Annotated in this window: 44 protein-coding genes and 1 pseudogene (1 of these 45 cut by a window edge); 22 read left to right on the top strand and 23 right to left on the bottom strand. The window is 58.0% G+C overall.

All coding sequences use genetic code 11. The annotated features are described in order from the left end of the window. Nucleotides 1–333 precede the first annotated feature (333 nt). A complete protein-coding gene (locus T9A_RS13750) occupies nt 334–612 on the top strand; it encodes a hypothetical protein (RefSeq protein WP_035249488.1) in 279 nt (92 codons plus the stop codon). Nucleotides 613–719: 107 nt separating this feature from the next. Further along, nucleotides 720–1214 (top strand): GNAT family N-acetyltransferase, encoded by a 495-nt coding sequence (locus T9A_RS13745; RefSeq protein ID WP_232222119.1) that lies wholly within the window; start codon nt 720–722, stop codon nt 1212–1214. Between the two features lie 324 nt (nt 1215–1538). On the opposite strand, the gene T9A_RS13740 is transcribed toward T9A_RS13745, so the two are convergent. Together T9A_RS13740 and T9A_RS13735 are read right to left on the bottom strand one after the other, a co-directional pair. Then, the gene (locus tag T9A_RS13740; RefSeq protein ID WP_035249484.1) at nt 1539–2405 is read right to left on the bottom strand and encodes an SDR family oxidoreductase; all 867 of its coding nucleotides are present in this window, start codon (nt 2403–2405) and stop codon (nt 1539–1541) included. 19 nt (nt 2406–2424) lie between these two features. Further along, nucleotides 2425–3663 (bottom strand): oxygenase MpaB family protein, encoded by a 1239-nt coding sequence (locus tag T9A_RS13735; RefSeq protein ID WP_035249481.1) that lies wholly within the window; start codon nt 3661–3663, stop codon nt 2425–2427. Nucleotides 3664–3745: 82 nt separating this feature from the next. On the opposite strand from T9A_RS13735, the gene T9A_RS13730 reads away from it, so the two are divergent. From T9A_RS13730 to T9A_RS13705, 6 genes are all read left to right on the top strand, one after another. Further along, nucleotides 3746–4363 carry a TetR/AcrR family transcriptional regulator gene (locus T9A_RS13730; RefSeq protein ID WP_035249479.1) on the top strand — a complete coding sequence of 206 codons (618 nt, stop codon included), beginning with the start codon at nt 3746–3748 and terminating at the stop codon, nt 4361–4363. Then, nucleotides 4360–5355, top strand: a complete 996-nt coding sequence (locus tag T9A_RS13725) for an AraC family transcriptional regulator (RefSeq protein WP_035249477.1) — start codon at nt 4360–4362, stop codon at nt 5353–5355. Before T9A_RS13730 ends, T9A_RS13725 begins: the two co-directional genes overlap by 4 nt. 226 nt (nt 5356–5581) lie before the next feature. Further along, the gene (locus T9A_RS13720; protein ID WP_035249475.1) at nt 5582–6454 is read left to right on the top strand and encodes a fatty acid desaturase; all 873 of its coding nucleotides are present in this window, start codon (nt 5582–5584) and stop codon (nt 6452–6454) included. Between the two features lie 146 nt (nt 6455–6600). Next, on the top strand, nt 6601–7482 hold the full coding sequence (locus T9A_RS13715) for a fatty acid desaturase (RefSeq protein WP_035249473.1): 882 nt from the start codon (nt 6601–6603) through the stop codon (nt 7480–7482). 13 nt (nt 7483–7495) lie between these two features. Continuing rightward, nucleotides 7496–8302 carry an SDR family NAD(P)-dependent oxidoreductase gene (locus tag T9A_RS13710; RefSeq protein ID WP_035249471.1) on the top strand — a complete coding sequence of 269 codons (807 nt, stop codon included), beginning with the start codon at nt 7496–7498 and terminating at the stop codon, nt 8300–8302. 254 nt (nt 8303–8556) lie between these two features. Next, on the top strand, nt 8557–9321 hold the full coding sequence (locus tag T9A_RS13705; protein ID WP_035249468.1) for an NYN domain-containing protein: 765 nt from the start codon (nt 8557–8559) through the stop codon (nt 9319–9321). A gap of 127 nt (nt 9322–9448) precedes the next feature. On the opposite strand, the gene T9A_RS13700 is transcribed toward T9A_RS13705, so the two are convergent. The 9 genes from T9A_RS13700 to T9A_RS13660 all read right to left on the bottom strand — a co-directional run bounded on the left by T9A_RS13700 (nt 9449) and on the right by T9A_RS13660 (nt 17592). Continuing rightward, nucleotides 9449–10738: a TRAP transporter large permease gene (locus T9A_RS13700; protein WP_035249467.1), complete on the bottom strand. Its 1290-nt coding sequence runs from the start codon at nt 10736–10738 to the stop codon at nt 9449–9451. Next, nucleotides 10735–11181: a TRAP transporter small permease gene (locus tag T9A_RS13695; protein WP_232222118.1), complete on the bottom strand. Its 447-nt coding sequence runs from the start codon at nt 11179–11181 to the stop codon at nt 10735–10737. Before T9A_RS13695 ends, T9A_RS13700 begins: the two co-directional genes overlap by 4 nt. Before the next feature lie 59 nt (nt 11182–11240). Next, nucleotides 11241–12230: a TRAP transporter substrate-binding protein gene (locus tag T9A_RS13690; protein ID WP_035249463.1), complete on the bottom strand. Its 990-nt coding sequence runs from the start codon at nt 12228–12230 to the stop codon at nt 11241–11243. A gap of 8 nt (nt 12231–12238) precedes the next feature. Next, on the bottom strand, nt 12239–13090 hold the full coding sequence (locus T9A_RS13685; RefSeq protein WP_035249461.1) for a TRAP transporter TatT component family protein: 852 nt from the start codon (nt 13088–13090) through the stop codon (nt 12239–12241). Nucleotides 13091–13161: 71 nt separating this feature from the next. Beyond that, complete coding sequence (locus T9A_RS13680; protein WP_035249459.1) at nt 13162–13983, bottom strand: rhomboid family intramembrane serine protease; 822 nt, start codon at nt 13981–13983, stop codon at nt 13162–13164. Then, nucleotides 13974–15017, bottom strand: a complete 1044-nt coding sequence (locus T9A_RS13675) for an aminopeptidase (RefSeq protein ID WP_035249457.1) — start codon at nt 15015–15017, stop codon at nt 13974–13976. The genes T9A_RS13680 and T9A_RS13675 overlap by 10 nt, the downstream gene beginning before the upstream one ends. 9 nt (nt 15018–15026) lie before the next feature. After that, on the bottom strand, nt 15027–15593 hold the full coding sequence (gene efpL, locus T9A_RS13670; RefSeq protein ID WP_035249454.1) for an elongation factor P-like protein EfpL: 567 nt from the start codon (nt 15591–15593) through the stop codon (nt 15027–15029). Nucleotides 15594–15791: 198 nt separating this feature from the next. After that, nucleotides 15792–16589 (bottom strand): lysophospholipid acyltransferase family protein, encoded by a 798-nt coding sequence (locus tag T9A_RS13665; RefSeq protein ID WP_232222117.1) that lies wholly within the window; start codon nt 16587–16589, stop codon nt 15792–15794. 148 nt (nt 16590–16737) lie between these two features. Further along, on the bottom strand, nt 16738–17592 hold the full coding sequence (locus T9A_RS13660) for a GNAT family N-acetyltransferase (protein ID WP_052043024.1): 855 nt from the start codon (nt 17590–17592) through the stop codon (nt 16738–16740). A 269-nt stretch (nt 17593–17861) separates the two neighbouring features. Between T9A_RS13660 and T9A_RS13655 the strand changes: the two genes are divergently transcribed. Further along, nucleotides 17862–18119: a CDGSH iron-sulfur domain-containing protein gene (locus T9A_RS13655; protein ID WP_035249452.1), complete on the top strand. Its 258-nt coding sequence runs from the start codon at nt 17862–17864 to the stop codon at nt 18117–18119. A 197-nt stretch (nt 18120–18316) separates the two neighbouring features. Here T9A_RS13655 and ppc read toward each other — a convergent pair whose 3' ends face one another. After that, nucleotides 18317–20983: a phosphoenolpyruvate carboxylase gene (ppc, locus tag T9A_RS13650; RefSeq protein ID WP_156964906.1), complete on the bottom strand. Its 2667-nt coding sequence runs from the start codon at nt 20981–20983 to the stop codon at nt 18317–18319. Nucleotides 20984–21435: 452 nt separating this feature from the next. On the opposite strand from ppc, the gene T9A_RS13645 reads away from it, so the two are divergent. Next, nucleotides 21436–22377 carry a PleD family two-component system response regulator gene (locus T9A_RS13645; protein WP_035249451.1) on the top strand — a complete coding sequence of 314 codons (942 nt, stop codon included), beginning with the start codon at nt 21436–21438 and terminating at the stop codon, nt 22375–22377. Between the two features lie 100 nt (nt 22378–22477). Further along, nucleotides 22478–24157 carry a S1 family peptidase gene (locus T9A_RS13640; RefSeq protein ID WP_052043023.1) on the top strand — a complete coding sequence of 560 codons (1680 nt, stop codon included), beginning with the start codon at nt 22478–22480 and terminating at the stop codon, nt 24155–24157. Between the two features lie 88 nt (nt 24158–24245). Here the strand turns inward: T9A_RS13640 and T9A_RS13635 are convergent, their stop codons facing one another. Beyond that, nucleotides 24246–25301, bottom strand: coding sequence for an LLM class flavin-dependent oxidoreductase (locus T9A_RS13635; protein ID WP_084573510.1), 1056 nt, complete (start codon nt 25299–25301; stop codon nt 24246–24248). 159 nt (nt 25302–25460) lie between these two features. Between T9A_RS13635 and T9A_RS13630 the strand changes: the two genes are divergently transcribed. Continuing rightward, nucleotides 25461–27404, top strand: a complete 1944-nt coding sequence (locus T9A_RS13630) for an acyltransferase family protein (protein WP_035249445.1) — start codon at nt 25461–25463, stop codon at nt 27402–27404. A gap of 148 nt (nt 27405–27552) precedes the next feature. Here the strand turns inward: T9A_RS13630 and T9A_RS13625 are convergent, their stop codons facing one another. The 6 genes and pseudogenes from T9A_RS13625 to T9A_RS13600 form a co-directional block, all read right to left on the bottom strand. Beyond that, the gene (locus T9A_RS13625; protein ID WP_035249443.1) at nt 27553–28236 is read right to left on the bottom strand and encodes a hypothetical protein; all 684 of its coding nucleotides are present in this window, start codon (nt 28234–28236) and stop codon (nt 27553–27555) included. Nucleotides 28237–28288: 52 nt separating this feature from the next. Further along, complete coding sequence (locus T9A_RS13620; protein WP_232222116.1) at nt 28289–29116, bottom strand: transposase; 828 nt, start codon at nt 29114–29116, stop codon at nt 28289–28291. A gap of 264 nt (nt 29117–29380) precedes the next feature. Further along, nucleotides 29381–29662, bottom strand: a pseudogene (locus tag T9A_RS17305) (transposase); the annotation flags it as partial. Between the two features lie 139 nt (nt 29663–29801). After that, nucleotides 29802–30221, bottom strand: a complete 420-nt coding sequence (locus T9A_RS13610; protein WP_035249437.1) for a hypothetical protein — start codon at nt 30219–30221, stop codon at nt 29802–29804. Next, complete coding sequence (locus T9A_RS13605) at nt 30218–38107, bottom strand: hemagglutinin repeat-containing protein (RefSeq protein WP_035249435.1); 7890 nt, start codon at nt 38105–38107, stop codon at nt 30218–30220. Before T9A_RS13605 ends, T9A_RS13610 begins: the two co-directional genes overlap by 4 nt. 25 nt (nt 38108–38132) lie before the next feature. Next, nucleotides 38133–39812 carry a ShlB/FhaC/HecB family hemolysin secretion/activation protein gene (locus tag T9A_RS13600; protein WP_035249433.1) on the bottom strand — a complete coding sequence of 560 codons (1680 nt, stop codon included), beginning with the start codon at nt 39810–39812 and terminating at the stop codon, nt 38133–38135. A gap of 245 nt (nt 39813–40057) precedes the next feature. On the opposite strand from T9A_RS13600, the gene T9A_RS13595 reads away from it, so the two are divergent. Both T9A_RS13595 and T9A_RS13590 read left to right on the top strand, forming a co-directional pair. Next, nucleotides 40058–41107, top strand: coding sequence for a hypothetical protein (locus T9A_RS13595; RefSeq protein ID WP_035249430.1), 1050 nt, complete (start codon nt 40058–40060; stop codon nt 41105–41107). Nucleotides 41108–41324: 217 nt separating this feature from the next. Next, nucleotides 41325–42131: a putative RNA methyltransferase gene (locus tag T9A_RS13590; RefSeq protein WP_035249428.1), complete on the top strand. Its 807-nt coding sequence runs from the start codon at nt 41325–41327 to the stop codon at nt 42129–42131. A 187-nt stretch (nt 42132–42318) separates the two neighbouring features. On the opposite strand, the gene T9A_RS13585 is transcribed toward T9A_RS13590, so the two are convergent. Beyond that, complete coding sequence (locus tag T9A_RS13585) at nt 42319–43929, bottom strand: FAD-dependent monooxygenase (RefSeq protein WP_269530087.1); 1611 nt, start codon at nt 43927–43929, stop codon at nt 42319–42321. Between the two features lie 112 nt (nt 43930–44041). Between T9A_RS13585 and dinB the strand changes: the two genes are divergently transcribed. Then, entirely contained in the window at nt 44042–45145 is a 1104-nt protein-coding gene (dinB, locus tag T9A_RS13580; RefSeq protein ID WP_035249424.1) for a DNA polymerase IV, read from the top strand. A 222-nt stretch (nt 45146–45367) separates the two neighbouring features. Here the strand turns inward: dinB and T9A_RS13575 are convergent, their stop codons facing one another. Then, nucleotides 45368–45583: a hypothetical protein gene (locus tag T9A_RS13575; RefSeq protein ID WP_035249423.1), complete on the bottom strand. Its 216-nt coding sequence runs from the start codon at nt 45581–45583 to the stop codon at nt 45368–45370. Nucleotides 45584–45992: 409 nt separating this feature from the next. On the opposite strand from T9A_RS13575, the gene ppnN reads away from it, so the two are divergent. Then, on the top strand, nt 45993–47360 hold the full coding sequence (gene ppnN / locus T9A_RS13570; RefSeq protein ID WP_035249421.1) for a nucleotide 5'-monophosphate nucleosidase PpnN: 1368 nt from the start codon (nt 45993–45995) through the stop codon (nt 47358–47360). A 276-nt stretch (nt 47361–47636) separates the two neighbouring features. Here the strand turns inward: ppnN and T9A_RS13565 are convergent, their stop codons facing one another. Then, on the bottom strand, nt 47637–48407 hold the full coding sequence (locus T9A_RS13565; protein WP_035249419.1) for a 3-hydroxyacyl-CoA dehydrogenase: 771 nt from the start codon (nt 48405–48407) through the stop codon (nt 47637–47639). Between the two features lie 201 nt (nt 48408–48608). On the opposite strand from T9A_RS13565, the gene egtB reads away from it, so the two are divergent. The 3 genes from egtB (at nt 48609) to T9A_RS13550 (ending at nt 51517) form a co-directional block, all read left to right on the top strand. Further along, nucleotides 48609–49814 (top strand): ergothioneine biosynthesis protein EgtB, encoded by a 1206-nt coding sequence (gene egtB, locus T9A_RS13560; RefSeq protein ID WP_052043028.1) that lies wholly within the window; start codon nt 48609–48611, stop codon nt 49812–49814. After that, nucleotides 49811–50779, top strand: a complete 969-nt coding sequence (gene egtD, locus T9A_RS13555; protein ID WP_035249414.1) for an L-histidine N(alpha)-methyltransferase — start codon at nt 49811–49813, stop codon at nt 50777–50779. Before egtB ends, egtD begins: the two co-directional genes overlap by 4 nt. Nucleotides 50780–50992: 213 nt before the next feature. Further along, nucleotides 50993–51517 (top strand): acyl-CoA thioesterase, encoded by a 525-nt coding sequence (locus tag T9A_RS13550; protein ID WP_035249412.1) that lies wholly within the window; start codon nt 50993–50995, stop codon nt 51515–51517. Between the two features lie 311 nt (nt 51518–51828). Here T9A_RS13550 and T9A_RS13545 read toward each other — a convergent pair whose 3' ends face one another. Beyond that, nucleotides 51829–52425: a DUF2846 domain-containing protein gene (locus T9A_RS13545; protein ID WP_084573507.1), complete on the bottom strand. Its 597-nt coding sequence runs from the start codon at nt 52423–52425 to the stop codon at nt 51829–51831. Nucleotides 52426–52621: 196 nt separating this feature from the next. Between T9A_RS13545 and T9A_RS13540 the strand changes: the two genes are divergently transcribed. The 3 genes from T9A_RS13540 to T9A_RS13530 form a co-directional block, all read left to right on the top strand. Further along, nucleotides 52622–53122: a DUF1289 domain-containing protein gene (locus tag T9A_RS13540; protein ID WP_035249410.1), complete on the top strand. Its 501-nt coding sequence runs from the start codon at nt 52622–52624 to the stop codon at nt 53120–53122. Nucleotides 53123–53402: 280 nt separating this feature from the next. Continuing rightward, nucleotides 53403–54023 carry a TetR/AcrR family transcriptional regulator gene (locus T9A_RS13535; RefSeq protein ID WP_035249408.1) on the top strand — a complete coding sequence of 207 codons (621 nt, stop codon included), beginning with the start codon at nt 53403–53405 and terminating at the stop codon, nt 54021–54023. A gap of 2 nt (nt 54024–54025) precedes the next feature. Beyond that, on the top strand, nt 54026–54417 hold the 5' portion of the coding sequence (locus tag T9A_RS13530) for an SDR family NAD(P)-dependent oxidoreductase (protein WP_035249406.1). It continues 382 nt past the right edge of the window; the window shows 392 of its 774 coding nt (coding positions 1–392); its start codon is at nt 54026–54028; its stop codon lies beyond the right edge, outside the window.

Here is a 54417-nt window from a genome sequence, read left to right as displayed (position 1 = left end):
ACTGAGCCTCAGGCGAACTGCACCGCTCTCCCCCCTCCCCCGTAGGAGCACCGCTTGAGGTGCGAACCGAGCGTAGCGAGGCGACAGAGGGTTGGCGTAAGCCGTTCTTTTTGGAACCTGTCAGCGCTGACATTCCTGATCGCCCTGCGGGCGATTTCCGCGCAAGCGCGGTTCGCGGCTCAAGCGCCGCTCCTACAGCGGCTTCGTAGCAATGACGAGAGCCGGGGAACTTATGAGGCTTTCCCTATCCCACAAGCGTAGCTCGTAGCCCTCCCCCTTCCCGCCCCCTTTTTGCTATGCTGATTCCCTTCACGGCCAGTTTGGGGGAAGTCCGTGCGTTACCTGTTTGCTGCTACCGCGCTGATCCTGTCCGGCACTTTGCTTGCCCAACAGGACAGCAACGCCCGTCTGCTCACGGAAGAGGAGCGCGACGCTCGCCTGCTTGAGCAGCAGGAATTGTCAGAGCGGGCGGCAGAATTGCAGGATCGACAGGACACAGCGCAACAACTTCTCCGCCAACAGGACCAGTACCTGGACGCGCTACAGCAAGAAATCCAGGCACTCAAAAAACTCTCAGAAGAGGCAGATAACACTGCCCGGGCAGATCAGTGATGCTGCAATGGTTACGCCAGCTCTTTCACCGCCGGACACCCTCGAAGCCGGCCCCCCATAAACCGGAACCCCGGCAGAAGCCTGAAACCGTCAGCACGCCCGCCCCCGTGTCAGAGGCAGACCCGATTGCCGCGCTGATGCCCTTCCAGATTCGCCCCTTGCACAGCAGCGATATGTCAGAGCTCCTGGGCGTGTTCCGCGAGGCCATCCAGATCAGTGCGGCGGCGGACTACGACCAGCAACAACGAGATGCCTGGAGCCGGGGACAGAGCTACGACAGCCTGATCTCTGTGCTCAGCGAAGGCGACACGGTGGTGGCGGAATGGGACGACAAGCTGGTGGGCTTTGCCCATCGGATTCGCGACTACATCAACATGGTCTTTGTTCACCCTGAGGCCTCCCGGGTCGGTATTGCCACCCTGCTTTACCAGCATCTGGAAGACGGCGCTCGCATCGAAGGCCTCACTGAGCTGACCACCCACGCCAGCCTTACTGCCCACGATTTCTTTGCCTACATGGGCTATACCAGCGAAGGCCAGGAACTGGCGGAACGGGATGGCATCCCGCTGACCCGCCACGCCATGCGAAAATCGCTGATCTGAGATCTGAGCTCAATCGCATCATGGGGAATTGATCGAAAAATCTGATAACACCCCTCAACCCAGTCTTCTGGGTTCCCCTCGGGGCTGTCGTTATTCTTTACTCATCGGATGGCGGCAGAACCACTCTCTTCGCCTCCAGATCTACATCCATGCGTTGATTCTGTGATACCCGGAACCCGTGAGGGTTCATGCTTCCCCCCTTAGGCCGTCACCCCTGACGGCCGTTTTTTTGTCCGCCGGACGACAGTGCCCGGTATCGGGCAACCCCTTTCTCAACCGCTTGCCGAGAAAAAGATTGCCCGATCACGAACCCGGTTTAGCGCATCAGGATTTGTAGAGCAGTTTCCCCACGCTATTGAACGCTTTTTCGCTGAGGCTCATGCGAATCATGGAGCGGAACCAGGTTTCCGGGAGCAAACGACGGGCCAGCAGCAACATCCGCGCATCTGCGCCCACGCTGTAACGCAAGCGGGCACTCTGATCAGTGGCCGCCCGGTAGATCACCTTGGCGGCATCTTCCGGGCGCGACCCACCAGGCCCGGTCTTGTCCATCACGCCAAGCTGAGCCTGTGAATACTCGGCATAACTCTCAATACCTGTCTGGTTTTTGCGGTCAGCTGAGCGGCCGAAGAACTCGGTATTGACGGCCCCCGGTTCGATGATCTTGACACCGATACCGAGCGGCGCCAGCTCATAGACCAACCCTTCGGTGAACCCTTCGACAGCCCATTTACTGGCGTTATAGACGCTGTACAAAGGTAATGGCACGCGCCCTACCATGCTGGCCACATTGACCAGCACCCCGCTTTTACGCTCACGGAAATAAGGCAGCACCGCCCGGCAGGTTTCCATCAGCCCGAACACATTGGTGTCGAACTGGCGCAGGATCTGCGCTTCATCCAGAGTTTCGAACGCGCCCATCAGCCCATAGCCGGCATTATTGACCAGCACATCAATGGCACCGAAATGTTCGATCGCTTTTGTCACCGCGCCATGAATACTGTCACGGTCATTTACATCCAGAGAAAGGCACAGCACACCGGGCAGCGCCGCCAGCTCCCCGGCCTGGTCCGGGTTACGCATGGTGGCAACCACCTGCCAGCCGCGGTCCTGAAAATACAACGCCGAGGCACGGCCAATGCCGGATGAGGCGCCGGTAATGAATACGGTTTTAATTTGAGGCTGGGACACAACAATCTCCTTTGATAGGTCAGACATGGCCGGGGTGATCGGCACCCGGACGGATAAGATCCTGTTCGGTATCACCGAACATCTGCGTCAGCACATGCCGTTGTGCACCACGTCCCAGCTTTTGCTGCCACTGCCGCAATCCAGGGATATAGCGTTGCACCCCATAACTTGCCAGGCGGGGAAAAAAGGTCGCCAGCGGGTACCAGGCAGACACGCCCTCGGGCAAACCGAGCTGTTGCATCTTGGTGCGGTCAAGGAAGTAACGACTGACGCTCAGATGCTTCTGGTAGGCCAGTTTTCGCTGCAATTTTTCGAAGCGGGGAAAATGACGATCAAGGGGCTCCCGGGCCAGCGCTTGCCCCAGTTCCTGACTGGTCCAGTCGGGCTGACTCTGGGTCATCAACGCATGCTGCAGCAGCACGATGCCATCGCGCTCCGTGTCCACCAGCCATTTCTCATCCACCCCCATCACCCAGCAGGCATATTTCCACAGATGCATCACCGCGCGGGACTCCCGGGGCGTCACCGGCACGCCCATTTTGCGCAGCCCTCCCAGCATGACCACACAGAATCCCAGGTAGGTCGCGACCATATCCACCTGGCTGAGAGGCATGCCCCACTTGCTGGCTTCCCACTCTTCGCGGCTGGCCAGATTACGGCGCACCAGTGAATGCACCAGGCGCACATGCAAGGTGCTGCGGAAACCCGGCGCAAAACGGCGTAGCCCGCCGATTTCGGTACAGTCGATCCACCACTTTCCGGTCTCCGCCACGCGCCGGGAAGCTCCTTTATTCAAGGCCCCGGTCATCACCAACGATTGATTGAAACCGGACAGCAGGTAGCCGCCCATCAGCGCAAGATCCCGCAGTACGTATGGCGCCGTCATCCCCGTGGAATGAATAAAACGGGCACCTTCGTCAATCAGCTCGGCATCCACCCAGGCAGGCCGCCGCTCCAGGCTCTTGATAAAGAGATAGAGTGGTTCCGGACAATTCGGGATGGTCGCCAGCCCTTCGCTGACGGCCTTGTCGAACAAGACGCGGGCCTCACGGGGGCCATAATCCACCATCCAGTCCACCAGCGCGTCCATAGCCGGGTCCCCCTCCCAAAGGGCATCCAGAACGGCGGCGTACTCTTCGTAACTCGGGGCCAATTCACGGCCGAGCAGTTTTTTCAGCCAGGCCGGAGTCGGCTTCTGAGTCTTTTCGAACGGGCGGGCCCGGCTGGGAACCTTGTGTCTTTGCGTCTTGGCTATCACAGGAAGCCTCCTCAACGATCTTGCATTGCCTGGCACCATAATGCGAATATGTATTCGCATTCAATTCGCATTTGAGGCTCCCATGCGTAAACGCCCCCAACAGCAGCGCTCCCGGGAAATGGTCCGCGCCCTGATCGACGCCACCGGCAAGGTCATTCAGCAGCAGGGACTGGATAACACCACTACCGCCCGCATCGCCGAGGTCGCCGGGGTCAGTGTGGGGTCGCTGTATCAGTATTTCGGCGACAAGGACGGGCTGATTGAGGCGTTAATGGAAAGCCTGGCCGATGAGATCGGCACAGGACTGAAACGACTGCCGGTCATGGATAATGTGGACATGGCCGCGACGGTGGGCAGCGCCATCCGTTTTGGCTTTGCGGTACTGCATTCCCGCGACGGGCTCTATCTGGAGCTGGTGCGCAATTGGCACCGGTTGCCCACCAACCGGGTGATGGACGCGCTGCAACAACACTTCATGGAGTTGGCCAGGTTGTATTTCCTGCGTCACTACCAGCACCATCAGATCAGCAACCTGGAAGTGCGGGTCTTTATCGTGACCAACAGTGTCCTGTTCACCATGATCCGGCATATCAGCCAGCACAGTGGCCTGATCCGCGAACAGGAGCTGGCCGACGAACTGACACTGATGGTCGCCCGCTATCTGGCAAGCCCCCCGGACACCGTTGAGGAATCCCCATGAATCCGGATCTGGCCATCACCTACTGCCGCATGATTGCCAAGACCCTGGGACTGGATCATGCCGGCCTGGAAATGCTGGTGCGCGGAACCGGCATCGACGTGGAAACGCTGCTGCACAGTGACGGCTTTATTGATTGGCCAGGCATTCGCCAGTTGATCACCAATGCCCACCAACTCACCGATCAACCGGATATCGCCTTGCAAACAGGCCTGCGCGCCCTGCCCGCCATGCATGGCCCCATGGGCATGGCGGCCATGGCCAGCCCCACCCTGCGCAATGCCATGCAGCTGTTTGCGCGTTTCAACAACACCCGCACGCGTATATTCAATACGGTGATGGAGGAAACCCCGGAGGTAATCACCCTGCGCATGGTGTTTGCCTATCCGCAGAGCCCGACCATACAGTTTCTTACCGAGTCTGCCATGGCCTCCGCTTATGCCTGCCATGTGGTGCTGCGCGGCAAGCCCATTGATGGCGGGAGTGCCTATTTCAACTACCCGCCACCACTCTGGGCCGACCGTTACCCGCAGGTCTTTCCGGGCACTCGTATAGTGTTTGACGCTCCGGACACGGCCATGAGCCTTCCCGCCAGCTACGGCGACGAGCCCCTGCCCAGCCATGACCGGGATCTGCTCTGGGTGGCGATCCAACAGTGCGAGATCCGCCAGGAAGCCCTACGCAAACAAGGTACCGTCAGTGACCGGGTACTTTCCCTGATGCACCAGAAACCCGGTAAAGCGAACCTGGACAGTATCGCCGACCAGTTACACATGAGCCCCCGCACCCTGATCCGCAAGCTCAAGCAGGAAGACACCCGCTTCCAGCAACTGCTCGACCAGACCCTCAGCCGCCGGGCTGCCCAGTTACTCAGCCTGCCCCACTACACCGTCGCCGCCGTTGCCGAAGATCTTGGCTACACCGATGTGGCCAGCTTCCGGCGAGCCTTTCAGCGCTGGTTCGGCACCAGCCCCGGCCGCTTCCGCCAGGAGTAGCCTCAAGCTACAAGGGCCATAAAGGTGTTTAATGTCTGGGCTGCCCTGCCCGCATAAACCAGTAAACGCGGGCACGGCGTTGCCAATCCACGTCGCCCTCCCGCGTTGCAGCTTGAAGCTTGCGGCTCACCCTGTCACTTTTTATCCCCTTCTTGTCAGCATCCGCGCTCACCCATCCCCGGTATTCCAGTAACACTGGAGCCAAGCAACACTGGAGACTGGCGCAATGTACAACGAAGACAACAACAATGAACTGGCACGCCTGAAGGTGTCACCACCACTAGCTTGGCCAACCGTGGCCATTCTTGTTGGTTCTCTGGTTGCCATTGCGCTGACCTGGGCTCTGGTTCCCTCCGGCATCTGGCCGCTCTGGCTGGGCATGGTGGTGAACAGCCTTGCCGGCTATGCCCTTTTTACCCCGGCTCACGAAGCCATCCACCGCGCTGCGGCCCGTAAACCCGAAACCAACGATTTCCTGCTGGCTGCCGCCACATTCGTGGCAGTGCCATTCGGCAAGGGGAAACTCTTCCGGCTGCTGCACATGCGCCACCACCGCTTTGCCAATGATCCGCAAAATGACCCGGACCACTGGATGGCCAGCAGCCTGTGGACCATGCCTCTGTGGGGATTGTGGCCTTATCTGTATCTGTACAAGTTCCTGCGCAACCCATCGCTGCTACCCAATGTGACAGTGCAGGAAGTGCTGCGTGAAGTTGCCCTGGCAGGTGTGATTTTTGCCGTTCTGCTCGCCTTGGCGCCGTTTTACATGCTGACACTGTGGCTGATCCCCACCTACTTCGCGTTTTTTCTGATGTGCCTGGTGTTCATGGTGCTGCCGCACTACCCACACACCGGCCGGCAGGACGAAGACCCGAACACCACCGCCCTGATGCGCATGGGCAAAGAGTGGCTGCTGACCCCGGTGTTGATGTACCAGAACTATCATCTGGTGCATCACCTGTATCCCACCGTGCCCTTCTACCGCTACGGCAAAGTCTGGAAAGCCCGCGAACAGTACCACCGTGAATATTCCGGCAGCATGATCATCGGGCCCTTTGGCCTGGGGCCGGAAACCAACCAGAAACAAAACCCTGCCTGATGTCCCCCTTTTCGGGCGGCGTTTGCCGCCCGCTTTTTGTTTATTCACTCATTGGCACTTTTTATCCCCCATTTGGCAATTTTCGCGCTTATGTTTCTGCGCAGAAAGGTAAACACTCTGTATCGGCACCTTGCAGGAGAGCGCCCATGACAAGTACAACCGCCCCGCAACACAACGAACTCAAGACCCTGGCCCGGCTCAAGGTATCACCCAGGTTTGCCGGCCCCACCATGACCATCATGGTGGCATCCCATGGCGCCAATATTCTCAGCTGGGTGATGGTGCTCAGTGGACTCTGGCCCGCCTGGGTAGGCCTGATCATCAACAGCATCGCCGGCTACGCGATGTTTACGCCAGCCCATGAAGCCATCCACCGCTGTGCCGCCCGCAAACCGGAGCACAACGACTTGATCCTCGCCATTGCCACCTTTGTGGCGGTGCCCTTCGGCAAGGGCAAGATGTTCCGGCTGATGCACATGCGCCATCACCGCTTTGCCAACGATCCGCAGAAAGACCCGGATCACTGGATGGCCAGCAGCCTGTGGACCATGCCCCTGTGGGGCTTCTGGCCGTTCCTTTATCTGATCAATTTTCTGCGCAACCCTGATGTGCTGCCCAATGTGAAACCCGCGGAGATCTGGCGAGAACTGGCCGTGGCCGGCGTGGCACTCACCGCCCTGTTTCTCTGGCGCCCCTATGAAGCCCTGATGCTGTGGCTGATCCCCTCCTATTTCTCCTTCTACCTGATGTGCCTGGTGTTCATGGTATTGCCCCACTATCCACACACCGGCCGCCAGGACGTGGACCCGAATACCACCGCGCTGATGCGCATGGGCAAGGAGTGGCTGCTGACCCCGGTACTGATGTATCAGAACTATCACCTGATCCATCACCTCTACCCCACCATTCCTTTCTATCGCTACGGCAAGGCCTGGAAGGCCCGCGAGCAATACCACCGCGAGCACTCCGGCAGCATGATCATCCGCCCGTTCCAGCTTGGGCCTGATGACAAACCCGGTAATGCCTGACAGGAGAACCTCAATGACAAAAACCGTTCTGATCACCGGCGGCGCCGGCGGCATTGGTAGGGAGTTCTGCAAGCTGTTCAACGCAGATGACTATCGCATCATTGTGTTCAGCCTGCTGCAGGAGGAACTGGACGCGCTTGGCAACGATCTGAAGGCGCAACGCCCTGATGTGGAATACCATGCCGTTCAGATGGACCTGTCCCAACCCGGTGCCGCCGAAGCGATCATGCAGTGGCTGGACCAGCAACAGCTGGACGTGGACGTACTGGTCAATAACGTGGGCTTCGGCATGATGGGCGAACATGTAGAACAGGACAGCCAGACGCTGGAGCGCATGCTCACCCTCAACAACATCCTGCTCAGCAAATTATGCATGTTGGTGGGCGCGCGCATGAAAGCCCGCGGTGAAGGCAAGATCATGAACATCGGTTCCCTGGCCGGCTTCTGCCCCATGCCCTTCTTCGCCGCCTACAGCGCCAGCAAGGCCTTCGTGATCAACTTCAGCGCCTCCCTGCACGAAGAGCTGAAACCCTATGGCGTGCAGGTCACCTGCTTCTGCCCCAGCACTACCAAAACCGCCTTTCTGGATACCGCCGAGAGCAACCATAAATCGTCCAGCGGCATCAGAGAATTCGTCTCCGCACAAATCGCCACCCCGGAAGCGGTGGCAAAAGCTGGCTACCAGGCCCTCAACAAGGGCAAGCGCTACGCCCTGCCCGGCCTCTCCGTGACCCTGCAAAGCATCTGGATTCGCATCATGCCCCTGCGCGCCATGGCGAATTTTGTGTACAAGCAATCGATAAAAGAAATGGAAAGATAATCTACGAAGCCGCTGTAAGAGCGGCGCTTGAGCCGCGAACCTCCCCTTCAAGGGGAGGAATCGCCCAGCGGGCGATCAGGCGATTCAGTTCAAGTCCCATCTATCCAGAAAGGTCACGAGACGCAGACATCTCTGCCGCCTCGCGACGCTCGGTTCGCCATGCAAGCATAGCTCCTACAGCCGCCCCATCCGCGCCTGTCCACTCCCCGCCGAATCCGTTATGTTGGCGGTATCCCACGCAAAAGGAATGCATCATGGCAGGCAGCAATATTGGCAACGACGCTTCACCGGTCAGCAGCACATCGCTGGCGGTGCTTATTGATGCGGACAATACCCCGCCGAAAATCGTCGATGGTCTGTTCGAGGAAATTGCCAAATTCGGCACAGCCAGCGTCAAGCGTATCTACGGCGACTGGACCAAGCCCAATCTGGGCGGCTGGAAAAACGTGCTGCTGAAGCACTCCGTACAACCGATCCAGCAATTCGCCTACACCCAGGGCAAGAACGCCACGGACTGCAGCATGATCATCGATGCCATGGATCTGCTGTATACGAAACAACTGTCCGGGTTCTGCCTGGTATCCAGCGACAGCGATTTCACCCGTCTGGCGGCCAGATTGCGCGAGGAAGGGCAGACCGTTTACGGTTTCGGGGAACGCAAGACTCCGGGGCCCTTTGTGGCTGCCTGTGACAAGTTCATCTATACCGAAGTACTGCGCTCGGACCACACCCCGCAAGACACCACCGGCAAAGCCGATGAGCCTGCTCCCAGCGAACCGGTCAGCAAGGAACCGCCACCGCTGCAGCTGATTGCCAATGTGATTGATGATATTTCCGACGAAGACGACTGGGCCAACCTGGGCACCGTGGGCCAGCACCTGAGCAAGCGCAAACCCGATTTTGATACCCGCCTGTTCGGCCACAAGAAACTCAGCGACATGATCCGCGCCTACCCCAAGTGGTTCCAGATCCAGAAAGGGCAAGGCAAAAGCATTCAGGTAAAAACGCTACGGAAGTGATAGCAGCTCCCTTCACAGAGACACCCACGCTGGCTACACCTACCGTAGGGTGCACTGTGCTCTCTTTGGTTAACGGAAAGCCGCTTCGCGCCTCAAGAGGCGCTCCTACAGCGGCTTCGTCGATAGGCTAGCGCACCAGCCAGAGGCTGAGCTGCGGGATATAGGTAATCATCAGCAAGGCGATGATCAGCACCATCATGAAGGGAAGCGTGGCCGCGAACAGCTCGGTAACTTTCTTCTTGAAACGATAGCTGGCGATGAACAGGTTCATACCCACCGGCGGAGTGATATAGCCGATCTGCATGTTGGCCACGAAGATAATACCCAGGTGCACCGGATCGATGCCGTAGCGCAGTGCCACCGGCAGAATCAACGGCACCATGATCACCAGCGCCGCAAAGATATCCAGCACCGCCCCCAGCAACAGCAGCAGGATGTTGAGCAGAATCAGGAAGGTGATCTTGCTCTCTACATGGGTCTGAATCAGGGTAAACAACTTCTCCGGCACTCCGGCGTAAACCAGGTAATCAGTAAAGGCCAGCGCCACCGCCAGAATCAGCAGAATGCCCCCCACCATGATCATGGAATCACGCATGATGCCGGGCAATCTGCGCAGGGAAATTTCCCGGTACAGGAACACTTCCGCCACCAGCACATAAAGCGCGGTCACTGCTGCCGCTTCACTGATCACCAGGAAGCCGGAGAAGATCCCGCCCAGCACCACCAGCGGCAGCGGTAGCTCCCAGCGAGCTTCCCAGAGCGCATCCACCAGTTCACGGAAATCGAAACTCTGACGTGGCACCTCGGTGCCGCGCGTCGCCCACACACAATAGCCGTACATCAGCACGACCATCAGCAGCGCCGGTACCAGACCGGCCAGATACAAATCGACGATTTCCACCGACGGCATGTCCAGCTGCTGTGACATCTGCTGGGCAATAATGCCGTAGATCAGCAGCGGCACGGAGGGCACCAGCAGCAGCCCCAGGCTACCGGATGACGTCACCAGACCCAGGCTGAATTTTTCCGGATAATTGCCTTTTACCAGCGCCGGCAACAACAACGCGCCCAGCGCCACAATGGTGACACCGGAACCACCGGTAAGAGCCGTAAAGAACGCACAGGCAATCAGCGACACAAAGGCCATGCCGCCAGGCATCCAGCCAAAGGCCGCCTGGCTGAGGCGCAGCATGCGGTCGGCAGTTTTCGATTCGCTGAGCAGGAAACCGGCAAAGGTAAATAGCGGCAGCGCCATCAGCACCACGGAATTGCTGAGCTGATAAATGTCGATATGCAGCACCGACATTTCGATGCCCAGGGTATAAAAGCCCAGTGCCGCGGCGCCGAGAATAATCGCAAACAGCGGCGCGCCCATCAGCGCCAGCAACACCAGCAGGACAATGGCAATGGGTATCATGGCACCGGCTCCTGCATCTTCGGCCTTTTACCCAGCAGGCCCAGCACGAACAGCACCACATAACGCACTGCCATCACCGAGAAACCCACCGGAATAATGCTCTGCAGCACCCAGCTCGGCACCTTGGAAAAAGCAGTGCCGGCGTATTCATATTCCTCGATGACGAAGCCCACGCTGTACCAGGCCACCAGCACACAGATAAAGGCGGTGAACAAGTCCACAACGGTGGTCAGGAAAGGGTGGTATTTTTCCGGCAGCAGTGACGAGGCCACATCGATACGGATATGTTCATCATTGCGCGAAGCGATCATGGCGCCGAGCAGGCCGATCCACAGCACCGCGTTCTGCAGCAGCGGCTCGATCCATACCAGGCTGGTGCCGAAGAAGTTACGCAGTACGATCTGCGCCACCGCCAGCAGCACCATAAACAAAAGGACGGCCACGATCAGGCCGTCCTCGATTTGGTGAAGGGTACGGTGGAGCCTGTGTAACAAGGCTGCCATCACTGCCCTTCGCGCTGCTGGGCCAGAATGGCGTTAAGCCGGTCCAGCATCTCCTGGGAGATTTCGCCCTCTTCCACCAGCTCTGCGGTGGCCCGCTTGGCATAGTCGCGCCATTCGGCCAGCTGCTCCGGGGAGGGCCCAACCACTTCCAGGCCCTGCTGTTTCACCGCCTGGAAGGCACTCAGGTTTTCTTGGCGGCTTTCCGTATCCAGCTTGGCAAAGGTGCTTTCCAGCACCTGACGCACTACCTGCTGATCCTCGGCGCTGAGTCGCTTGAAGAATTTCTCATGGATACCCAGGGTGCCGAAGGTATACAGCAGCGGCATATCGGTGAGGTAGTTCACCCGCGAGTACCACTGCAGCGTCAGGGCCGCCACCGGCGGAGCCGCAAAGGCATTGACCGCCCCGGTCTGCAGGGAGGTCAGCACCGAGCCGATATTGAGCAGGATGGGCGACAACTCAAATGCCTTGGCCGCCTTGGCGGAGCCTTCATCATTGGCCGGCAGCCACAGCTTCTGGTTGCGCAGATCGGTGATGCTTTTCACCGGGTTTTCTGACATCACGTAGGCGAAGCCACCATCAATCAGACCAAAGCTGACCCAGCCGCCTTCTTCCAGGCCCTGCTGAATCACCGGATCCAGCTCGGCGCGCACCGCATCCACTTCGTCATAATTGTTGAACGCCAGCGGCACGTTGAGAATCTGGCTGTCCTTGTAAGCAGAGGCAAAAGCGCCGCCCTGGGCCACCTGACCGTGGAGCTGACCGATGCGGATCTTGCGCTGTACCGCCCGGTCATCGCCCATCACCCCGCCGGGGTACACTTTCAGCTTCACCCGACCTTCAGTCTTTTCGGCGATCTCCTTACCCGCCTCTTTCAGGCCGGTGACGATGGTGGTGCCGTCCGGGTACAGGGTAGAAATTTTCAGGGTGTTGGCGGCCGAAGCCCAGACCGGCAACAGTGCGACCAGAATCGTGGCAAGACGCAGCATAAGAACTCCTAGAAATAATCGTCAGCGTCGGCGAGCAGGGCTTCGGCCTGCTCCTGCGCATAGGTATTCTGCAGGGTCAGACCGTGCACCTGCGGATCAGCGGTAAGGACATCTTCCAGCAGGCTATCATGCAGTTCACGGTCAAACACCAAACGGGCATATTTTTCCGCAAACAGCACCGGCGCCAACAGGTTCTTGCCCTCTGACAGGGTTATGGCCTGCTCGAAATGGGCCTTCGCCTGATCCGGCTTACCGCCCAGGGACGCGGGCAGGATGCTGCTCAGCACACCCAGGTACATATGCGCCTGGCCATACTGATAACCTTCATCCAGAACCACCACACGCTCCATGGTAGCTTCCACGCGGCCCAGTTCGGCCACCGCATTCCAGTCGCTGGTGTTCTGCTGAATATAACCGGCCCAGGCGCTGCCCAGGGTGAACAGCATGGGCACATCGCCCTCGTCCGCATCTTCCAGCAGTTCCTCGAACTCGGGAACCGACAGGTCACGCAGATTGCAGTAATCGCTATCGTGGGCACAGGCGGAGCGGAAGGCATAGCCCAGGGCCTTGTCGCTGAGCTTGCGGGCCCGTTTCGGGTCTTCCACAAACAGTCCCGCGTAGGCGCCGTATAGATCCGCCCCGCTGGCCAGCATGGAAGCGCTGTCAGGCCAGTTTTCGATCAGGCCGTCCACCATCAACAGATAGGTGGGCAGGCCCTCAGCCACCAGCTCAAGGTCATTGTTGTTGAGTACGCCATAGGGCAGGTTGTCGTCGATGCTGGCCAGGGAACAGCCCTGCAAGGAAACGACCGCTGCAACGAGGAGAGAGGGGACAAGCCCGGGTAGGAAGCGCCACTGCATAGGTCGCCGGTATCCTTTCATTATTGTGACCATTTGTTTGGGAGTCTTTATAGCAGTACGACCGGGCTAACTCAAACGGCGCCAGCCCCCTGTGCCCGGCGCCAGAGCCCGAAACCGGCCCCCAGCAGACAGCCGCTGACCAGCCCCGCCAGATGCGCAGCGTTGGCCACCACACTGGACAGCCCCACAAAGCAGATCACCATCCAGGCCAGCATGAAGATGACAATCTCTCGGCGCAGGGGGTAACCGGATTGGGGATTCACCTTGCCATAGATCCACAGGTAACCAAGCAGCCCGTAGACCACCCCGGACAGACCACCGAACATGGGCCCGGTATGGAAGAACTGGGCCACATTGGCGGTAATACCGGTGACCAGAGTGACCAGCACCAACTGCCCGCTGGACTGGAACCGCTCGATCAGGCGACCCAGGTCCGACCACCAGAGCAGGTTGAACAGCAGGTGCAGCAGGGAAAAGTGTAGCAGCATGGGGGTCACAAGCCGCCAGGGCTGGCTGGCCAGCCCGTCCAGTGCTGCCGGGAACAGCAGCGCCCGGTAGACGCCATCGCCCATCAGATACGGCGTCAGATACACCAGCACGCTGACAATCAACACGATGCGGGTCACCCAGCCGAGGCTGGCGAACCATCCCCCGGACATCAGTGGCTGGGGCCGCCCGGTGAGGGGCTCCACCGGCTGGCGACCCTGCTGGTGTTTGAGATCGGTGATCAGCTCTTCCAGCAGGGCCTTGGCATGGTTGTACTGCGCCGGGTCCTGCAGATCGATGATCTGTTCATTGCCCTCCTCCCGGCGTGCCACCGCAAAGCCATTGCGCTTGAGGGTATGCTCAAACAGTTCGGCCAGTTCCGGTTGCGGGGTGCGGATCAGTTCCATGAGAGCTCCTTCAGGGCCTCGGTACGTTGCAGGGTATCCAGCTCGGCCAGGTTTTCCACCTGCTGCCAGAAACAGCCCCAGTCCCGCCGGCATTGTTCCAGCAGGCGGGCAAAGGCCGGCACATGATCATTGTAGTCACTGACACCGTTTAACTGAGCATTGTTCAACGGCCCGTCAAAGAAGCCCCGGTAACCGGCCAGGGCCGGCAGGGTTTGTTGCTCCCGGGCGAAGCGCTCCCGAGCCTGCTGCTGGATGCGGGCTTTTTCCCGGGCCAGCAGCGCCTCATCCTGCTCAGCGGCATAGAGCTGTTTCAGGGCCTCACGGGTATCGGTGACGATGGCCATAAAGGCCTGTCGGACCTGTTCACGGCGCTGCCAGAAATCCGTCGGCAACGGCTCGCCACTGGCGGCAAAGAAATCCTCCGCGCCTTCGCGACCCACCAGGGTGGCCAGGGATTCATTGAAGCGGGTGTCATTCTTGATATACAGACGCCGGTGAGCCAGCTCGTGGATCAACAGTTCCGCCAGTGCCGGCTCGGAGCGTTGCAGCATGGGCGTAGTCAGCGGATCGGCAAACCAGCCAAGAGTAGAATAGGCAATGGCGCCGCCCACATAGGTATCCAGGCCCTGCTCAGCCAATTTGGCGGCAGCCTTTTCCGCCGCCGGTCGCTGAAAATACCCCCGGTAGCTGACGCAGCCTATCAGTGGGTAACACCAGGTTTTCGGGGTGAGTGACCAGGCCGGGGCCGCCAGCACATTCCACACCACTGCGTCCTGCTCCAGCGCCACATACTGGTGATAGACATCCTCGGCAGGCAGCGCCAGTGCGTCACCGGCAAAGCGGACGACCTGCTGGCTGAACTGCAGGGAATCGGCAATCTGCGGCGGTATCTGCGGGTCCGCCAGCACCGCCTCCAGCGGTTCACGCTGCCCCATCAGCGACAGGTGGCCCTTGGCAGCCTGGCTGTAGTAGCCCAACTGGCAGCCGGCAAGCAGCGTCATGCCTGCCAGCGTGACAACCCGCAATAACATCATGATCAGGGATCAGGCCCGCGACATGAATTTACGCTCGGCGGTGTTCACCCGCACCTTTTCGCCTTCCACGATATATTCCGGCACCTGCACCACCAGCCCGGTATTCAGGGTGGCCGGCTTGGTGCGTGCGGAGGCAGAGGCGGCTTTCATGGCCGGGGCGGTTTCGGTGACTTCCAGCACCACGGATGCAGGCAGCTCCAGGCCGATCACGGCATCGTCCACCCGCAACGCCAGCAACCCTTCGGTGTCCTCAGTGATAAAGGCCAGCTCGTCAGCAATGTCATCGGCCTTGAGCAGGTACTGGGAGAAATCCTCGTTATCCATGAAGATGTAATCGTCACCATCCAGGTAAGAGAACTGCACCGGCCGGCGCAGCAACTCCACCGTGGTCACGTCGTCATCCCCCTTGTAACGCTCCTCGAACTTGGGCCCACCCCCTACCGCACTGGCCTTCACCCGATACAGCGTCGCCGCCCCCCGGGCCGAGGGGGACTGCACCTCGATCTGACGGATCGCGTAAAGGGTACCGTTGGCTTCGATAACATCGGATTTTTTCAGATCGCTGGCGCGGGTCATGGGTAACTGGTCCTTTTCGAGAAAGGCCTATGCTACTCGACACTGGTACGGGCAAGCTAGAATCGGGTTAATTGAGAATGGATAATTGATAGCTCGCGCGCGAGGTTTGTCTGTTCTTCAATGCAAGAGGCCGCGACTGAACTCTGGCGCGACCTCTTGCATTTAATCACTCCCATGCGCTGTTCGCGCCGTTATCAATTATCCATTCTCAATTATCAATTGTTTCCTGATTCCTTCCCACGCGCCCTCACACAGCGCCTTCCGATCCGTGCCCTGTGCCGATACCGGTTCGCAGAAATGCAGGCGCACGCGGATGCGGTTGCGCAGTAGCATGGCCCACAGGTGGTGGTGGAATTCGTCGTCGCCGATAAAGGCCATGGCGGCATCCGGGGCGCCTCTGTCGTCCAGGTAGCGCACCGCCAGGGGTTGTACTGGCACATTGGCCATCAGCGGCGCATCGAACAGCTGCGGAAAGAAACGGCGCAGGCCGGTGCCGTCAGTGGTGGTGCCTTCCGGGAACACCAGCACCGTATGACCCTGCTTCAACCGATCACCAATTTCCCGGGCCTTGCGACTGGACTCGCCACTGCCTCGCTTGATGAACAGGGTGCCCATGGCCCGGGCCAGGGTGCCGATTAACGGCCAATCACCCACTTCAGCCTTGGACAGGAAATACAAATGGCGCTGGCTGGCAATCAACGGAATATCCAGCCAGGACACATGGTTGCTGACCAGAAACACCGGAGTCTCGACCGCAGTACCCGTGACTGTCAGCTCCACCCCGAGGATACGCAGAAAGTGCCGGCACCAGTGCTGCTTGGCCGCCAGCACCCCGGGCCGATACGGTGACCAGAACGCCCCCAGCAGAAATGCCAGCACAAAGCCCCACAGCAGATAGAGCACGATGCGGGCAACCCTGAATATCCGGCGCAATTGCGGCCAGAGGCCGCTTTGAATATCAGGACTGACGCTGACGCTATCGTTCATTTCACTCATAGTTCAGAGCCTGAGCCGAATCGTATAGACACCGTAGGAGCGGCGCTCTCTGTGCCCTGCGGGTATGAGCCGCGAATGTACTTGCGACACACCTGCCACCTTCGCGGCTCAAGCGCCGCTCCTACGAGCCACCCACCGTTCCCCGTTCCTAAACCGCCTGGGCCGGCTGCAGGAAGTGCTGCACATAGCGGGCCGGCAGGTCATCCACCGCCATCAGCACGAAGAAATCCAGGCAGTTGAAATCCGGGTCCCAGCAGGGCTCGCCACACACCCGGGCCCCCATGCGCAGGTAGGCCTTGAGCAGCGGCGGCATTTTCACGTTGTCGTCGGCGGCCTGGCCCGGCAGGCGCTCCAGACGCAGATGCGGCTGCACCCGCATTGCCGGCTCGCTCAGGTGACGCTGGTTGATGCGCTGCTGAATAGCGGCCACGTTGTAGCCCTCGCTCAGGGCAATGCTGGCGCAGCCCAGCAGGTAGCGCACATCGTTTTCGAGCATGTATTGGGCCAACCGCGCCCACAGCACGGTGATCACGGCACCGCTGCGGTGGGCGGGATGAATGCAGGTGCGGCCGATCTCTGCCACCCGGCCATCCAGATGGCGCAGCATGGACAGATCGAATTCGCCGCTGGAGTAGAAACCGCCGGTGCGATGCAGACGTTCGCCGGGCAACACCCGGGTGTACCCGACGATCTCGCCGCTCTGGTTATCGCGCACCACCAGGTGCAGACAGTGCTTATCAAAGCGGTCCCGATCCAGCCCGAAGGGAGCGCTGAAACTGGCGCCGTATTCCTGGGAGAAAATACGGTAGCGTAGACGCTGGACCTTGATGATTTCCCGCCGGGAACGGGTGAAGTAGGCACTGAAGCGCCCGGCACTTTCCACATCCGCCGCCATGTCCCGCGGGAAACGGAGAATATCGGCAGTGGCCGTAAACGGCTTGGCCAGGGCCCCTCTTAGGTGGGGGCTAAGGGCTTTGATCTTTCCTGCGGCTTGCGCAAGCATAGTGTACTCCACTGGCAGTTTCGGGCAGTTTCGCCAGTGGACGTGGCACAGTAGTGACGCTTGAGTGACAGTTGTGCGACAAGGGGTAAAAGCAGTTAATAGTTAATAGTTGCGCGGAAGTGGCGCTGTGGTTGCTGAAACGCAAGAAGCCACGAGCAAAAGTGAGGAGTGAAATTCCGAGTTGAATATAGAGAGGCGATTGCGCAGCAATGCAGGTAGCACGTCGCCACCGCCCAACACTCCGGCCGTTTGTGAAAAGGAGAGGCCCTATGGACAAGCCTGTCACTGTTTCCCGGCAGCCCTACCCTCTGCCGGTCAAGAAAGGGGAAAAGGTGTTCTGGTGTGCCTGCGGCCGCAGCAAAAACCAGCCTTACTGTGATGGCAGCCACAAAGGCACCGACATCACCCCGGTGGCCTACACCGCCCCACGGGACAAGATCGTGTTCTTCTGCGGCTGCAAACACAGCGGCAAGGGGCCGGTTTGTGATGGCAGCCATGTGCAAGTGAAAGAGGGAAAGCTCCCGTAGGAGCGGCGCTCTCTGTGCCCTGCGGGTATGAGCCGCGAACCTCGCGTAGCGAGGAAATCGCCCGAAGGGCGATCAGGCATTTCCACGCTCGACAGATCTCTCTAGAGAGACCGGAGCAATACGCAAGCCCTTTTCCTCGCCCAGGCTCGGTTTCGCGGCTCAAGCGCCGCTCCTACGGCGGCTTCGTAGCCAGGCGTTTACCCCGTGTTGCGAAGCCCCGCTGCAATACCGGCGATGGTCACCATCAAGGCACTCTCCAGGACTTTATCGCCGTCCTGCTGGCGCAGGCGCGCCATCAGCTCCGCCTGGAGAAGGTGCAGGGGATCCGTGTAAGGGTCGCGGACCCGGATGGACCAGCGCATCACCGGATTGTTATCCAGCAGGTCTTCACGTCCGGTGAGGGCAGACAGGGCATTCACCGTGCCAGTGAGCCGCTCGCGTAACACTTCACCCAACCGGGCCAGATCAACGTCATCCCCGGCCAGCCGTTGCTCGTACCAGGCCGCCACGCGCAGGTCCGCCTTGGCTAACACCATCTCGAGCATATCCACCACGCCCTGAAAGAACGGCCACTCGCCCACCATTTCCTGCACGGTGCCGTTTTGCGCCGGGTCCGCCTGGGCAGCCTCCAGTGCAGCACCCGTACCCAGCCAGGCAGGAAGCATCAGCCGAATCTGGGTCCAGGCGAACACCCAGGGGATGGCCCGCAGGGAGCTGATGCCGGCATCCTGCTTGCGGCGGGCCGGGCGACTGCCCAGGGACAGCCGGGACAGCTCGGTTTCCGGGGTCACCGTGCGCAGGTAGCGCACCAGTTCCGGTTCTTCCTGGACCACGCTGCGATACCCGGCCACGGAGACATCCGTCAGGGTCTGCATCTGTTCCCGCCATTGCGGCTTGGCCGCCCGGGGTGGCAACAGGGTCGCTTCCAGGGTGGCAGCCACATATTGCGCCAAGTTGAACACGGCCACCGCCGGGCGGCCGTACTTGAAGCGGATCACCTCGCCCTGTTCAGTGACGCGAATGCGCCCGGCCACGGAGCCCGGTGGCTGGGACAGCAGCGCCATGCGGGTGGGCGAGCCACCCCGGGAGATAGAACCACCACGGCCATGGAACAGAGTCAGCGGAATGTCATGTTCGGCAAACAGGGCGGTGAGCTTTTCCTGGGACCGATACTGGGCCCAGGCGGCACCAAGAAAACCGGCATCCTTGGCGGAGTCGGAATAGCCAATCATCACTTCCTGGCCCCCGGCCACCCGCTGCCGGTAAAACGGCACCGCCAGCAGGGCCGACATGGTGTCCTCGGCGTTGTCCAGGTCATCCAGGGTTTCAAACAACGGCACCACACGCATGGGCTCGCTGACCCCGGCGATCTTCTGCAGCAGCATCACTGCCAGCACATCCGAGGGAGCACGGGCCATGGAGATGACATAGGCGCCCAACCCTTCGCTGCCCTGCTCGGCAATCACTCGGCAGGTGGCCAGCACTTCTGCCACCTCGTCGCTGCATGCCTCACTGGCGTGGAAGCTGTCATCAATCAGTGGACGGCGAGCCTGGAGCTCCTCCACCAGAAACGCCTGCTTGCGCTCCTCCGGCCAGTCCGCATAGCTACCCAGTTCCAGATAACGGGTGACCGCATCCACGGCATCGCGATGGCGGGTGGATTCCTGGCGGATATCCAGCCGCAACAGGGTAATGCCGAAGCAATTGAGGCGGCGCAGGGTGTTTTTCAGGTCGCCATCGGCGATATCGCCCAGGCCGACATCGCGCAGGGAGCGGTCGATCAGTTGCAGGGGCGCCAGTAATTGCTCACGGCGCAGGAACCCCTCGCCTTCAGGCACCGGCTGATTTTCTACCTGAGCTTCCATCTGCCGTCGGGTGAGCTTCAGTCTCTGGCGCACCTGGCGGAGAATCACCCGGTAAGGCTCATGGCTGGGGCCGGTTGCCGCCAGCAATTCCTCACTGGCCGCTTCCATGGACAGGTCCGCCAGCAGGTTTTCCACGTCACGCAGGTACAGGTCCGCGGCCATCCAGCGGGCCAGCAGCAACACTTCCCGGGTCACCGGCGCGGTCACATTGGGGTTGCCGTCCCGGTCGCCGCCCATCCAGGAGGCCAGCTTCACCGGCGCCCAGTCCGCCGGCGGCTGGGGCAGGCCCTGCTCGGCCAGCTCTCGCTCCAGTTGCCGCACCATTTCCGGCACCGCCTGCCACAGGGACTGCTCGATGGTGGCGAAACCCCACTTGGCTTCGTCTACCGGGGTGGGCCGTTCGCGGCGAATCTCATCGGTGCTCCACGCGGCCAGGATCAGGCGGTAGAGCTTCTCGCGACGAAAGGCCAGTTCGTCATCGGTCAGATCCGGCCGGTCCAGTTCGCCGAGCAGGTCCGCCATCTGGTCGTATTTGCGGATCAGGGTGCGGCGGGTCACTTCGGTGGGGTGGGCAGTGAGCACCAGCTCCACGGACAGGTCTTGCAGAGTGCCGTCGATCACGTCAGCGCTGATCTGCTCCTCCTGCAGGCGCTGCAGCACATTGGCGATACCCTGATCACCACCGGGATCTCCGGGGTAACGCTGATGCTGACGGTGCAGACGTTCACGGTGATGCTGTTCGGCAATGTTGCTCAAATTGAGAAACTGGCTGAAGGCCCGCGCCACTTCCAGCAGGGTGGCGTCATCCAGAGGCGAGAGCAGATCACGCAGGGAAGACAATGCAGTTCCCTGCTCGCCGCGGGTAGCCACCGAGGCTTTGCGGATGGTTTCGATGGTCTGATAGAGATCGTCACCGGCTTGCTGACGCAGACACTGGCCCAGCAAGTCCCCCAGTAAACGCACATCATCTCTCAGGGGCATATTGACACTGTTATCCACTGTGGCTCCTTCATAACTGCCGAACGGTATCGCCTTTTATGCCTGAGCACATTCGCGTTGGCCATGACAACCGCAAAAAAACGCATTTTTAACAAGATTAGCGTGCATCACATCTTTATTCCCGGAGGGCCCTGACGCAACATAGGCGGCTTGGGAGCCTCTGGATAACTCCTTGCGTGCTCAGCGTGGCCTGAAGGGTGCAGCTGTCGTGGTTTGTGGCGACGGACTGGGTGGTTCCCTTTCCTAGCGACAAAGCGCAGCAGATGGGCCCTTCAGGCCGCGCCCTCCGGGTCTTCCAGGCTGGCCCGCACTCGTTGTTGCGTGTTGAAGGTGAAGGGTCGATGGATGGACATACACCTTCAAAATCGCGCTTAGATTGCGAGCCAGCCTGAAAGACTGAGCACGCAAGGGGTTATTCAGAGGCTCCATAAGTCACCGGGGATCGATGAATCATGACGACTTCCAGCCGTATCACCTCGGATCAGGGTGTGGTGATCATGCAGTACCTGGCCCGGGCCCTGTTCGCCGCCCTGGCCGTGATCTATTTCCATCATGCAGACAGTTTCTTCTTTGCTCTGCCCAAAGCGACACCCTGGCTGTTGTTTGCCGCTTATGTGGGGCTGCAATTATTGCTGTTGTTCTGGCGCCCGGCCAATGGCGATGCGTTTGCTTCCGGTCTGGATTTGCTGACCCTGGGCATCGTGCTGCTACTGGACCCGGGCAACCCGCCGCCCACCATGGCGCTGTTGTTTATCGCCGTGCTCAGCAACGGCCTGCTCCACGGCATCAAACGCTTTCTGATCATGCTGGCTGGCGCGGAAATCGTGCTGGCCTTTGTGCTGCCGATCCGGCTGAGCTATGTGACAACGCCGTCTGCCTCGGCGAGCCTGTTTCTGGTCATCGCCCTGAGTGCCTGCATGCTCTATTTCGGGCTGATGATCTGGCGCAACCAGGCCCTGGCCCGGGCGGCCCTGGAAGCCACCTGGCGGGACCCGGATACGGATTTCATCAGCCGCGAGGCACTGATCAGTACCGCCGGCTGGCTGGTGCCGCTGCACGACCGCATTTCATCACCCATGACCCTGGCGCTGGTGCATCACGATGAGTTACCCCAGTTGGCCAACCGGGTGGCCCACCGCATCCGCCGCAGCGATGTGGCGGCACGCTATGACAAACAACATCTGGCCTTGCTGCTGCCCTGCACAGCCACCGCCGCCGCCGAACAACTGCTTAACGATCTGCGCGACCGCCACCCCGGCCTGCGTGCTGCGATCATGACCTTGAGTGATGGCGATGCGGCTCTGGAACAGGCGTTGGCCCACCTGCAGAGCTCCATGGCCCGCACCCGGGACGATAACGACCACTGGCTGGCCCACGCCCCGCCCATGCACTGAGAGTCAGCCCCGAACAGGCGAATTCGGGCCAGATACATACGCTCACACTGCCTTGCCGTGAAAGCCGATAAAATGGTGGAAAACGTGCAAGGCAGCCGTCATGTTCCGTTGTATCGCTCTTCTGGCAGGGCTCGCCATATTCCCCTTGTCCAGCGCCATCGCAGACACCGCCAACGCCCGCATTGTAGGAGGCGAGCCGGCACCGGTTGATCGCTGGCCGTGGATGGCCCAAATCGTAGTAGATAACCCGCAGGAAAGGGGTTTTACACTGTGTGGCGCCAGCCAACTCAGCCCAGATTGGGTGATTACTGCCGCCCATTGCATGAAAGATGAAATCGGCGAACCCGCCATCAGTGCGGATGTGTCGGTTTTTATCGGTGAACATGAACGCAACGGCACCGATAATGGTATTCCGGTCAGACAGATTTTCATCCACCGGGACAACAGAAATCTTGGTCTTGACCGCGATCTAGCCCTGCTGCGTATCGACACCCGTAACAATACCCTTTGGCCCAGCATAATCAGCGAACGCGGCTTTAAGGATCTAGAAGGTCTCAGTACCACAGCGCTGGATGAGTCTGTCACTGCCCTTGGATGGGGTGATACCGGCAACGGCAGCCTCAGTAATGTGTTGCAGGAAGTGCAGCTGGACTACATCCCCCAGCAACGCTGCAGGGAGCTATCCAGTCTTACCATCACCAACTTTGCGGTCTGCGCCGCCGAGCTAAATCCGGTGAACGGTGTCCAGCAAGATTCCTGCTTCGGTGACAGCGGCGGCCCCCTTTTCCTGGGCGAAGACCCGGAACCCTGGCTGGTCGGTCTGACCAGCTTCGGGCTGCGCAACTGTGCCACCGGGGCGCCATCCGGTTATACCCATTTGTCGGCTGAAACCGCAGAGCTAGAATTTCTTACCAACTATGCCAACATCCCTCTGGTCGACCTACTACCCCAATGGCCCACACCACCACCGCAGTATTACTATCAGCCCCCGGGCGGCAGCCAAACGCTGACCCTGGCCCTGAAAAACGACAGCAAGGAAAACACCGTCACCAATCCAATTCTGGCCTTTAGTCTCACTGGCAACACTTTCGCCAGTGGCCGCTGGTCCGGGTGCGGCGGTCTGCTCTCGGGCAATCGCTGCCGCCCAGCATCCAGCCTCGCGGCCAGCGGCAGTGTTCCCCAGGATCTGGTGATTGATGGCAATGGCGGCGCCGATCAGGTGGTCACTGTAGCCATCTCCGCCACCGCCAACCAGGATGATTACCGACGCCGCAATAACCGCATTGCGCAGAAAGTAGTGTTCTCCGACCAGCCGGATCTGACTCTGTCCGCCGTCCAGAAGAGCGGCAACACCAATGAAGCCAGGGTAGCGGTAACGCTCAGCAATCGATCCACGATCAATGACGCTACCAATGGGGAAATCCGTTTTTCCCTGCCACTCAATACCACCCTGGCAAACGCCGACGAACTGGGCTGTACCCTGTCCAATCCGCTACGCTGCCCGGTGGGCAATGTGCCTGCCACCACCAGCCAGACGTTGAATCTCACTTTCGCCTCGGATACCGGGGCAAACCAAGCTATTACCTTTACCAGTTTCTCCAGTAATGGCGATCTGCCAAACGATAACAACGATAACGCCATGCTGACCCTGCGCTATCCCTCCCCGCCCCCTGTCGGAGGAGGCAGCAGCGGAGGCGGTGGAGCACCCACCATCGTCACCCTGCTGGCCGGATTACTGCTGGTATTGCGCGGCTTTCCCGCAAAAGCACAGCTCCGCTAGCCCCTCTTTATCCCGTTGGAGCTTTGCTCGCAAAGCGAATGGCCCTTCGCCTTGTGAACAAGGCTCCAACGGGGTCTGGTGCTAGTCGCTAACGACGAAACTGCGGCAGCGACGCCAGAATATCCAGGGCGTGGCGACGCTTTTCCGGGTCGTAAAGATCGACAGTCACCATCAATTCATCAATTTCCACGCTATCGAGCAACTGATCCAGTTGCCCCTGGACAGTGTTGGCGGTCCCTAGCAACTGCAGGGCAAGAAACCCTCTGACTCCAGCCTCTTCTTCCGGATTCCAGTACCCGTCCATACTTTCCACCGGCGGGCGCATCCACAGCGGCTGGCCCCGGAACAGGGACAGAATCCGCCGATAGCTGGTGGTGGTGAGAAAGCGGGCTTCCTCATCGGTATCCGCTGCCACCGCCGGTACCGCCAGCATGGCGTAGGGCTTGTCCAGCTTAGCCGACGGCTGAAATTGCTCCCGGTAGAGACGCAGCGCTTCGCGATACAGACGCGGCGCAAAATGCCCGGCAAAGGCATAGGGCAACCCCTGCTGGGCCGCCAGCTGCGCACTGTACAGGCTGGAGCCCAGCAACCAGATCGGCACGTTTGTATCGGCGCCGGGAATGGCGTTGACCGGGCGGGAACGATCCAGCGGACCCAGCAGCCTCTGCAATTCGGCCACGTCATGGGGGAACTGCTCGGCGCCCAGGCCTTCGCGGCGCAGGGCGCGGCTGGTCATCGGGTCGGTGCCCGGGGCCCGGCCCAGCCCCAGATCAATGCGACCAGGATGCAGGATTTCCAGAGTGCCGAACTGCTCGGCGATCACCAGGGGCGGATGGTTCGGCAACATCACCCCACCCGAGCCGACCCGGATGGTCTCCGTGGCATTGGCGATGTGACCAATCAGCACCGAGGTGGCGGCACTGCTGATGCCCTCCATGTTGTGATGCTCGGCCAGCCAGAACCGGCTGAAGCCGAGGGACTCCGCATGGCGGGCGTAGGCCACGCTATTGGCCAGGGTCTGGCCGATGGTGTCGCCTTCACGGACCGAGGCCAGTTCCAGCAGGGAAAACGGCAGGGATGTCGTCACAGAATGCTCCTTGATGACAGCCGGAGGGATTGGCTCGGCGCTCACATTACCATGCATCAACGCCACTCTGAATCACGTTCGGGGCATTCTGGTTAATGCCCAACCGACAAACGCGTTAAGAGCGTTATCCCTGCGACGGCAAACCAGCCCAGTCTTGTTTGCCCTGCCACCGCCCTATATTCTCCCCGCTTTGCTGATCATTCTAGGGAGAACACCTTGAAGACCACACCGAGCTACCGTGCCGATATCGAAGGGCTGCGCGCGCTGGCCGTTGTGCTGGTGATTCTCTACCACTACGACGTCCCAGGCATCACCGGCGGCTTCATCGGCGTCGATGTGTTCTTCGTCATTTCCGGGTTCGTGATCACCCAGCTTCTGCAGCGGGCGTTCGAAAAAGGCACTTTCCAGTTCCGCGATTTCTACGCCCGTCGTATCCGCCGACTGGTCCCTCTGTTCCTGCTGGTGTCCACCGTCACCTTCCTGATGATCTCGCCCTTCTATATCGGCGATGCCTACTACATCTTCGCCAAGAGCTGGCTTTCCTCCCTGGTCGGCCTGAGCAACATCTATTATTTCCAGGAGTTGGCCCAGTACTTCGCCCCGGAAACCCGCTCCCTGTCGCTGCTGCACACCTGGTCGCTGGCGGTAGAAGAACAGTTCTACCTGATCTGGCCCCTGGCCCTGTACCTGGCCTATCGTTTCGGCAAGGGGCGTGACGGCCACTGGCCTTTCCGGATCACCCTTGTAGCTACCTTTGCGCTATCGGTATACCTGGCCGGTGCCTATCCCTCTGCCGCCTATTACCTGCTGCCCGCCCGTCTGTTCGAGTTCATGCTGGGCACCGGCGTGGCCCTGTTCAGCCGTCAGCTTCCTGCCCTGAACCGGCCCTGTGCAGAAATTCTCGCAGCTCTGGGCCTGGCCATGATCATCGCCACCGGCCTGCTGCTGACCAAACACGACCACTTCCCCGGCTATAACGCCCTGTGGCCCACCCTGGGCACTGCCATGGTGATCTATGCCGGCCTGCACCAGACCGGCACACTCACCGCCCGCCTGCTCAGTCTGCCGGTGATGGTGTTTCTGGGCGGAATTTCCTACTCCCTGTACCTGTGGCACTGGCCACCGGTGGCGCTTCTGCACTACCAACTGATCGAACTGACCTGGACCAATCGCCTCCTGCTGATGGTCGGCGTCGTAGTGCTGTCGTGGCTGAGCTATCGATTCGTGGAAAACCACTACCGGAACCGCCCCTGGAGCTTCAAAAAATCCTTCATGGTGTTCATCTTCGTGCCTTTGCTGATCATCTGGGCGATCCAATCCACCATCCGGATCGCCGATGACCTGAGCTTCCGCATCCCGGAAGAACGCCGCGCGCTTTACCAAGTCATTGCCAACAACAACCCGGCAGATTTGTACAAGCGCTGCTTCAAGGGCGACCCGGTGGAATTCAACCAGGGCAAGGCCTGCCTGTTTGGTGCCGAATCGGAAAACGGTCAGCCCAATAGCATGCTCATTGGCGATTCCCACGCTATTGCCCAGATCGGCTTTGTTGAACAGCTGATCAAGGGCACCGACCATTCCCTGCTGATGGTCACCCGGGCCTCAACCCCGTTTCTCCCAACACATATCGCCGAAAAGGTTCAGGCTGCGGACCCTACCCAGGTGGCCCGCAATCAGGCGCTCAGCGACTATCTCGGCCAACGCCCTATGACCGTTTTCATGGGTGCCTGGTGGAGCGCCTATCTGAAGAATAACGCCTTCCAGGGATATTTCCTGGATACCATCGGCTGGCTGAAGGACCAGGGCCACACCGTCATCATCCTTGAAGATGTCCCAGAACTGCCTTCTTCGGACTTTGCCGAATGCCTGCTGAAAAACATGGACGACTGCTCCATCAGTGCTACAAAGGCGGAACAGAACCTTGAGAATTTCTATCGCTTCAGAGCTGCCGCAAAACAGCGCTTCCCGGACGTGAAATGGATCAACCCGCGCAAGGTGCTCTGCGACGCCCAACGCTGCCAGACCGTACTCAATGGCATTCCGCTGTATCGGGATGAAAGTCACCTGAACAATGTGGGGGCGATTGAAATCGGGAAGGTATATCTCGAGCGGTTTGGGAATCCGCTTGGTGGAGACGAAAAAAAGAAAGCCCAGCAATAGTCTCAATACAGTTCAGCGCTGGCTCAAATTTTAAACCCCTCTCCCCTTGCAGGAGAGGGGTCCAGCCAGAAAGGGTTGAGTCAGAATCAAGCCACTTAAGGGAACAGCATTCCTGACAGAAACGAGGCTAATCAATCGATATTCGAACCTATGGACAATATTCAGCGATCAGATCGCTGTCATTGGTTGCCCACTGGGTGATAGCGCCGCCGTTTGAGATCGAGATATAGTCGATCCGGTCGGTATTATCATTGATACGAAACAAGGTATCGTTTTCGAACAGGATTTCCCGTTGCACACCGGCCTCTGCATAACGCATTCTTTGCGGCTCAAGAGACTCGGTATCGCTATCATCGTCATGAATCACCCCCACAACCTTGGGGTAACGGTTCGCATTATTGGTACCGATCAATGCCTCAGAACATACCCGGCTGGCCACATCACTCATCACCACCGTCAGACTATCTCCGTTATCAGCCATGATCTGAACATCGTTGAAAAAGTCTTTAACCCCGGGCTCCATAAAGTCCAGAGTTTCATAAGCCAGTACATGCGCCAGCTTGTCTGGCCCTGACAGGTTTTTCTCTATCAGGATGATGTCATCCATATCCAGACCATCACGGGTAACAAAAACTATCTGCCGCTTAATCAGCGGATCCCCCGTCGGAATCTCAACACGAACGCCATTAATGCTTGGATCATCAAGCCCGACGTCATAATTGGCTATTGCCATGTCTACCGACCAACCATCAATAAAGACGCCGGAATCCGGGTCAGCACCGGTATCTCCCGCGGCAATACCGATAACCGTACCTTCACGGTGATAACTCACAACTAACCACAATTAGGGGACACGCATAAATTCAAACAAGCAGAACTATACCTTACCACCCCGCCAGACTTTGCCCCGCCACCCATTTTCTGCCAGTTTTTTGTGCATAGTCACGGAGCCGGGCCAAGGCACCTACCGCAACAGGATGACGCTGTTTTCTGGGCCTCATATGTGAAAGCCAGACTTTTTCATCTATCCCCAAGCGATCCAGTATTTTTATCGCTTGACCAGATATTGACCCTCGCCTATCGTCTCTCACCGCCCTACCAGTACAGTCCACAAGCTCCAGATAGTCCATCAGTCGGAACCGACAAAGCGTGTGATCATCGTCAGCGTCGATGGTCTCTGCGTCTACCATCGGAAGAAGAACAGGTTGCTTAGCGCACTGACTCCCTGCCAGCTTTCTGGCACGTTGCTGGACTGAGGTGTAATCGGACTGCTCTGGTGTTCTCGCCATATCGGCCCGTACAGGATTAAGATCCACATACGCCATGCATTGCAGCAGAGCCTTTTCATCCAGAAGCGCCTGACACTTGTAGCGACTTTCCCAAAAGCGACCTTTGCAGCAATCCTCCTCGTTGGCTCGCCTGGCAAGGTACTCATTCAGGCATTTCATGAACCATCCCAGGTCATGAAGCCGCTCTCGCCATTGGCCAATGATTTCTAGCGCCTTAAGGGACTCTCCCTCCTCAGTCTGTCCTTTGATCCAACGTTTTACGATAAGAGGACCACTGAATAGTTGCATCCAGCGCTCTGCAACCTCTTGATCTGTCCAATCTAGGGCCTTTTTCTGATTAATGCGGAGAACAAGATGGTAGTGATTGGACATCACTGCATAAGCACAGAGATCGATTGCGAAGACCTCAGCCAGAACTGCCAAGCGATCCACCACCCATTGGCGGCGATGCTCGTAATCCTGGCCTGAATAGTGATCCTTTCACAAAGAAAGGCCGTCGCACACAGCGACAGATACAGTGATAATAGGGGGTAGAGTCCAGGGATACCTGGGTATAACGAGCTCGAGTCATGGGCTGCCTCCTTGCATAACTATGACTCAACAGTACTGACCAAAAAATCAGTGAAATATCAGCAATCTGCTTCGCTCAGTGTAAGCGATTATCCAATTCGCGCGTGTCCCGGATTGTTGCTCGGCAACCCCTTGATCTGTCCAATCCAGGGCCTTTTGCTGATTAATGCGAAGAACCAGATGGTAGTGATTAGACATCACTGCATAAGCACAGAGATCGACAGCAAATACCTCCGCCAAGACGGCTAGACGATCCACCACCCACTGGCGGCGATGCTCATAATCCTGGCCGGAGTAGTGATCCTTCCCGCAAAGAAAGGCCCGACGTACGCAGCGACAGATACAGTGGTAATAGGGGGTAGAGTCCAGGGATACCTGGGTATAGCGAGCTCGAGTCATGGGTTACCTCCTTACCTATCCATGACCCAACAGTACAGACCAAAAAATCAGTGATATATCAGCAGTCTGCTTCGCTCAGTATAAGAGATTCTCCAATTCCTGCGTGCCCCTTATTTTCCTTTGTTATTTTCCTTATTTTCTACAAGACTGCCAGCACCTTGTCACTTACGGTAACAGCCGGCCAATGGTAGCTCTTAATCCACGCTTTTTCTCCATGCAGTATATCTTTACCGGCGCTAGTCAATTGATTAGCGAATGCAGAAAGATTATAAGATAAATACTCCTCTAGCCCCCTATCTGACTTATCATCAGATCCAAATACTAACAGGTCTCTTCTTTTTTGAATTAGAAAAAGGCCGAGGTTGTATCCTTTCTTTGTAGGCTTTGATATATCGTAATACATGTAAGCTAGCCCGTCCCTGTCTAGCAGCACCCCTATTGCATAGGATGACCCAACCAATACAACCGAACTCTCATCAACCTCCCTAACCTTAAAGCTGTACTCGTCTATGAGGTTAGAAAAAGCCGATTTCACATTTTTTTGGAGAATGTCTGTCATGGCTTCACTATCTTTCCATTCTGATAAATGTATCCTTGCCGACGCAGTGTTAGGTACTCTTTACCAAATCCAGTCAGCTCCATCTTACCAGTAGTTGTATTTGGCCGGATTAATACGCCCATTCCGCGATTATCAACAACGTCAAACGCTGGCTTAGTAGCCATGAGGATGTTGTCGCCCCTAGAAGTCGCTGTGTTTAGGAATGGCACGTTTACTTCATCCCAAAAACCTTTTGGCCCCAGAGTGGTGAACAGCTCATCTGGCGCATTCAGCACATTAAAACCACCGGATTTCGACCCGAAATCCATGCTTTTAACGTTCCCTAGTTCGTCAACAATTGAGGCCATATCCTTGTTATATGAACCGAGAATAGTAGTCGTCTTGCCAGACTCGGCCTGAAGTAATACTCCTGACGAAGCTTGGTGATTTAATGTCTTGTTTGGAACAATAAACTCCACCGGCATCCCACTGGTATCAACCTCAAAAAGCGGAAAATCGTTGAAATCACCATCGCTATAACGCATCGACGATGAAACCATATCATCCAACCCATCAGCGCCAATTTTCCTCATACCCCCAATCGGCGTAATCGAGGTTGCCAAGCCGATGTTCGTCCAGGTGTCTTCAGTTTTGATTTGGCCCGACTCAGTATAAGCACCATGGAAATACGCCAATGCTGCCCTTTCGTCCGCCGTACTCCAATTGCTATAGCTTTGTTTTAGCTGCCTATATTTTTCCGGTTCCCGCAGAAGGTTCAGCGGGCTCATCATGATGGCAAGCTCTTTAGCCAGCCCAGCACTAAAATCCATAGGGTTGTTCATGACCCACAGAGCTTGATCTTTCAGGCCACTCAACACGCCATCGTGATAATCGCCGATGCCTGCCAGCCGACTCTGATAAGCCAGCCCTCCCTGGAACCCATAAAGGTCTTGATTTACCTGATCTGAAACCACGTGATTCACATAAAAAATTGACCTAGGATCGTAGAAAAACTGTTCGTTTAGGCCACCCGCGTAGATCAGATTATTTTCATAAACGTCCGGATTGACGTTATATTCTCTTTGAAAGAGTGGCCGGCCATTGCTGTCTGCGTGGCCTTCTGCAGCCAGCTCATCCAGAATTTTCTGGGCCTCATAGTCATGGGCTTGCAGGATATGCTCTTCCGAAGCCCAATCGTCATCAATGCGCCAGGCCAGGTTTCTAGCCAAGAGGGTGAGCGCCTCGTTGCGCTCTATCCCTTTGCTTTCCATCAACTTGTCGACCAAGGGACTGTTTTTTAACACCTCGATCTCTTTGTCGTGCATCTGGCGGAATTCCAGATCTCCTAGACCATATTGTCGATACTGCTCATCATTTGCCGCCAACAGTCCGGCATTATTGCCTTTCCAGTCCACCAGACTGGTTTGACCACCAGTCTGCCGACCGTCCTGCCGATTGGACCTGTCCCACAGATAGCCGAAACGGTCACCGTACAGGTTGGCGTAGGCGTCACTCCCTTCCTCCCGGGCGTGGTAGCCTTCCTCAGCAACGGCGCTCATGACCGCCCTGCTATCACGCAGGTTGAGTTCATCCACATTCAGCCCGGCCATTCTGGCCAGGTTGTTGACGAAGGCCTCAGCATCACGCATGCCCGCATGGGTGCCGTCCGCACTGTAGAAGCCCACGTCCAGATTGCCTCCGGCGATTTCACTCGCGATGAAAGCCAGCACATCCTGGCTTTTCTCAGCGTCGTGATCGGTCAGATTATTGACCAAGTCAACCAGGTCGGCTTCAGTAAATTCTCCCTGTTTTTTTGCATCCAGCACAGCGCGAATGGTCTGTTGTTTAAGGCGAGCATCCTGATTACGTTGATAATGGTCGGATATGCCATTGGCTTCCCCCATTCCCAGCACCTGCCAACTACCATGGTTGTTACTCACCAACATCTGGCCGGCCGACATCAACCCATCACCAACCTTGCCCGCCATGTCATCGACTGCCTGATCATTCAGCAGGCCTCGGCTGCCGCTTTTGTCCGGTTTAGCCGTGCCCAGGCTCAAGCCGTCAATCAGCGCGTTATCCACATCACCAACGCCTCCCACACTACTTTCTCCTATTTCGGAGACGGCTAGGTTGATGTTGAAGGTGTCCTTGAGCTGATCCAGGCGACTGTTATGTTTGTTGTCGTCCCGGTCCAGCACGCCCAGCCCCTGCAGGGAGGTATCGCTAACGTAGAGGTTGTAGTCGTCCTCTTCGTTCTTGGTGATTTCCTGAGCCTTACTCATATCCCTATTGAGGCCCGCCAGGCTGTTTCCGCCAACGCCCTGATCACCGCGTACAGTGACGGTGCCCTGTCCGACGGTGGCACGGGTAATCTGTTCCCGTTCGCGGTTCTGGTAACCGGCGGTCAGGTTATTCATGTTGACGCCAGGGATCAGGGTTTGTGCTGAAGCAGTTTGTGTCGGGCCTTGCGTTTGGCCCTGAGGAACGCCGGCACCAAAACCCAGGCTCATTGACTCGAAATGGTCATAGTCCTGGATGTCCTGATAACTGAAGGTACCAGTATCCAGAGTCAGATCACCGCTTGCGCTGTTGATGACGCCCCCGACCAGACTGGTGTGGTCTTCCACGTAGATATTGGCAGCCTCACTGGCCAACAACCCGCTTTGATCATATACCCAGGCACTATCACCCTCGGTTTTTGAGCCGCTTAAACTCAGACTGAAAGAGCCAGCGCCAACGGATACGCTGCCCTGGGCACTTTCCCCACGGATATAGCTGGTGTCCTGGCGGCTTTCCACAGTGAGGTCACCGCCGATGTTGGCATCCATGGTATTAGCGGACACAACGGCACCGGCCAGCGTCAGATCGTTGCCCACATCCAGTGTTGCCTGGTTCCCGGCAGTAAAATGGGCGTTAACCTGCTGAACCTGGCCACTACGGTTATTGGCATAGCCACCTGCAGCCGTAACACTGACGCCACTATCGGACCCCAGCCCGACATTAACACTGGCATTGGCTGATTTGTCTTCGTGGCTAGTCGTATTTTGCGCCGATTCAATGGTGACATCGCCACCGGATTTCACGATTAGGTTATTACCTGCCGAAGCCTCAGTACCCACATGTCGCTGGTCGCCACCACTGATAAAGGACAAGTCGTTTTCGGCAAAAATAAGGGTTGAATTAGCGGTTTGGCTGGTATCTTCACTTTCCTGTTTGGACCACTCTGCCACATAACCTGCGCTGCCACTCACGCCACCGCTACGAGCCCCTTGAACGGCATCAACCGCCTGCAATGCAGCTGAGCCGGTATTTACTGCTCCCTGCTGATTGCCCACGTTATTAACAGCATCTGCTGCTGCGCTGACATTTTCCTGAGCACCGATAGCAATGCCCGTACGGAAGTTTTCGTCGATGACTTTCAGCATGCTTTCGGAAACGCTGGCAAGCGTAGTGATATCGCCTTCCGCATCCAGCATGATATTACCTGTGCTGCCGGCTTCCGCTTCCGGGTGTGACGAAGCTTGCAATATACCGCCAACAATCGTGATGTCGTCGCCGCTATCGATTCCGATATTACTGCCGGATATCTGGCTACCTACCGCTGTTTTCTGTTCACGGATTTCAGTGTGCCGGTCCTCTTCATAACCAGCAAAAAGCTCGACGGAATTGCCACTGGCAGTGCCTTCAACCTTGAATTCCCGTTCCGTCGTAGAAACCTCCTTTCGCAGAGAATCCACACCGACGAGCATATTCACGTCACCGCCAGCAATCAGTCTGACATTACCATTACTGTTCAGAGAGGAGCCCATCATTGTGATGTCTCCAGCACTTTTTAGGGCTGCACTACCCAAAGCTGTTACATCCGTGCCAACAAAATCACTGCGGCTTTCTTTTTCCCGATGCTCGTATTGACGAGCAAAGCTCATCTTCCCACCAGAAAAATCCACACCTAACGAGGTGGAAGATTCGTAAGCCCAGTTCTCACTGGTTTCATGCGCCCCTACCAGTGCGATATTCCCTTTCCCTTCTTCGCCATTGAGGCCAGCTTCCGCGTAAAGGTTATTCAGGAAAAGGTCCGCAGCAACCAACGTTGTATCGTTACCGGACAACAGCATGGTATCGCCAGCAGATTGAATATCTGCTCTGGCCAATCGTGTCTTGCGGCTACCTTTCCCTTCATCCCCCTTGATATTGATATCACCAACACCCATCGCAGCCATATACTCATTAGGAACCACTCCCATAGCGGCGAAAGAAGCTGTCGCCATGGCAGCTTTTGCCACTCCTGAATATTCTCGTCGGGTTTCTTTTTCGTGGAACGAACGGGTTTGGGCGGCAGTGACTAGCAGGTCGTTGCCCGCATACACCAGAGAATCTCCACCGGAGTGAATGTTCGTTCCTTCCAGGAGCACATCGCCTTTTGCTTCGTTCCAGGTGGTAACTTGGCCTGTGTCCGGATCAGAAAGGGCATTAATCTGGACATTCCCGGCAGCAGAAAGCTCTGTCACTCTGGCGGTTTCGTTGTACTTTTCTTCAGTGGTAATTTTGCTGCCGTACCACTTATCGTCTTCTTCGTAGCTATAGCTGTAATCCGAATCCCGGGCTGCCAGCAGGCTAATATCCCCCTTACCCATCAGTGACAGATCTTCCCCAGCCTCCAGCCGACTGGCAATCACGGTCAGATCATTCCCGGACTCCATCACCACATCGCCACGACCAGTAATCGAAGCCCCCTGCTGGCGCACACTGCGCTGGATGTTATGGCTGGTTTCGCCGTCGTGGCGCACCCTGAAATCGTAGCTGTCGCTGTTGGCGACAGAGGCGACCAGCAGGTCGTTACCCGCTGAGAGCTGCACGCCGCCATCGCTGGCCAGGTCCGAGCCAATCAGACTGAAATCGTTGCCGGCACTGGCCAGCAGATTTATGGTGGCGGTGATTTCACTGCCGATATGGCGGACACGGGATTCGCTGAGCTTGCCGCCGTGGTAGTTGCCTTTTCTTCCGGATTTATCTGCCACGGTATCGACGACGATATCGCCTTCGGCATTGAGGGCGACATTGCCCCCCTGGATGCGACTACCTGAGATACGAATATCTCCGCCGGCATCAAGCGATATAGATTCCAGACCCTCAATGGTCGCTGCTGCGCCCATCTCAGTGTCCCATTCACGCCAGCCTCTGCCGATCACTTCATTTTGGTAAGATAAACGCTGATTGATGATATTTTGAGAGCTTTCAAGTGCGACTTCCCGCCCGCGAATGGTACCGCTGACATTGCGGACATCGCCTTCGGATTCGATATCCACCAAACCTTCACCGATAATATCTCCGCCCAGATTTTGCAGACCCTCTTCATTGAGAGTGAAATGGGTATCGCCCCCGATGTGGATGGTCCCGCTGTTAACGATGCTGCCGCCGTCATTGACCATATCGGCACCAGAGGCAATCAGTGCACCGTTATCGTCAATCACCGCACTTTGTGGCGTCAGGTAGAGCTGCGGCACCAGTACGGTTTCACCAGCCACTTCCTGTTCCACCATCCAGACCATGTCCTTGGTCAGGGCATTGATCTGATCCGGGCTGAGAGCTACCCCAACGTTCAGTTCCAGTTCTTCTGCGGCGAACAGGCCGTTATCGAGCAAGGCACGATACTGGGTGTTGGCATCCACATACTCTTCATCCAGCAAGGTGCGTCCGGTCAGGTCCACCACCTGCTGACGAATCAGTTGCTGCTCGTAAAACCCGTCGCCCAGCAAACGCATGGCGCCATTAGGGTCCCAGCCCAGCCGGTTGAGCAGATACTCGGAGCCCAGGAAACCATCGCGAGTGGAGAAGAAAGGGTTGGTTTCAATCAGGTAGGGGTGGTTCGGGTCGGCAATGGAGAACAAGCCGCCATTAACGTTGACAATAAAGTCCTCCACATTGCCACCCAGGGCTCCATCAGCTACGGCGATCAAGTCTTGTTCTGACAGGTTCCCCGCCTCTTGATGACCAAAATCTCCATTAATGACTTCTGCACTACCCAGGGACAAATCCCCACCGGAAACGATATTTGCACCAAGGATTTCAGTTGAATCCAGAGTATCTTTATGTTGGCTGATAAAGCGATTATTTCTGTGCAGTATCGTATCTTGACGATCAATCAGGTTATCAGGATCATAATTAGGGTTATGCTGGTTAGGATAGAGAGCCATGTACTCAAGATCTTTATCGGCTCCGCCACCCCAGTAAGCTGCACCACCGCTATAATTGCGTTTGTTATATGGCTGTACACCATGGATTACATTTCTGATGTGCATCCCATCAGTCATGTAACCCCCATATCGGGTAATCAGCAAATATTCTCCGGAATGTAACCCAAGATTATTGATCTGATCGAATTCCAGGTTCATGCTGCCGATCGCTAGAATATCGCTAGTTTTGTTTGTCAGCACTGAGCCTTGCAGGAAAGTATTTCCACCGGAGGCAAGAATACTTCTATCTGATGTAGCATCATCCAGCTCACGGAAAAAGTGCTCCTTAAACTTATAACTCATGGTGAAGTGATCGCCTGTACACTCATGACATGTGTGCTTGATACTCCCCTCTGTCAGTTTTTCTTCCCACTCAAGAACATCTCGCACATTATCAATCTGTGATGCACGAATACTGATATCGCCTTCCGCCTCAATTCGCCCGGAACGGTTTTCCAGCTTTTCCGCACTCTCACCATCGCTGCCGTTGATAGTGATATTTCCGGATGTGTAGATATCCGCCAATCGGTTGGTGACCCGATCGGCAGACAGATTGATGTCGTTTTCGGAGAGCAGCGCACCACCTTGATCATTGAGAATCGAGTCTGCCTCAACGGTCAGGGCTTCCCGTCCCCCCAGAGTGCCTGTATTGGTAACGGTGGTGGCTTGAATATCCGCCATGCCATCGGCAACCACATCCCCGCTATTGGTGTAATCGGCGGCGTGCACACTCAAGTCTGCCTTTGCCAACACGGTGCCTGTGGACATAACATCGTTCTGGTTGGCATCAATGGCGATATTGCCGGTCGCTGCCAGGTCGGAATGCTGGATCTTGCCATTGGCCGACAACTGCAAATCCCCATTCTGCGCCGCCACCGGCGCATCCAGCTTCACCCCAACACCGTCTTCGTTAGCAATCAGTCGGATGCGGCCTGCGTACATGCCGCCCAGGGCCGAGGAGTCGATGGCGAACTCGGGTTTGTCGCCATCGGTGGTGGCATTGCTGGTGGCCAGAGTCTCCCGGTCTACCTGTTGCTGGCCGGTGACGATGTTCAGACGGTCCGCATGCAGTTCACCCGCCAAGGTCACGGAGCGGGCGATAATGTCGAAGCGTTCGGTGTTGGAGGCATTCAGACCATTACCAAAAATGGACACGGCACCGCCCTGCACATCAAAGCCGCGCAATTCCCCGTCTTCCATGATGGATTGCCCGGTGGTCAGGGTGGCGTGGTTAGTATTGATAAAGCCACAACCGTTACAGCTGATGCCGTTAGGGTTGGCCACCACCACATCGGCGCGGGCACCGCCTACTTCGATGTAACCGGCCAGGTTGGAGGGGTTCTGACCGATCACTTCGTTGAGGATCAGGCTGGCGGAGCCGTTTTTCAGGTTGGGGTTACCTTCGATGTAACCACCCAGCTGAGTTTGTGTGAGCTTCTGGCTGTTGTTGAGGACCAGGCCTTTATCGCTGACGTTGAGGTCGTTGTAGAAATTCTGCGAGACGCCCTTGCCGTTGGGGTTTTTGATATTGACCACCGGCACGCCATTGGCCGCCTGATCCAGGGTGGGCCGACCATTGGTGCCATGGGTTGGCGTGATGGGCTGGGCGGACAACAGCACGGGTTGCCAGATCAGCAGCAGCGACAGGCCGTAAACCAGGCCACTTTTCACCCGCGACACCGGGCCAGATGACGGTTCAGAATTCGGCATAAAGTGAGGCATGGACGGTGTACTCGCTGTCAGTCAGTTCCGTTGAATGTTGTTCCATGGGCCAGGACACTTCGGTGGTGAAGCGCAATGAGCGGTAACCCAGCCGAACACCCGCTGTGGCGGAATCCAGCCGGGTAAATTGGGGCTCATTGCTGTTACCGGGGATCACCCCCATGTCATAGGCCGCAAAGGGCGTCACCGATACCGGGCTGGGGATCGGTGGAAAGAAATCAAACTGCAAGCTGCCTGCCGCCGCGGTGTTACCGCTGACGGAAATATCCTGATACCCCCGCACTACAGACCGGGATGCCAGAGAGAATCTCTCGGACGGAAACAGGGTCTCATCGGCGTACTGGGCATTAATACGCAGCGCGAGAGTGCCATATAACGGTTTTATGAAACGGTTGGCTGTAAGAAATGTCTGATAGCGCGTGTGCGTGATGTCTGCAATTGACTGTCCGCCAGGGAGGTTGGTGGCCGGGCCGGCGCCATGGCCTTCCTCGATGGTGAGCGTGCCGGCCAGCTGAGTACGCCCCCACAGGTGCTTGGCATTGAGGCGCCCGCCCAGGGTGTGCAAGTGGTAGGAACTGACCCGGATAACCGCGTCTTCCAGTAAATTTTCTGCATCCGTGTAGGTGCCCAGAAGGGACAAGGATAGCCGGGAGCGATTGCTACGGTAGAGGGTGCGCGTCAGCTCCAGCCGGGAGGTATCCGTGGCGCCAGTAGAGTCGAATGTCTGGAAGATGCCCTGAATTTCGTTTTCATATTCCTGGCGGTTGTAGCTCAGGGCCAGATTCCAGTACCCCAGGCTGATGTCATAGCTCAGCCCCGCCCCCCAGGCACTGTCGGTGAACTCGGTATCCAGATCGCTGTTGAGCGACAGGGACAGCCGGTCTGTGAGCCCGAAAGGGCTACCCCAGTCCAGCCCCGCCTGGGCCGTACCGTGGTTGGTATCTCCGTAATGCTCCTGATCCACCACCAGAGTGCCACGATAACGGCGCGGCCAGTCGGCCTGGCCGAGCACGACGGTGCCGCCCTGCTCTTCTCCCGGTGCCAGATCCATCTTGGCATCCAGGTGGGGTAGCCGGGCCAGGGTTTCCACCGCGTGCTCCAGATCGCGCAGGTTGACCAGATCACCGGGCTGCGCCGGCACGGCCCATTCCAGCACGCGCAGCGGCATGCCAACAGCCTCGAAGCCTTCCACCTGCCCGGCAACCACCAGCAGAAGAAGCTTGCCGGAGGACACATCCTGCTCGGGAATCAGCACCCGGCTGGTCACATAGCCTTTGTCGATCAATCGATTGGAGAGCTGTGCCTGCAAGGCCTTGATGCCTGTCATATCCAGGCAGGTACCTTCCGCCTCGCGCACCGGTTTTTGGAACCAGCGGCCAAAAAGGACAGGCGCATCATTGAGGGTTTTCAGAGCAATAGTGTCGATCTGGAAACAACGGACCGAAGGTGTGGAGGTGTCAGGCACGGGCAAGCGCAACCCGGGCTGGTCGCCGGGTAACTGCATCTCTTCCAGTTGCTGCTGCTGACGCTCGCGTTCCTGCTCCTGCAGGCGATCGAACATACGCTGCTGTGCATCCGGTGCCGCCCAGGCAGCACTCGCCACCAAGCCCAGCACCATAGCACCGCAGCGTAAAACGAAACGTTCCCCTAACATGGCTTTCCTTGCCGATCATCCATCCAGCGAAATAGTGCGGCTTCATCGCCACCACTTATTTGTGTACTGTGCTGCGCTGGTTAAAAAGAAAGCGGGATTCTACACTTTTATGTCTGTTAATGGCGCCTGGAGAAAACACTAACGTGAACAGGATCACATCTCTTATACAGCAGGAAGCTGTTGTTTTTCTGGTACTTTTGTTCCTTTTATTGACAAAGCCAGTACAGGCAAGCCTGGAAAGGGCCATGGCTCCGCTGACGGAAGAAACGCCAAGCAAAACGCCGAACTACAATACCGCGTTGCGTGATGCCAATAAGCTGGAGCCCGCTGCCCGTTTTGTGCTGAGTAACCATCTATTACTTCGCCAAGGCGCACAAAAACTGGCGGCAAAAGATTACTCCCAAAGTCGGCAATTACTTACGCAGGTGGAAACCGACAGCCCTTCTGCCATACAGGCCAGCCTGCTGATCGCGGAAAGCTACCGCCTGGAACAGCAACCCGAGCAGGCCAAGGACTGGTTTTTACGCACAGCCCATCATTATCCCTACCGCACCCAGACTCTTTCAGGATTGATCAGCGCCGCCAATGACCAGCCTGTCGATCAAACTGGCCTGGCACTGGCTCTTTACAATAAAGCGGGGGAGCAGGCGGACTTTGCCCTGGCGCAATTACAGCAACTGAAAAGCAGCCAGTTTATTGACCCGCTTGCCGTTATTTTTCCCTCGAAGCTGGATGAGCAGGTCCGCCAGGCCTTCTTGCTGCGCTGCCTTCACAACCCGGATGAGGATCTGCTAAGCGAATCCAGCCGCCTGCAGGAAGCGGTAAGCAGCCTGCTATACCTGCAAAAGCAGCGGCAAACCCTGGGGCAAAAACTTGAATTACTGCAAAGCCAGCTGCAGGACTATCAACGCCAGCGGCAGAGTTTACAGAACCAGTTGGACAGTATTGCCGCACAGCAACGCTCACTGGAATCACAATTGATTCCGAACAATCTGGATGATGATCAGGTACGGATTCGCCGGCAGCTTGGCCAGCTTCGTAACCAGACCATTCGCATGGACAACCAGATCGCTTTCATTGATCGCACTCGCCAGCAATTGCCGGCCATGGTCGATAATCTCAACGCCGAGATACAGCAACTGCATCAGCAAGCCATGGCACAGTTGAAAAGCAGCAACCAGGCAGTTAAAGCCGTACTGGAAAGCAGTTACCGGGCCTATTACAGAGAATTGAGAAATCTGGCCGCAGAAGCCAAATTGCAGCATGCTGAACGCCAGGCAACATACCAACCCTAGTCTAGGCCGCCACTAATATTGCAACTTATGACGGCCCCTTTTTCCAACACTCTGTGTTGCTTTTCTTTGACTTAGGCCCACTATGCCTGCAGAAAAGCGCCTTGATTGGCGAAAAAATGCATTCGCAATAAGTCACAAAATCAGCGACGACCTACACTATCCGCACACCGCCGCTTATGCTTCACTGCCCTTCTTCGCCAATACTCAGCCTTTTCCTATGCCCAACCTCAAATGCCCCAGCTGCGACCATCCCCTGCAACTCACCGGCAATAGCTGGCACTGCGACAACGGTCACCGCTTCGACCGTGCCAAGCGTGGTTACACCAATCTGCTGTTGGCCCAGCACCGCCGCTCGCGCGCGCCCGGTGATGACAAGGCCATGGTGCAGGCGCGTACGGCATTTCTGGAACTGGGCCGTTATCAGCCGCTGGCGGATGCCTTGCTGGCCGGGCTGGGCGACGATGATCAGCCCTGGCTGGATATCGGTTGCGGCGAAGGCTGGTATACCTGCCAGTTCGCCCAGCGGCTGGGGAGCGATAACGGGGTCGGCGTGGATATTTCCAAGTTTGCGGTGGATGCAGCGGCGAAACGGGACAGGGCACTGACCTGGTTGGTGGCCAGTGGCGCCCGGCTACCGTTGTTTAATGACAGTCAGCAACGGATATTTGTGCTGTTCACCCGGCTATTCACCGATGATATTGCCCGGGTGCTGAAACCCGGCGGCGAACTGATTGTGGTTGGGACCGGCGAGCAGCATCTGCTACCCCTGCGTGAGGCCCTCTATGAAGAGGTTCGCCAATCGGGTTTCGATGCGGGCAAGTTTCTGGATGCGCGATTTACGCAGATCGATAGCCAGGATATCCACCTGGAATGGATTCCCGACGACGAACAGGAATTACAGAACCTGCTGGCCATGACCCCACACCACTGGCGCGCCAAACCCGAGGCCAAAGCCGGTATCGGCAAGCTCGTCGGCAAAGCCATGAATGCGCATTTTGTGATTCAGCGGTGGCGGCGGATTTAATTGATAACTCGCTGGAAAGGGCATCAAGTCCTGAAACGCAAGAGGCCGCGCCTAAACGCATGGGTGCGGCTTCTTGCATTCAAAGACAACAGCAACACCAATCCGCGCCGTTATCAATTATCCATTCTCAATTATCAATTTCTTTTCAACTGGCACGGCTCGCCCAGACTCACGGTGACGCTACGCGCTACTGACCCTTTCTCCCCAACACCGTATCCAGATATTCCAGCAGATGGTTGGCATTGCTCACCGGCGCCCGATAGGCCAGGTGCCCGTCCGGGCGCATCAGCCACATTCTTGGGCCTTCACCAAAGGCGGCGGCAAACTCGCCCTGGTGGTCCCGCCAGATACGGATGGTGCCTTCTCTTGGGATCTCACCCACCGGTGTATCCCGGGCCACGACTACGGTCAGGTGAACGCGCTCACGGTATTCCTGGCCCAGACGATCACTGAGTGCATACAGCACCAGCCGCTCTTTATGGCCCGGGCTCTCGCCCAATTGCAGTAACAGGTGGTGAACCGGTTTGCGCAGCAGGTCGTGGAGCTGATGGAGGTGACCGGTACGCACGGAACCCAAGGCTGCGTCAGGCAGGCGGTCGCCGGGCAACGGGCCGCGATGCCGCCAGCCCAGCTCCGCTTCCGGGCCACAGCCCACCAGCGGCGACTGCCGGTAATGCACGTCCAGCTGGCTGGCGGTACGCAGCAGGCGCCGGGTCAGCCCGGGTCGTCCGCCGGCCATTTTCAGCAGGGAATCGCGGGTTCGGCGCAGCATGGGCAGCTTCACCAACGAGGCCCGCGATAACATGTCCACCCCGTGCAGCATTTTATCTGCCACCGGTTTGCGTTCCTGCTCGTAACTATCGAGCAAGGCTCCGTTGCCATAACCCTTAAGGTAGAACGCCAGTTTCCAGCTAAGGTTGAAGGCATCGGCCAGGCCGGTGTTCATGCCCTGGGCGCCCAGCGGGCTCTGTACATGGGCCGCATCGCCGGCCAGGAACACCCGGTTGCGACGGTAGTGATGGGCCAGTCGCCGTTGCACGGAAAAGCGGCTGATCCAGCGAGGCTCACCCAGGTCCGGCGTCTCGCCAAGAATAGGCGTGAGCCGGTCGGTAAAGGGCTGCAGGCTCAGCTCACCTTCCCAGGCCTCATCCCGGGCCATGATCAATCGCCACCCCGTTGGTAACGGCAGAGCGATCAGCAGCCCGTCTTCCTGCAGGAAGCCATGGGAGCTGTCACTGCGCCAGGGCCCCTGCCAGTCCACATCGGCCAGCAGGAAATGTTCGTCGTAATCGACGCCATTGAAGCCGATGCCCAGCTGCTGACGCACGGTGGAACTGGCACCATCGGCCCCGACAAGCAAATCACAAGTGACCGTTTCCACGTCGGCCCCCTGTCGTATCCGGGCACGGACCCCTGCGCCATCCTGGGTAAAATCGAGCAATTCTGTGCCCCGAATCAGCTCGCCACCAAGACTCCGGTAGCGCTCAGTGAGGGCTTTTTCCACATCGGACTGGGGGCAGCTCAGTACCCAGGGGTACGGGGCATCAAGGCTGGTCAGATCCAACTCAAACAGGAAGCCCTTGTCGCCATAGACGGACACCGCTCGCATGGTGCGCGAGGCCTTGCGGATCGGTGCCAGCACTTCCAGAGCGGCAAAAATCTCCAGGCTACGGGCATGCAGCCCCAAGGCCCGGGACCAGGGTGACGGCTCGGCGAGCCGGTCGATAATGCAGCAATCAATGCCGTGTCGACGCAGGCCGATCCCCAGCGCCAGGCCGGTGGGGCCAGCGCCAACAATCAGGACCTGCGGTGTGCGGTTACCGGTAATGCCGATGTTACACTCTCCTCAGGGCAGCCCATGCGACACAGGCCACCCGATTTTCAATCCTGCCACATCCCAGAGTTCATTCATGGCACAGGCCTCACGCAAGATTATCCACGTGGACTGCGACTGCTTCTATGCCGCCGTGGAAATGCGTGATGACCCGACCTTGCGTCATCGGCCCGTGGCCGTAGGGGGCGACCCTCACCGGCGCGGTGTTATCGCCACCTGCAATTACCCGGCCCGCCATTTCGGGGTGCATTCTGCCATGGCCTCGTCCCAGGCTCTGCGGCTATGCCCGGAACTGGTGATTGTACCCCCCAACTTCGACAAGTATCGCAAGGTCTCCACACAGATCCATGACATCTTCCGCCGTTACACCAGCCTGATCGAGCCCTTGTCGCTGGACGAGGCGTTTCTGGACGTGAGCGCCAGCGACCAGTTCGATAATAGCGCAACCCGGATTGCCGAGGCGTTAAGGCAGGACATTCGTCGGGAACTGGGGATTACCGTGTCCGCCGGCGTAGCTCCCAACAAGTTTCTCGCCAAGGTGGCCAGCGACTGGCGCAAGCCGGATGGGCTCTTTGTGATTCCCCCCGCTCAGGTAGACGCCTTTGTGGCTGCCTTGCCGGTAAAAAAGATTTCCGGAGTGGGCCGGGTTACCGGCGAGCGTATGGCCGGGCTGAATCTACATACCTGCGGCGATCTGCAGAGCATGAGTCGGCTGGAACTGTCACAGCACTTCGGCAGTTTCGGCGAGCGGCTCTATCACCTGAGTCGTGGCGAAGATAATCGCCCGGTGCAAACCGGCCGGCGGCGCAAGTCCGTGTCCGTGGAGCGCACCTACGACAAGGACCAGGTGGATCTGAATGCCTGGCTGCGAGAGCTCGACGGCCTGCTGGAAAAGCTCAAGGCCCGCTTCGCCAAGCTTGATCAGCACTATCTGATCAGCGGGCTCACCGCCAAGGTGAAATATCAGGATTTTGTCAGCCTGAGCTGCGACAAAGTGGGTGACGATCTGGACCCGGCCCATTTCGAGGCGCTGCTGCGCCAACTATGGGAACGCCGCCAAGGCCCCGCCCGCCTGATTGGTATCGGCGCTCGCCTGCGCGACCTGAAAGCCCCGCAGCAGCCGGACCTGTTTCCGGAAGAAAGGGAAAAAGCGCTGCGGCATCAGCGTAATCGGCTCTAGCACCATTGCAGGCGCATAGCGGAACAACGCCCGCAGGGCGCCCGAAGGGTTATCGAAGTGCATCCCAAAACCTGAGAAACGATATTTACCACAGAGGACACAGAGAGCACTGAAGAAAGAGATTTTTTCTCTGTGTGCTCTGTGCCCTCTGTGGCGAAAGTGCTTTTGACGTGGCCTTGCAATCGCGCCGCCAGCGACGTTCCTACGGGAAGCGTGGAGGGTTCAATGTACCCGCTGACAAACGCGACTCTGCAAATCCGAAGGGATTAGCCCGTCCATCAATTCCCGGCCCCGGCGCTGTACCGGTTCCATTTGGGCATCCAGATAGGCATCCAGGGTGGCCACACAATCGGCGCAGCGGTTCATGGAATCCGTATCCGGGTGTTCGGCCGCGGCCTTCACCGCCTGTTCCAGCTGATTCAGATATTTGAGCAACATGCTTTGCTCCAGATAAAACCTCATTAACGGGCCGGCTTTCTGCCGGTTCCCAATCGACCAAGTATGGCGCCCCTTGAAGACAGCCAGATGACACAGATCAACCATGCAGTCAGTGTGCCAGACTTGATAAAGATTCCGACGCCTGCGCCGGCTTGGCGTTCCCGGTGAATTGTAAAAGAGTCTGTCGTCACCCTAAGGATCAGGAGCTTGCAACTCTTCACTCACAGGGATTGTCATCTGAGGTACTCTTGGGGATTGTAGCTGCTTTGACGGTTTGCCCTGCTGTCGGGCGGTTTCCTTGCTAGAGCAAGGTTCGCGCCTCAAGCGGCGCTCCTACAGCGGCTTTTATAGCCGCAGGTGTTGCCAGGCAGGCCCTGAATAACGTTTATTTTGCGACGGACCCGACCCTATGACCGAAACGGTATCCACTATTGTTGCCCCGGAAGGCAGCCTGGAAGTGCTTAGCCAGCACGAAGTCGAACGCCTGCGGGACACCTCCGGCAGCGGCCTGCATGAGTTACTGCGCCGTTGCGCCCTGGCGGTACTGAACTGCGGCACGCCCACCGATGACAGCCGCCAGGTGCTGGAGACCTACAAGGATTTTGATATTGAGGTGATCCAGGAAGATCGCGGGCTGCGGCTCAAAGTGGACAATGCCCCTGCTGGTGCCTTCGTGGACGGACGCATGATTCGCGGGATTCGCGAGCACCTGTCAGCGGTGCTGCGCGATCTGGTCTATGTGGCCAACGAAATCCAGAATAACGACAGCTTCAACCTGAGCAGCAGCCAGGGCATCACCAATGCGGTGTTCCATATCCTTCGCAATGCTGGGGCGCTTCGAGCCGGGGCCTCGCCCAATATGGTGGTGTGCTGGGGGGGCCACAGTATTTCCCGGGTCGAATATGACTACAGCAAGAGCGTGGGCTACCAGCTTGGCCTGCGCCACAAGGACATCTGCACCGGCTGCGGTCCCGGCGCCATGAAAGGCCCCATGAAGGGCGCCCACGTGGCCCATGCCAAACAACGCTTTGAAGGCGGACGCTACCTGGGAATCTCCGAGCCAGGCATTATCGCCGCCGAGGCCCCCAATCCTATCGTCAACGAACTGGTGATCATGCCGGATATCGAGAAACGACTGGAGGCGTTTCTGCGGGTGGGTCACGGCATTATTGTCTTCCCTGGCGGGGTAGGCACCACCGAGGAAATTCTTTATCTGCTCGGCGTGCTACTGCATCCGGAAAACGCCGATATGCCGCTGCCCATGGTGCTGACCGGACCAGCCAGCAGCGCGGAGTATTTTCGCCAGGTGGATGCCTTTATCCGCTACACCCTGGGGGAGAAAGCTGCCGAGCGCTACCAGATCATCATTGATGACCCGGAAGCCGTGGCCCTGGCCATGTGTGCAGGCATTGATCGCCTCACCCTGTTCCGCCGGGATAACGACGACGCCTTCTACTTCAACTGGCGGCTGAAAATCCCCCTGGAATTCCAGCAACCGTTCGAGCCCACCCACGAGGCCATGGCCAGCCTGGATCTCAGTCCCAACCAGCCGGTCCACCTACTGGCCGCCAACCTGCGCCGTGCCTTCTCCGGTATCGTCGCCGGCAACGTGAAGGAACAGGGCATCCACGCCATCGAACAACACGGCCCCTACCGCCTTCACGCCCCGGGCGAGCTAATGCAGCACCTTGATGAGTTGCTGCAGGCCTTTGTGGAGCAACACCGCATGAAACTGCCGGGAAGTCATTACGTGCCGTGTTATGCGTTGGAAGGGTGACCCCATCCTGTAGGAGCTATGCTTGCATGGCGAACCGAGCGTAGCGAGGCAACAGAAATCCAGGCCTATCCACGATTCTTTCTGGAACCTGTCGAGCCCTGATATTCCTGATATTCCTGATCGTCCTCCGGACGATTGCCGCGCAAGCGCGGTTCGCATGTCGCAGATCCCCCTTGGGGGGGGCAAGCATGGGCTCCTACAGCGGCTTCGTAGAACGAAAAAAGCCCCGGACATCCGGGGCTTTTTCTTTTTTTTCACTCGTAGCTCGCAGCTGCCTTACCGAGGCTGCATACGGATACCGCCATCAATACGGATGGTCTCGCCGTTGAGGAAGCTGTTCTCGATCATGTGGCAGACCAGCTGAGCGTATTCCGCCGGGTTACCCAGACGCTTGGGAAACTGGGTCATTTCGATCAGCGGCTGCTTCACCTTGTCCGGGGCAGCGTTCATCAGCGGGGTGTTGAAGATGCCTGGGGCGATAGTGTTGCAGCGGATGCCCAGCGGCGCCAGGTCGCGGGCGATGGGCAGGGTCATGCCGACCACACCACCTTTGGTAGCCGCGTAAGCCACCTGGCCAACCTGACCATCAAAGGCCGCCACGGAAGCCGTGTTCACGATCAAGCCACGCTCGTTATCTTCACCCGGCTCGTTCTCGGCCATGGCAGCAGCGGCCAGACGGGCCACATTGAAGGTACCGATCAGGTTGATCTTTACCACCATGTTGAACACGCCCAGATCATGGGGCTTGTTCTCACGACCCACGGTCTTCATGGCAGAGCCTACACCGGCACAGTTCACACACACATGAATGGCACCGAATTTTTCCACGGTGGCGTCGATGGCCGCCTTGACGGATTCCTCGTCGGTCACATCGGTCTGCACAAACGCTGCATTGGCACCCAGCTCCGCCGCCACTTCCGGGCCGCGCTTGTCGTCACGGTCCAGAATCATGACCTTGCCGCCCTTGGCAATAATCGCTTCAGCAGTGGCCTGGCCCAGACCGGACGCGGCGCCGGTGATCACGGCAACTTTATCGGTAATATTCATATGCTCTCCTTGTGGTGAAAGGGCATGGGCTGTTGCTGCGCCAACAGCAGCAACCCATTACAAATGCTGCCCCGCAGTATACCCACCCCGTTCACGCGTCACATTGTTGCTTTCGCTCAAAGTGGATGCCACTCTTTGACAACCGGATTGGGAGGGCAAACCTTGCCAGATACCGCCAGACAAGACGCCAGCGCCACACTGATGGCGCGCTACCAGCGTATCCGGGCCTTCAGCGAACAGTTCTGTGACCCTTTGCTCACCGAGGACATGGGGCTGCAGGCCTGCGCCGACGTGAGCCCGCCCCGCTGGCATCTGGCCCACACCACCTGGTTCTTCGAGACCTTCCTTCTCAAGCCCCACCTCGCCGGCTACCGGGTATTCCACCCGCAATTCGAGTACCTGTTCAACAGCTACTACAACGGCATTGGCGAACAGTTCGCCCGCCCTCAACGCCATCTGTTGTCACGCCCCACCGATAAAGACGTCTATGCCTGGCGACAGCAGGTAGACGACGCCATGGTCCGCCTTATCGAACAACAACCGGGCCTGACGGGTCTTGTGACACTGGGACTCAATCATGAGCAGCAACATCAGGAGTTGCTGCTGACAGATCTGAAATACAGCCTCTCCTTCAACCCGCTGGCGCCAACTCTCGGCCAGCCTCTTGCCAAAGCAGACAGCCCTGCACCGCTGAGTTTTCAATCTTTCAGTGGCGGTTTGGTGGAAATCGGTGCCAGCGGCCAGGGGTTTGCTTTCGATAACGAAACACCCCGCCACCGGGTCTGGTTGGAGCCTTTTACGCTGGCAAACCGTCCGGTCAGTAACGGCGAATTTCGCGCATTTATCGAGGATGGCGGTTATCGACGACCGGAGTTATGGCTGTCTGACGGCTGGGCCTGGGTACAGGCGCAACATAGCCAGCGGCCGCTTTACTGGCACGAGGATCTTGACCGGCACTTCACTCTGGCAGGACTACAACCGCTACACGCTGGGCAGATTCTTGCCCATGTGAATTACTACGAAGCAGATGCCTATGCCCGCTGGGCCGGCAAGCGGCTGCCCACGGAACAGGAATGGGAGCACGCGGCGGCAGCGCAACCCCTGCAAGGACATTTTGTGGAAAACGGTAGCTACCAACCCGGTCAGGCCCGCGATACCGCCATGGCTCACCTGTTCGGTGATGTCTGGGAATGGACCGCCAGTGCCTACCTGCCCTACCCGGGATTTCAAGCAGCGGTGGGGGCCGTGGGGGAATACAACGGCAAGTTCATGTGCAACCAGATGGTGCTGCGCGGCGGCTCCTGCGCCAGCAGTCGGGAGCATTTGCGGGCCAGCTATCGTAATTTTTTCTACCCTCATCACCGCTGGCAGTTCAGTGGCATCCGGCTTGCGGGAGACCCGTCGTGAACCAGCAACAGCTCGGCCCCAACCTGACTTTCTTCGACCTGCAGCCACCCACCACCGACATGCTGGCCGAAGTCAGTGAATCCCTGCGGGCACCGACACCGACGCTGCATCCCAAGTTTTTCTATGACGAAACCGGCTCCAGCCTGTTCGACCGGATTACCCGCACCCCGGAGTACTACCCCACCCGCACCGAAGCGAGTTTGCTGCATCGCTACGCCGGGGAGATTCATTCACGGCTGGACGGCATCCACACCATCGCCGAACCCGGTGCCGGCAGTTGTGAAAAGGTGCGGGTATTACTCGATGCCTGGCAACCGACTCACTACATGCCACTGGAAATTTCCCGGGAATGCCTGCTTGGCGCGTCACGGCGCCTGGCCGACGACTTCCCCCGGATACATATCAGCGCCGTTTGCGCGGATTATTGCCAGGCCATGGCCATGCCGGAGGGATTACAACAGCCGGGGCGTCTGGTTTTTTTTCCTGGCTCCACCATCGGCAATTTTGAACCGACACAGCGAGCGGCTTTCCTGCGCGGCCTGCGCGAACTGGCGGGCCCCGGCGGTTCCCTGCTGATCGGAGCGGATCTGCAGAAACCCTGCGAACAACTCCATGCCGCCTACAATGATGCCGGGGGACTCACTGCTGCCTTCAATCTGAATGCACTGCATCATCTGAACCGGGAACTGGATTGTGGTTTCGATACCGACACCATGCGCCATCTGGCGTTCTACAACAGCGCGCAAAATCGTATCGAAATGCACCTGGAATGCCTGCAGGACCAGCACATCCAGCTCGGCAAAAATAGCCTGACACTCTCCGCCGGCACCCGTATTCATACGGAAAATTCCTACAAATTCACCGTCGAAGGATTTTCCGCCGAACTGGTCGCCGCCGGTTTCACACCCTCCGCCTGCTGGACCGATAGTGACAGCCTGTTCAGTCTGCATCTGGCCTGTGCCTGACCATCATCACTACCTCTGAATCACAGTCCATAGCGACCCGCAATGCACGCCATACGTTGGCCAGGACTGCAAAGACTGTAAAACTGACCACTTTGACATCAGTGAATAGTGTGAACTGGCACTGGTACCGTTATACTGAACCGCGTTTTTTTGCCGATTCAGTCTTCGAAAGAATAAAAGGGGTCACGGGCTACCGTGGCATAGGGAGATCGGATGCTCGAACTGATCAGCGCGGCTCGCCGTCGTAAACGGCCGCCCACACACCAGCTGTTTGATGTTGTCACCCAGGAATACCGGGTGGGGTTGCTGGATATTGACCTGAACATGCATCTGAACAATGCCAAATACCTGAAGTTCATGGATCGCTGCCGACTGGAACATGCGGTGGTCACCGGGTTGCTCAACCGCATGATCGAGGCGCGCTGTAATGGCGTGGTGGCCAATACCGAGATTTCCTATATCCGCGAACTGCGCCCCTACCAGCAGTTCCAGGTCCACACCCGCATTCTCGGCTGGGACGACAAATACGTGTACTACGATCAGCGCTTCGAGTCCCAGCGCAAACTACACACCCATGCCCTGCTGCGGGTGGCCAACGTTTATGGCGGCAAATCCATCAGCCCCCAGACCCTGCAGGAAATCACCGGCTTCAACCAGACCTCCCCGGCCCTGCCGGAGTATGTGGAACAGTGGAAGCGGTTGTTGCAGACCAAGCGGCGGCTGACGGAGAGTGACTAGCTGCTAGTAGCTACGAGCTACGAGCTAACAGAAAAATCTGCTGTAGGAGCGGCGCTTGAGCCGCGAACCGCGGCCCCGGAAGATCGCGAACACGTATAGACCTGTTGAGTTCGGCAAATGCCTGATCGCCCCCGGATCAAGTCCGGGGCAGGCTCTGCGGTCGATTTCCTCGCTACGCGAGGCTCGCGGCTCAAGCGCCGCTCCTACAGCGGCTTCGTAGAAAGGTTATTCCTCTCCAGAAAACAAAAAGCCCCGGCATGCCGGGGCTTTTTTGTTCTTGCTGGAAGCGAGTGGCTAGCCACTCGTAGCTATCATTTTTCCGCCGTATACGTATAGAACGGCGCCCAGCGCGGTACCTTGCTGTCCTTGCCGGCGTAGTAGACACCAGGCTCATCCAGACGTAGGTCAGCGATTTCGCGCAGGGCCACGGCACGGGGTACCTGCTGTAACGGCCCGGCTTGCTGGTAATCCTGGGGATTGGCAACCAGCTCTTCCATATCCAGCGGGCGGGTTTCCGAGTAGCGGAAGTAGTAGTCCTTGCCGCCCTCCACTTCCAGAGGCATCTCGAACACCATTTTCAGATAGAGCACACTGAGCGGGCGGCGAGCGTAGAAGTCATGGGTGCCGGCGGGCAATTCCAGCCAGCTATAGGCCCCGGCCTTGAGACCGAACAGCTGGGAAGCGTCCAGGAAAAACACCGGCGCCTGAACCTCTTCATAGCCCCAACGGGTAATCGGACGATAGATGTAGACCATGGCATTACGCGGGTCCAGCGTATCCATGGGTTTAAAGGTCTTGCCCTGGGGGGCATGGATGAAGGCACCGGGGGTCGAGGGGACTCCCACACCGAGGCTGGAGCATCCCGAAAGCGTCCACAGGCAAGCTGCCAGCAACACAGCCAATCGCATTATTATTCTCCAGTGATGCCGCTTCCCGTTGATCTGGGGCGACCCTGTTTATTATTCCGCGCAAGATAATGCTTATGAAGGTGCTAACTATGGCCGATTTGCGAGTATTGCTCAAGATGAAGGTAGGTGCTCAAATTCCCGCCAAGTGATTCGTCCCTCCTCTACCCTGCCCCGCCTTTTCTGCTAATCTTCCGCCATGGCAGTTAATCGTATCCACACCCCCTGTATCGGCGTCTGTTCCACCGTCTTCGGTGATACGGTCTGTCGTGGCTGTTGCCGCTTCAGTCACGAGGTGGTGCACTGGAATGGTTACACTAACGAAGAGAAGCAAATCGTCTGGAAACGGCTGAATCTGCTGCTCTGCCAGGTGGTGGACAACTATTTCGTGGTCACCGATGCGGCCCGGCTGGCGGCAGAGATGGACTTTCAGAACCTGCGCTACCAGACCCAGCTTTCCCCCCAGGGCTGGGTACCGGAGCTGCTCAAGGCCGCCGGCAAACAACAGATCCCCTATGACCGCTTCGGCCTGCGCGCCCTGCCCCCATCCCGGGGGCTGTTGCCGCGAGAACTCTACGATCAGATCAGTGCCGAATGCCACGCCCTGGCCCGGGCCCACTATGACCGCTCCTACGCTCGCCCGGTCACCCTCGCCGCCGAACTCACCGAGCTTGCCGCCCGGGAGAAGGGGTTGATCTGACCCCTACCCCCATCCCTAGGAGCGTCGCTGACGGCGCGGTAGCCGAACCTCTGAAAAGACTGATTTACCACAGAAGGCACAGAAATCACTGAGCAAAAGGCGGCTTTTGCTCTGTGTGCTCTGTGCCCTCTGTGGTGAAAAGGCTTTTGATTTTGTTGGGCTATCGCCGCTCATACGGCTTGCCTCTCTCATTTGTCCCCAAATGACCCTTCCACAAAAACATCAATCAATGGCACAGTTCCGGAATGAACATTCATTCATCTGTCGAGTGAGACCTGCCATGGCCACCCCTGCCCGGACGACCCCGGTCGACAACAAGGAAGCTCGCAAGCACGAACAGATCATTCGTGCCGCTCTACGGGTGTTTGCCGAGCACGGCCTGCACGGCACACCGGTACCACCGATTGCCGCTGAAGCCGGTGTCGGTGTCGGCACCTTGTATCGCTATTTCGATAGCAAGGAAGCATTGATCAATGCCGTGTTCCGCGACAGCAAACGTCGTCTTCAGGAACGGTTGCTGAGCGACCTGGATCTGATGCACCCGTCACGCAGCCTGTTCGACAACTTGTGGGCCCGGCTCACCGCCTTTGCCCGCGAGGAGCCGGATGCCTTTCGTTTTCTGGAAATGCAGGATCACCACAACTACCTGGACGCGGAAAGCCGTCATCAGGAACAGGGCCTGCTGATTCCCCTGGGCATCATGGTGGTGATCGGTCAGCGCACCGGATTGCTCAACGACATCATGAAACCGGACCTGGCCATCGCCCTGTTCTGGGGGGCCTTTGTGGGCGTGTTCAAGGCGGAACGGCTGGGCTACCTGACCCTGGATGACGACGACCTGAAACGGGCCAGGGATGCCTGCTGGCTCGCCATCGCCAATCACGACAACAAGAGCAAATAATCATGACCCCAACGCATATCCTGATTACCGGCGGCGCCGGCGCCATCGGCGGCCAGCTCGCCGGGCAGTTTCGCCGACATCATCCTGACGCCCGCATCACCCTGGTGGATCTGAATGCGGAGGCGCTCGAGCATGCCGCCAATACCCATGATGCCCAGGCCGAAGTCTGCGACCTGACCGCTATTGATGCTCTACCCGCCTGGTGGCAATCGCTGGTGGACCGCCGCGGGCCAGTGGATGTGCTGATCAACTGTGCCGGCATCATGGACATCATCAGCATCACCGGCACCGGCTGGGAACAAGGCAAGCGCCTGCTGGATATCAACTTCACCGCCCCCATGCGACTCATGAACCTGGCGCTGCCGGCCATGATGGAGGCCCGGAACGGATGCGT

Source organism: Alcanivorax jadensis T9 (assembly GCF_000756655.1).
Taxonomy (GTDB): domain Bacteria; phylum Pseudomonadota; class Gammaproteobacteria; order Pseudomonadales; family Alcanivoracaceae; genus Alcanivorax; species Alcanivorax jadensis.
The sequence above is the reverse complement of the archived record's forward strand: the minus strand, read 5'-3'. Positions and strand labels throughout refer to the sequence as shown.

Coding starts and splice junctions, on each gene's coding strand:
- T9A_RS13730 (WP_035249479.1), top strand. CDS start 3,746: ATGCGTAAACGCCCCCAACAGCAGCGCTCCCGGGAAATGGTCCGCGCC.
- T9A_RS13725 (WP_035249477.1), top strand. CDS start 4,360: ATGAATCCGGATCTGGCCATCACCTACTGCCGCATGATTGCCAAGACC.
- T9A_RS13720 (WP_035249475.1), top strand. CDS start 5,582: ATGTACAACGAAGACAACAACAATGAACTGGCACGCCTGAAGGTGTCA.
- T9A_RS13715 (WP_035249473.1), top strand. CDS start 6,601: ATGACAAGTACAACCGCCCCGCAACACAACGAACTCAAGACCCTGGCC.
- T9A_RS13710 (WP_035249471.1), top strand. CDS start 7,496: ATGACAAAAACCGTTCTGATCACCGGCGGCGCCGGCGGCATTGGTAGG.
- T9A_RS13705 (WP_035249468.1), top strand. CDS start 8,557: ATGGCAGGCAGCAATATTGGCAACGACGCTTCACCGGTCAGCAGCACA.
- T9A_RS13700 (WP_035249467.1), bottom strand. CDS start 10,738: ATGATACCCATTGCCATTGTCCTGCTGGTGTTGCTGGCGCTGATGGGC.
- T9A_RS13690 (WP_035249463.1), bottom strand. CDS start 12,230: ATGCTGCGTCTTGCCACGATTCTGGTCGCACTGTTGCCGGTCTGGGCT.
- T9A_RS13685 (WP_035249461.1), bottom strand. CDS start 13,090: ATGCAGTGGCGCTTCCTACCCGGGCTTGTCCCCTCTCTCCTCGTTGCA.
- T9A_RS13680 (WP_035249459.1), bottom strand. CDS start 13,983: ATGGAACTGATCCGCACCCCGCAACCGGAACTGGCCGAACTGTTTGAG.
- T9A_RS13675 (WP_035249457.1), bottom strand. CDS start 15,017: ATGATGTTATTGCGGGTTGTCACGCTGGCAGGCATGACGCTGCTTGCC.
- efpL (WP_035249454.1), bottom strand. CDS start 15,593: ATGACCCGCGCCAGCGATCTGAAAAAATCCGATGTTATCGAAGCCAAC.
- T9A_RS13665 (WP_232222117.1), bottom strand. CDS start 16,589: ATGAGTGAAATGAACGATAGCGTCAGCGTCAGTCCTGATATTCAAAGC.
- T9A_RS13660 (WP_052043024.1), bottom strand. CDS start 17,592: ATGCTTGCGCAAGCCGCAGGAAAGATCAAAGCCCTTAGCCCCCACCTA.
- T9A_RS13655 (WP_035249452.1), top strand. CDS start 17,862: ATGGACAAGCCTGTCACTGTTTCCCGGCAGCCCTACCCTCTGCCGGTC.
- T9A_RS13645 (WP_035249451.1), top strand. CDS start 21,436: ATGACGACTTCCAGCCGTATCACCTCGGATCAGGGTGTGGTGATCATG.
- T9A_RS13640 (WP_052043023.1), top strand. CDS start 22,478: ATGTTCCGTTGTATCGCTCTTCTGGCAGGGCTCGCCATATTCCCCTTG.
- T9A_RS13635 (WP_084573510.1), bottom strand. CDS start 25,301: ATGCATGGTAATGTGAGCGCCGAGCCAATCCCTCCGGCTGTCATCAAG.
- T9A_RS13610 (WP_035249437.1), bottom strand. CDS start 30,221: ATGACAGACATTCTCCAAAAAAATGTGAAATCGGCTTTTTCTAACCTC.
- T9A_RS13600 (WP_035249433.1), bottom strand. CDS start 39,812: ATGTTAGGGGAACGTTTCGTTTTACGCTGCGGTGCTATGGTGCTGGGC.
- T9A_RS13595 (WP_035249430.1), top strand. CDS start 40,058: ATGGCTCCGCTGACGGAAGAAACGCCAAGCAAAACGCCGAACTACAAT.
- T9A_RS13590 (WP_035249428.1), top strand. CDS start 41,325: ATGCCCAACCTCAAATGCCCCAGCTGCGACCATCCCCTGCAACTCACC.
- dinB (WP_035249424.1), top strand. CDS start 44,042: ATGGCACAGGCCTCACGCAAGATTATCCACGTGGACTGCGACTGCTTC.
- T9A_RS13575 (WP_035249423.1), bottom strand. CDS start 45,583: ATGTTGCTCAAATATCTGAATCAGCTGGAACAGGCGGTGAAGGCCGCG.
- ppnN (WP_035249421.1), top strand. CDS start 45,993: ATGACCGAAACGGTATCCACTATTGTTGCCCCGGAAGGCAGCCTGGAA.
- T9A_RS13565 (WP_035249419.1), bottom strand. CDS start 48,407: ATGAATATTACCGATAAAGTTGCCGTGATCACCGGCGCCGCGTCCGGT.
- egtB (WP_052043028.1), top strand. CDS start 48,609: ATGGCGCGCTACCAGCGTATCCGGGCCTTCAGCGAACAGTTCTGTGAC.
- T9A_RS13550 (WP_035249412.1), top strand. CDS start 50,993: ATGCTCGAACTGATCAGCGCGGCTCGCCGTCGTAAACGGCCGCCCACA.
- T9A_RS13545 (WP_084573507.1), bottom strand. CDS start 52,425: ATGCGATTGGCTGTGTTGCTGGCAGCTTGCCTGTGGACGCTTTCGGGA.
- T9A_RS13540 (WP_035249410.1), top strand. CDS start 52,622: ATGGCAGTTAATCGTATCCACACCCCCTGTATCGGCGTCTGTTCCACC.
- T9A_RS13535 (WP_035249408.1), top strand. CDS start 53,403: ATGGCCACCCCTGCCCGGACGACCCCGGTCGACAACAAGGAAGCTCGC.